Source organism: Methylocaldum sp. RMAD-M, assembly GCF_017832375.1.
Taxonomy (GTDB): domain Bacteria; phylum Pseudomonadota; class Gammaproteobacteria; order Methylococcales; family Methylococcaceae; genus Methylocaldum.
In genome coordinates, this window is record NZ_JAFIBZ010000001.1 from 171,671 (window position 1) to 229,341 (window position 57,671).

Annotated in this window: 49 protein-coding genes and 1 CRISPR repeat array (1 of these 50 cut by a window edge); of the genes, 14 read left to right on the forward strand and 35 right to left on the reverse strand. The window is 58.9% G+C overall.

The annotated features are described in order from the left end of the window. Window positions 1-77: 77 nt before the first annotated feature. Complete coding sequence (locus JOD69_RS00740; protein ID WP_210023733.1) at window positions 78-917, reverse strand: class I SAM-dependent methyltransferase; 840 nt, start codon at window positions 915-917, stop codon at window positions 78-80. Window positions 918-1,138: 221 nt separating this feature from the next. Here JOD69_RS00740 and JOD69_RS00745 point away from each other — a divergent pair, with 221 nt between their 5' ends. Continuing rightward, window positions 1,139-2,155 carry a class I SAM-dependent methyltransferase gene (locus tag JOD69_RS00745; RefSeq protein ID WP_086133609.1) on the forward strand — a complete coding sequence of 339 codons (1,017 nt, stop codon included), beginning with the start codon at window positions 1,139-1,141 and terminating at the stop codon, window positions 2,153-2,155. On the opposite strand, the gene JOD69_RS00750 is transcribed toward JOD69_RS00745, so the two are convergent. From JOD69_RS00750 to cyoE, 18 genes are all read right to left on the reverse strand, one after another. Further along, entirely contained in the window at window positions 2,136-4,835 is a 2,700-nt protein-coding gene (locus JOD69_RS00750; RefSeq protein WP_210023737.1) for a PAS domain-containing protein, read from the reverse strand. The two genes, JOD69_RS00745 and JOD69_RS00750, sit on opposite strands and share 20 nt — an antisense overlap. A gap of 956 nt (window positions 4,836-5,791) precedes the next feature. After that, a CRISPR array of direct repeats spans window positions 5,792-7,898; the repeat unit is 29 nt; unit sequence CGGTTCATCCCCACGTACGTGGGGAACAG. 91 nt (window positions 7,899-7,989) lie between these two features. Then, a complete protein-coding gene (cas2e, locus tag JOD69_RS00755; RefSeq protein ID WP_210023738.1) occupies window positions 7,990-8,301 on the reverse strand; it encodes a type I-E CRISPR-associated endoribonuclease Cas2e in 312 nt (103 codons plus the stop codon). Continuing rightward, the gene (cas1e, locus tag JOD69_RS00760) at window positions 8,282-9,202 is read right to left on the reverse strand and encodes a type I-E CRISPR-associated endonuclease Cas1e (RefSeq protein WP_210023740.1); all 921 of its coding nucleotides are present in this window, start codon (window positions 9,200-9,202) and stop codon (window positions 8,282-8,284) included. Before cas1e ends, cas2e begins: the two co-directional genes overlap by 20 nt. Before the next feature lie 12 nt (window positions 9,203-9,214). Further along, window positions 9,215-9,703 carry a DUF3368 domain-containing protein gene (locus tag JOD69_RS00765; RefSeq protein WP_210023741.1) on the reverse strand — a complete coding sequence of 163 codons (489 nt, stop codon included), beginning with the start codon at window positions 9,701-9,703 and terminating at the stop codon, window positions 9,215-9,217. Further along, entirely contained in the window at window positions 9,684-10,022 is a 339-nt protein-coding gene (locus JOD69_RS00770) for a type II toxin-antitoxin system prevent-host-death family antitoxin (protein WP_086135105.1), read from the reverse strand. The genes JOD69_RS00765 and JOD69_RS00770 overlap by 20 nt, the downstream gene beginning before the upstream one ends. A gap of 39 nt (window positions 10,023-10,061) precedes the next feature. After that, complete coding sequence (cas6e, locus tag JOD69_RS00775) at window positions 10,062-10,757, reverse strand: type I-E CRISPR-associated protein Cas6/Cse3/CasE (RefSeq protein WP_168183878.1); 696 nt, start codon at window positions 10,755-10,757, stop codon at window positions 10,062-10,064. Beyond that, window positions 10,754-11,476: a type I-E CRISPR-associated protein Cas5/CasD gene (cas5e, locus tag JOD69_RS00780; RefSeq protein WP_086135107.1), complete on the reverse strand. Its 723-nt coding sequence runs from the start codon at window positions 11,474-11,476 to the stop codon at window positions 10,754-10,756. Before cas5e ends, cas6e begins: the two co-directional genes overlap by 4 nt. A 2-nt stretch (window positions 11,477-11,478) precedes the next feature. Next, window positions 11,479-12,522 (reverse strand): type I-E CRISPR-associated protein Cas7/Cse4/CasC, encoded by a 1,044-nt coding sequence (cas7e, locus tag JOD69_RS00785; RefSeq protein WP_086135108.1) that lies wholly within the window; start codon window positions 12,520-12,522, stop codon window positions 11,479-11,481. A gap of 31 nt (window positions 12,523-12,553) precedes the next feature. After that, complete coding sequence (casB, locus tag JOD69_RS00790; RefSeq protein ID WP_086135109.1) at window positions 12,554-13,054, reverse strand: type I-E CRISPR-associated protein Cse2/CasB; 501 nt, start codon at window positions 13,052-13,054, stop codon at window positions 12,554-12,556. Further along, the gene (gene casA, locus JOD69_RS00795; protein ID WP_086135110.1) at window positions 13,051-14,685 is read right to left on the reverse strand and encodes a type I-E CRISPR-associated protein Cse1/CasA; all 1,635 of its coding nucleotides are present in this window, start codon (window positions 14,683-14,685) and stop codon (window positions 13,051-13,053) included. Before casA ends, casB begins: the two co-directional genes overlap by 4 nt. A gap of 12 nt (window positions 14,686-14,697) precedes the next feature. Beyond that, entirely contained in the window at window positions 14,698-14,844 is a 147-nt protein-coding gene (locus tag JOD69_RS00800) for a hypothetical protein (RefSeq protein WP_168183879.1), read from the reverse strand. Window positions 14,845-15,130: 286 nt separating this feature from the next. Next, window positions 15,131-17,875 carry a CRISPR-associated helicase/endonuclease Cas3 gene (locus JOD69_RS00805; RefSeq protein ID WP_086135111.1) on the reverse strand — a complete coding sequence of 915 codons (2,745 nt, stop codon included), beginning with the start codon at window positions 17,873-17,875 and terminating at the stop codon, window positions 15,131-15,133. 51 nt (window positions 17,876-17,926) lie between these two features. Continuing rightward, entirely contained in the window at window positions 17,927-18,193 is a 267-nt protein-coding gene (locus tag JOD69_RS00810) for a type II toxin-antitoxin system RelE/ParE family toxin (RefSeq protein ID WP_205781130.1), read from the reverse strand. A 64-nt stretch (window positions 18,194-18,257) separates the two neighbouring features. Beyond that, complete coding sequence (locus tag JOD69_RS00815) at window positions 18,258-18,530, reverse strand: type II toxin-antitoxin system Phd/YefM family antitoxin (protein ID WP_086135112.1); 273 nt, start codon at window positions 18,528-18,530, stop codon at window positions 18,258-18,260. 794 nt (window positions 18,531-19,324) lie between these two features. Next, window positions 19,325-21,688, reverse strand: a complete 2,364-nt coding sequence (gene lon / locus JOD69_RS00825; protein WP_210023742.1) for an endopeptidase La — start codon at window positions 21,686-21,688, stop codon at window positions 19,325-19,327. An 8-nt stretch (window positions 21,689-21,696) separates the two neighbouring features. Further along, window positions 21,697-22,101, reverse strand: coding sequence for an Hsp20/alpha crystallin family protein (locus tag JOD69_RS00830; RefSeq protein WP_210023744.1), 405 nt, complete (start codon window positions 22,099-22,101; stop codon window positions 21,697-21,699). A 217-nt stretch (window positions 22,102-22,318) separates the two neighbouring features. Then, window positions 22,319-24,061: a single-stranded-DNA-specific exonuclease RecJ gene (gene recJ / locus JOD69_RS00835; RefSeq protein WP_210023746.1), complete on the reverse strand. Its 1,743-nt coding sequence runs from the start codon at window positions 24,059-24,061 to the stop codon at window positions 22,319-22,321. Between the two features lie 90 nt (window positions 24,062-24,151). Further along, a complete protein-coding gene (gene cyoE / locus JOD69_RS00840; RefSeq protein WP_077732518.1) occupies window positions 24,152-25,066 on the reverse strand; it encodes a heme o synthase in 915 nt (304 codons plus the stop codon). Between the two features lie 83 nt (window positions 25,067-25,149). On the opposite strand from cyoE, the gene JOD69_RS00845 reads away from it, so the two are divergent. From JOD69_RS00845 to JOD69_RS00865, 5 genes are all read left to right on the forward strand, one after another. Next, window positions 25,150-26,532 carry a pitrilysin family protein gene (locus JOD69_RS00845; RefSeq protein ID WP_077732517.1) on the forward strand — a complete coding sequence of 461 codons (1,383 nt, stop codon included), beginning with the start codon at window positions 25,150-25,152 and terminating at the stop codon, window positions 26,530-26,532. Further along, window positions 26,522-27,835 carry a pitrilysin family protein gene (locus JOD69_RS00850; RefSeq protein WP_077732516.1) on the forward strand — a complete coding sequence of 438 codons (1,314 nt, stop codon included), beginning with the start codon at window positions 26,522-26,524 and terminating at the stop codon, window positions 27,833-27,835. The genes JOD69_RS00845 and JOD69_RS00850 overlap by 11 nt, the downstream gene beginning before the upstream one ends. Beyond that, on the forward strand, window positions 27,832-28,401 hold the full coding sequence (rsmD, locus tag JOD69_RS00855) for a 16S rRNA (guanine(966)-N(2))-methyltransferase RsmD (RefSeq protein ID WP_210023749.1): 570 nt from the start codon (window positions 27,832-27,834) through the stop codon (window positions 28,399-28,401). The genes JOD69_RS00850 and rsmD overlap by 4 nt, the downstream gene beginning before the upstream one ends. Continuing rightward, window positions 28,398-28,895: a pantetheine-phosphate adenylyltransferase gene (gene coaD, locus JOD69_RS00860; RefSeq protein ID WP_077732514.1), complete on the forward strand. Its 498-nt coding sequence runs from the start codon at window positions 28,398-28,400 to the stop codon at window positions 28,893-28,895. The genes rsmD and coaD overlap by 4 nt, the downstream gene beginning before the upstream one ends. 243 nt (window positions 28,896-29,138) lie before the next feature. After that, entirely contained in the window at window positions 29,139-29,387 is a 249-nt protein-coding gene (locus JOD69_RS00865) for a YfhL family 4Fe-4S dicluster ferredoxin (RefSeq protein ID WP_077732513.1), read from the forward strand. A gap of 278 nt (window positions 29,388-29,665) precedes the next feature. Here JOD69_RS00865 and JOD69_RS00870 read toward each other — a convergent pair whose 3' ends face one another. Both JOD69_RS00870 and JOD69_RS00875 read right to left on the reverse strand, forming a co-directional pair. Further along, complete coding sequence (locus JOD69_RS00870; RefSeq protein ID WP_240502652.1) at window positions 29,666-32,020, reverse strand: ATP-binding protein; 2,355 nt, start codon at window positions 32,018-32,020, stop codon at window positions 29,666-29,668. Between the two features lie 41 nt (window positions 32,021-32,061). Beyond that, window positions 32,062-32,472, reverse strand: a complete 411-nt coding sequence (locus JOD69_RS00875) for a hypothetical protein (RefSeq protein WP_077732511.1) — start codon at window positions 32,470-32,472, stop codon at window positions 32,062-32,064. Window positions 32,473-32,777: 305 nt separating this feature from the next. On the opposite strand from JOD69_RS00875, the gene gap reads away from it, so the two are divergent. The 3 genes from gap to JOD69_RS00890 are packed head-to-tail and all read left to right on the forward strand — an operon-like array spanning window position 32,778 to window position 36,304. After that, window positions 32,778-33,791 carry a type I glyceraldehyde-3-phosphate dehydrogenase gene (gap, locus tag JOD69_RS00880; RefSeq protein ID WP_210023750.1) on the forward strand — a complete coding sequence of 338 codons (1,014 nt, stop codon included), beginning with the start codon at window positions 32,778-32,780 and terminating at the stop codon, window positions 33,789-33,791. Window positions 33,792-33,809: 18 nt separating this feature from the next. Beyond that, window positions 33,810-35,246, forward strand: a complete 1,437-nt coding sequence (pyk, locus tag JOD69_RS00885; protein ID WP_156880827.1) for a pyruvate kinase — start codon at window positions 33,810-33,812, stop codon at window positions 35,244-35,246. Between the two features lie 59 nt (window positions 35,247-35,305). Further along, complete coding sequence (locus JOD69_RS00890; RefSeq protein ID WP_156880828.1) at window positions 35,306-36,304, forward strand: class 1 fructose-bisphosphatase; 999 nt, start codon at window positions 35,306-35,308, stop codon at window positions 36,302-36,304. A 277-nt stretch (window positions 36,305-36,581) separates the two neighbouring features. On the opposite strand, the gene JOD69_RS00895 is transcribed toward JOD69_RS00890, so the two are convergent. Further along, window positions 36,582-36,830, reverse strand: a complete 249-nt coding sequence (locus tag JOD69_RS00895; RefSeq protein ID WP_077732507.1) for a twin transmembrane helix small protein — start codon at window positions 36,828-36,830, stop codon at window positions 36,582-36,584. Window positions 36,831-36,893: 63 nt separating this feature from the next. On the opposite strand from JOD69_RS00895, the gene JOD69_RS00900 reads away from it, so the two are divergent. The 3 genes from JOD69_RS00900 (at window position 36,894) to ftsY (ending at window position 40,515) form a co-directional block, all read left to right on the forward strand. Further along, a complete protein-coding gene (locus JOD69_RS00900; RefSeq protein ID WP_240507096.1) occupies window positions 36,894-37,619 on the forward strand; it encodes an SURF1 family protein in 726 nt (241 codons plus the stop codon). Between the two features lie 28 nt (window positions 37,620-37,647). After that, window positions 37,648-38,250 carry a hypothetical protein gene (locus JOD69_RS00905; RefSeq protein ID WP_077732506.1) on the forward strand — a complete coding sequence of 201 codons (603 nt, stop codon included), beginning with the start codon at window positions 37,648-37,650 and terminating at the stop codon, window positions 38,248-38,250. A gap of 252 nt (window positions 38,251-38,502) precedes the next feature. Continuing rightward, the gene (gene ftsY, locus JOD69_RS00910; RefSeq protein WP_086135121.1) at window positions 38,503-40,515 is read left to right on the forward strand and encodes a signal recognition particle-docking protein FtsY; all 2,013 of its coding nucleotides are present in this window, start codon (window positions 38,503-38,505) and stop codon (window positions 40,513-40,515) included. Between the two features lie 46 nt (window positions 40,516-40,561). Here the strand turns inward: ftsY and gspD are convergent, their stop codons facing one another. The 11 genes from gspD to gspE all read right to left on the reverse strand — a co-directional run bounded on the left by gspD (window position 40,562) and on the right by gspE (window position 51,730). Continuing rightward, complete coding sequence (gene gspD / locus JOD69_RS00915; protein WP_077732504.1) at window positions 40,562-42,883, reverse strand: type II secretion system secretin GspD; 2,322 nt, start codon at window positions 42,881-42,883, stop codon at window positions 40,562-40,564. 425 nt (window positions 42,884-43,308) lie between these two features. Then, window positions 43,309-43,989 (reverse strand): hypothetical protein, encoded by a 681-nt coding sequence (locus JOD69_RS00920; RefSeq protein WP_077732503.1) that lies wholly within the window; start codon window positions 43,987-43,989, stop codon window positions 43,309-43,311. A gap of 3 nt (window positions 43,990-43,992) precedes the next feature. Next, a complete protein-coding gene (gene gspM, locus JOD69_RS00925; protein WP_077732532.1) occupies window positions 43,993-44,625 on the reverse strand; it encodes a type II secretion system protein GspM in 633 nt (210 codons plus the stop codon). Then, window positions 44,549-45,655 carry a PilN domain-containing protein gene (locus JOD69_RS00930; protein ID WP_086135122.1) on the reverse strand — a complete coding sequence of 369 codons (1,107 nt, stop codon included), beginning with the start codon at window positions 45,653-45,655 and terminating at the stop codon, window positions 44,549-44,551. The genes gspM and JOD69_RS00930 overlap by 77 nt, the downstream gene beginning before the upstream one ends. 16 nt (window positions 45,656-45,671) lie before the next feature. Continuing rightward, on the reverse strand, window positions 45,672-46,586 hold the full coding sequence (locus tag JOD69_RS00935; RefSeq protein WP_166642577.1) for a type II secretion system protein GspK: 915 nt from the start codon (window positions 46,584-46,586) through the stop codon (window positions 45,672-45,674). Between the two features lie 5 nt (window positions 46,587-46,591). Next, window positions 46,592-47,236, reverse strand: a complete 645-nt coding sequence (locus JOD69_RS00940) for a prepilin-type N-terminal cleavage/methylation domain-containing protein (protein WP_077732500.1) — start codon at window positions 47,234-47,236, stop codon at window positions 46,592-46,594. Further along, window positions 47,236-47,652 carry a type II secretion system protein gene (locus tag JOD69_RS00945; RefSeq protein WP_077732499.1) on the reverse strand — a complete coding sequence of 139 codons (417 nt, stop codon included), beginning with the start codon at window positions 47,650-47,652 and terminating at the stop codon, window positions 47,236-47,238. Before JOD69_RS00945 ends, JOD69_RS00940 begins: the two co-directional genes overlap by 1 nt. Next, the gene (locus JOD69_RS00950) at window positions 47,642-48,241 is read right to left on the reverse strand and encodes a GspH/FimT family protein (protein WP_276205421.1); all 600 of its coding nucleotides are present in this window, start codon (window positions 48,239-48,241) and stop codon (window positions 47,642-47,644) included. Before JOD69_RS00950 ends, JOD69_RS00945 begins: the two co-directional genes overlap by 11 nt. A gap of 6 nt (window positions 48,242-48,247) precedes the next feature. Further along, window positions 48,248-48,685, reverse strand: a complete 438-nt coding sequence (gspG, locus tag JOD69_RS00955; RefSeq protein ID WP_077732498.1) for a type II secretion system major pseudopilin GspG — start codon at window positions 48,683-48,685, stop codon at window positions 48,248-48,250. A 61-nt stretch (window positions 48,686-48,746) separates the two neighbouring features. Continuing rightward, window positions 48,747-49,964, reverse strand: a complete 1,218-nt coding sequence (locus tag JOD69_RS00960) for a type II secretion system F family protein (protein ID WP_077732497.1) — start codon at window positions 49,962-49,964, stop codon at window positions 48,747-48,749. A gap of 5 nt (window positions 49,965-49,969) precedes the next feature. Continuing rightward, a complete protein-coding gene (gene gspE / locus JOD69_RS00965; RefSeq protein ID WP_086135123.1) occupies window positions 49,970-51,730 on the reverse strand; it encodes a type II secretion system ATPase GspE in 1,761 nt (586 codons plus the stop codon). A gap of 657 nt (window positions 51,731-52,387) precedes the next feature. Here gspE and lpxD point away from each other — a divergent pair. Further along, window positions 52,388-53,449, forward strand: a complete 1,062-nt coding sequence (gene lpxD / locus JOD69_RS00970) for a UDP-3-O-(3-hydroxymyristoyl)glucosamine N-acyltransferase (RefSeq protein WP_077732733.1) — start codon at window positions 52,388-52,390, stop codon at window positions 53,447-53,449. A 1-nt stretch (window position 53,450) separates the two neighbouring features. Then, complete coding sequence (gene xth, locus JOD69_RS00975; RefSeq protein ID WP_086135124.1) at window positions 53,451-54,218, forward strand: exodeoxyribonuclease III; 768 nt, start codon at window positions 53,451-53,453, stop codon at window positions 54,216-54,218. A gap of 41 nt (window positions 54,219-54,259) precedes the next feature. Here the strand turns inward: xth and JOD69_RS00980 are convergent, their stop codons facing one another. Together JOD69_RS00980 and JOD69_RS00985 are read right to left on the reverse strand one after the other, a co-directional pair. Then, complete coding sequence (locus JOD69_RS00980; RefSeq protein WP_077732735.1) at window positions 54,260-54,580, reverse strand: P-II family nitrogen regulator; 321 nt, start codon at window positions 54,578-54,580, stop codon at window positions 54,260-54,262. Between the two features lie 13 nt (window positions 54,581-54,593). After that, window positions 54,594-57,671, reverse strand: the 3' portion of a protein-coding gene (locus JOD69_RS00985) for an efflux RND transporter permease subunit (protein ID WP_086135125.1). It continues 24 nt past the right edge of the window; 3,078 of the gene's 3,102 nt are visible here — the last part of the coding sequence; its start codon lies off the right edge, out of view — the gene reads right to left on this strand; the stop codon is at window positions 54,594-54,596.

The following is a 57,671-nucleotide window of genomic DNA, read 5'->3' on the forward strand; positions in this document are numbered from 1 at the left end:
GAATGCCGAATGGAATAATGCGCGCCTAACCCACCCTACGCCGGAATCGGAACTTGACGCCTCGACCGAATAGTTCCTTAGCCGGGTTTCTCGAAAGCCAGCACCAAATAGCGCAGAAGCCCCAGGCGGCTGGCCCATTCGGCAAACAGCGTCTCGATGATCGCCGACACCGTTTTCACCGACATGTCCTTGGCCAGCTTCCGCACGAAATTGTAAGTGGGCAGAGTGTGGGACGTAATGTCCTGTTCGTGCCGAACGATGAATCCGGTTTCCTCGGCCAGGCGGCGATAGTCCCGCAAGGTGCTGTGAAACTTGCAGCGCCCGTAAAAACCGGCCGAGGCCGGCCAGCGGGAAGCGACAGTCATGGCGGGGCGCAATAACGGTGTCGGGACGAAGTCCGACAAGGCCAACCGCCCGCCGGGTTTCAGCACCCGGTACGCCTCTTCGAAGAACCTTTTCCGGCTCGGGAAATGAAAAATGCATTCGACCGCCAGAACCGTGTCGAAACTGCGGTCGGCGAAGGGCAGGACGCAGGCGTCGGCCTGAACCCAGTTCAAGACGTTTCCGGGCTCGGCCGAAACGCGTTCGCTCGCGCGCCGCAGCTGCCGCCGATCGATATTCAGACCGGAAACGTCGATGTCCCGGAATCGCCCGTTGAGGCTTGCGACCGTGCCTCCGAAGCCGCAGCCTGCGTCCAATATCCGCTGACCGTCATCGACCTCGGCCGCCATATAGACCAATTCGGTAAGCCGTTCGGCCGCTAGCGCGAAATCTTCCGGCGAGACGTCCGCCTGCTTGGGGTCTGGCCAGTATCCCCAGTGGACATGACGTCCGAAAGCTTGATCGACGGCCGGATGGCCACGATCCAGGAGATTCAAAAGGGCGTCGAAATAAGGGAGTTTGACCGGGCTGGACATGAGTTCTTGTGGAAACGGGATGGGACCGTATGCCTGTATACTACCAATCGGGCGGGCAAAAATGAAAAATCCGTCGTCGACACAGCTGTCGGCAAGGATTGCCGACCTACTTGTTCTAGCGATGCGGGCTTGGTAGGTCGGCAATCCTTTGCCGACACATGCGCTAGTTCCCAAGCTCCGGCTTGGGAACTAGCGGAAAGTTCTCTCTCACACCGACACCCATGAATCCCCAAGCTTCGGCCCTGGACAAATTTCTCGAGCAACACGCCGTCGAAAGCAAAGGCGATGTTCTGATTTTTCGCGCCATACCGGGAGACTATCTCCGGCGCTTGGACGGACACTCGATACTGTGCCAGCAAACTTACAAGCCGGAAGCAGATGCGCTAGTCAAGCTCGGCTTTAAAGTCGTCGCCGATCCCGATGCGCCGTCCGGTCTCTGCATCGTTTTTGCGACCAAGCACAAGGAAGAGACCCTTTACCACATGGCGCGGGCGGTTTCCCTGCTGAGCGAGGGCGGGACCCTCGTGGTTGCCGCCGCCAATGACCTGGGCGCGTCCTCGCTGGAAAAACGCTGCGCGGAACTGCTCGGCGTCGTTCGATCGTTCAGCAAGCATAAATGCCGGGTATTCTGCGGAACAAAGGAAACGGCCCGGCTCGACCAAGCGCTGCTGGCATCCTGGCTTGGCGCCGGCGAACTTCAGCCGATTCCGGGAACGGATCTGGTGAGCCGCCCCGGCGTATTCAGCTGGAACCGCATCGACCCCGGCTCGCGCCTGCTCGCCGAGTATCTGCCGGATGATCTGACGGGACGTGGCGCCGACCTCGGCGCCGGTTACGGCTATTTGAGCCGGATGCTGCTCGCTCGTTCTCGCTCCGTCGCCGAGCTGCACCTGTTCGAGGCCGAATGGAAAGCGCTGGAAGCTGCCCGGCGCAACCTCGCCGCGTTTGCCCACGGTGTTCAGCTACATTTCCATTGGCACGACGTCACTGCGGGGTTGCCCATCGACCGGCTCGATTTCGTCGTCATGAACCCGCCGTTTCACTCCGGCCGGGAGGCGGAGCCCGGCCTGGGCCAGGCATTCATCCGCGCGGCTCTGGCTTCCCTCAAGCCCGGCGGCCGTCTCTACGTCGTCGCCAATCGGCATTTGCCTTACGAAAAACTGGTTCGGACGTACGCCGAGCATGAAAAAACGCTAGCCGAAGCCGGCGGCTATAAAGTCATGGAAGTGCGGAAATAAGGGGGAGATGGACAATAAACTCGCTGCCTTTGCCGGGGCCTTCGCTTTTCGCCTCGATCCTTCCCTCATGCAGTTCCACGATTTTCCGAACGATGGTCAAGCCTAGGCCCAGCCCGCCTTGCGCGCGGTCCAGGGTACGTTGGCCTTGGGTGAAAATATCGAATAGATAGGGCAATAAGGTGCCGGGAATACCTTCTCCCGTATCGCGCACCGAGATCACCGCGTCGCCGTCGTCGCGGGTAACCGTCAGCCAGATTCGCCCTCCCTGCCGGGTGTACTTGGCCGCGTTGTTGAGCAGATTGGACACCACTTGGGTCAGGCGCACGGGATCGCCCTCGAGCGGCATCGGTTCATCGGGCATCGAAACGGACAATGTATGATGCTGGGCGTCGATATACGATTGGCTGGTCTCGATCGCCTGTCGTACGACCGTGGCGATATCCAGCGGAGTCTTGTGCAGGGTCAGCTTGCCCTGAACGATCCGCGACACATCCAGGAGGTCGTCGACCAGCCGAGCCAGGTGGTCCACCTGCCGGTCCACCATGTCGCGAGCCCAGAGTATCTTTGGATTGTCCAAGTCGAGCCTGCGCATGATCTGCACGGCATTGCGGATCGGAGCCAGAGGGTTCCTAAGCTCATGGCCGAGCATGGCGAGGAATTCGGTTTTCCGCTGGTCGGCTTCGCGGAGCATTTGCTCCGCTTTTTTGCGCTCGGTGATGTTCGTATGCGAAATCACCGCCGCTCCGGGCGGCGCTCCGAGCGGGGTGACTTGCATGACGAACCAGCGTTCCCGATCCGGGGCATGGCAGGGATACTCGATCGCGAAACTTTCCCGCTCGCCTTTCAGCACGCTCAGAATGCCGGTGTATGCCGTTAGGGCATCGTCCGAAACTCCGCCGGAACTGGTGCGGCACACCTTCAGATAATTCGCTCCGATATCCGTATTCGGGACCGGTGTTCCGGGTTGCGGACCGTTTTCGCGCGCGAAGCGCTGCCAGGCTTGGTTGACTGCCAGGATGTTTCCCTCCCGGTCGACTACGGCTACGTGCTCGAGCAGCGAGTCGAGTATGGCGCGATTCAGAGCTTCGCTGGCTTGCAGCGCTTCCTCGACGCGCCGGCGCTCGGTAATGTCGATGCCGATGCCGCCGACGAATTGGGTCCCCGCGGGATCTTCGAACGGAAACTTGAAAACCCACCAGCAGCGGCGTTCCCCGGTGAGATCGGGGGTTGTTTCAGTGGTCTCGACCGTCTTGCCGCTGATCAAGGCCTCCCTGTCGTTCTTTTGGAACTGCTCTGCAATCTCTCGCGGCCAAAGTTCGAAATCCGTTTTTCCGAGCCAATCCTCCGGTCGCACTCCGAGGCGGTCGTCACGAACCTTGCTCATGTACACATATCGTCCTTGCGTATCTTTCATCCAGGCTACGGCCGGACTATTGTCCATGAAAGCATGAAACCGCGTTTCGCTTTGCACGAAGTCCCGCACCAGCGGCGTAATATCGGCCAAGGCCGCGACAGCGCCGCGCGGGGAGCCGCCACTATCGAACAGCGGCGTTGCCCGGCCGGCGAGGTAGTGACGTTCGCCCGTGGGAAAAACGAACTCCAGCGAGGTTTCCTCGACCGGCTGATCTGCCGCGATCGCCCGGCGCAAGGTCGATTCGACGGGCGTGAGCGGAGCCTCGGTGCTGCGGATGGTTGATTCGGATGGGCGCCCTGCCGTCTCGCCGACATTCGATTCGGCAGCGACACCGGTGAAAGCCGCTGCGGCAGGATTGCCTCTTACAGTGCCGCAAGCGACGTCGTCGGCAATCCATACGGGTATCGGAACCGCATCGAACAGGACGGACAGTTCTTCGTTGCTTTGGCGCAGCGCCTCTTCGGCTTTCTTGCGCTCGGTGATGTCGCGGATGAAGCCGTGCGCGAGGATGCTGCCATCCGGTTCGAGTTTGGGCACGGCGCTTCCTTCGATCCAGATTTCGCCCCTGATCGGGTGTCGCACGCGCCATTCGGCTTGCCAATCGGACAGGGCGCGCGCCGATCCGGCGATCGTAGCGCGCAAGTATTCGAGATCGTCGGGATGAACCAGGGCGAAGGCGGGTTCCGCATCATCCGCTAAGTTCTCGGGCGGAATGCCGTAAATTTCCGTCCATCTGGGGCTGGCGTAGGGAAGGCAAATGGTGCCGTCGGGTTTGAATCGAAAGGAGCAAATGGCCAGCGGCACCGTGGCCACGATGTTGGCCAACTTTTCCTCCAGTTCGGATCGCCGTTTTTCGGTTTGCCGATGTTCGGCGATTTCGGTCCTGAGCTGAGCCTTTCGTTCAAGTACCTCATGCAGCGCCCGCCGTTCCATCGTTCGCAAACGCGCGACCACCAGACTCATCAGCGTGCCAACCGCCAACAACAACACTACGCGGAGTCTCTCCCTTTCTTCGACGATGAACAGCGAATCGACAGGTTCTTCCAAAAAGTAGGCCCCTACGGCGGCGCTTAACACGGTGGCAAGGAACCCGGCTCGAAACCCGCCTAGCCAAGTCGCGAACAGAACCGCGACCAGAAAAAGAAGCAGGGGAGGCGCCCCCCAGAAGATCGGCTGAAGAGTCTTTAATATCAGCATTACGGCGAACGTCGCCAATACCGCCAATACATAGCCGTTCAAAAAAAGGCGTTTAAGGTGACGCACCATCTTTCTACCGCTTTTCCTGCGGAATTTAACAAATTTATGAATCTTACCGCTCCGGGTTTCGAGTTGCCGGGAAATCCGACAGAAATTTCTCGACAATTATCTCGTCCGCATCCAGACATTCGTGGAGCGTACCCGTGCGTTCAACCTAGAAATGGCTGTTGGACGTGCCCGAGTGTGCGGCGGGCTGGCCGGATGGCGAGCCTGTCCTGAGCCCGAGTCGAAGGGTATGCCCAGAGCCCCGTCGAAGAAGCGCGAGACGGGGAGCGGTGCCGGCGCACAGCCGCGACCGGGTAGTCTCCCGCAACCAGGATCGGGTGCGTAGCGGCTCCCCTCAAACGTTGAGGAAGCTGAAAGCCGGAACACTCGGGATTCATGAGACTTTTTGAGTCGATCCGAGCGGTGAAAGGCGGTTTCCAAGTTCAAGAGTTTGAACAAAGGCGAAATCGCGTCTGAATATGGGCGTGCACTCTTTGCTCTGAGCGAACATGAGCGGAGACGCGTCGGGCAAATATATGAAGATCAACCGAAAACAGCAGGCTGTAGGCATATTGAAACGAATATTATCAAGGACAGCGCGCAGCGCTTGAACTGGTAGAACAACGTACGTGGAGGCGAGCCGCGCGCATAGGAACCGCGAACGCCCGCCCCGGACGGGCGGGCTGGCTGAGGCCACAGGGAAGTGTACTTGCGGTGCCCTGGAACGGACTATCCGGTTCATCCCCACGCATGTGGGGGTGAGCGGCGGGCGTAGGAGCCGCGAACGCCCGCCCCGGATGGGCGGGCTGGCTGAGGCCACAGGGAAGTGTACTTGCGGTGCCCTGGAACGGACTATCCGGTTCATCCCCACGCATGTGGGGGTGAGCGGCGGGCGTAGGAGCCGCGAACGCCCGCCCCGGATGGGCGGGCTGGCTGAGGCCACAGGGAAGTGTACTTGCGGTGCCCTGGAACGGACTACCAGGTTCATCCCCACGTATGTGGGGAACAGTTGCGGTCCTCGGCTTGCAGGCGTTCCGCATACGGTTCATCCCCACGTATGTGGGGAACAGTCGATTGCTGGCGCAGTTTTCAGCGGATTGACCGGTTCATCCCCACGTATGTGGGGAACAGGCCATCCGCCTGAGGCGTAACCGTCGTTTTATTCGGTTCATCCCCACGTATGTGGGGAACAGGCTATTGGGGTAATCGTGGTATTCGCACTGGGCGGTTCATCCCCACGTATGTGGGGAACAGGGCTATGTTGGGCTTAGCGGCTATTGCCATCGGCGGTTCATCCCCACGTATGTGGGGAACAGCGATAGGTCATTCCGCCGCTCGGATGCCGGACCGGTTCATCCCCACGTATGTGGGGAACAGCTCGAAAGCAAGGGGCCGGGCGGGCTGACAATCGGTTCATCCCCACGTATGTGGGGAACAGGCGACGATCTCATCACGTTCAACGAATTGCGGGCGGTTCATCCCCACGTATGTGGGGAACAGGACTATGGAAATGTAAACGCCGTCTTTTCCACCGGTTCATCCCCACGTACGTGGGGAACAGGTCCTCGCTGATCATGATGTGATTTGGTCTGCCGGTTCATCCCCACGTACGTGGGGAACAGATATTGCCATCGGAGTGCCAGATGATTTCGGCCGGTTCATCCCCACGTACGTGGGGAACAGTCGAATACCCGCTTAGGCAACTTATACGGGCGCGGTTCATCCCCACGTACGTGGGGAACAGTTCGCGCCGAACGTGCCGACCTCGGCAACGGCCGGTTCATCCCCACGTACGTGGGGAACAGATGCCGGCTTCGGTTTACGGCCAGCCCCTTTCCGGTTCATCCCCACGTACGTGGGGAACAGCAGATAGTCAACTGCGATCTGTTTTTCGACCCCGGTTCATCCCCACGTACGTGGGGAACAGATTCTCCAATGATTATTCAGGTACCGCCTGAACGGTTCATCCCCACGTACGTGGGGAACAGCGCCTCGTTCAGGCTCATCCCGGCTTTTTCGGCGGTTCATCCCCACGTACGTGGGGAACAGTGACGCTGCTCGGTAAAACGCTTCCCCGCGACCGGTTCATCCCCACGTACGTGGGGAACAGAGACGCGCCCGCTGGCGCGCCCCGCATTGTGACGGTTCATCCCCACGTACGTGGGGAACAGGCCGCTGCGCAGCGGCCTGTGTCCTGTTTTTCCGGTTCATCCCCACGTACGTGGGGAACAGTTTCGATTATTCCATGCTGCAAAGAGTGGCAACGGTTCATCCCCACGTACGTGGGGAACAGCGCTCCAGGCGGGGTGTTGACTTGCTCGGGGGCGGTTCATCCCCACGTACGTGGGGAACAGCCATAACCGGCGTAAATCGTCGCAAAAGTCCCCGGTTCATCCCCACGTACGTGGGGAACAGGCAAGTTCCCGGTTAATGGTCCAGGGCCGTGCTCGGTTCATCCCCACGTACGTGGGGAACAGAATCTCCTGTCGGATATCAAAGATTCTCTGAGCGGTTCATCCCCACGTACGTGGGGAACAGTTTCTCCCGTTCGTAGTTAGCTGTTGCTATTACGGTTCATCCCCACGTACGTGGGGAACAGTGATCAAGGATCGGTGGTTTTGGGCCGACGCTCGGTTCATCCCCACGTACGTGGGGAACAGTGCTCTTACTCCGCGTATCCTGTCTCGCATCTCGGTTCATCCCCACGTACGTGGGGAACAGGCGAACTCAATCATGAGCGCGGCGGAAAGACACGGTTCATCCCCACGTACGTGGGGAACAGGCAACACTACACAAGAATATTTCGAGACAAATCGGTTCATCCCCACGTACGTGGGGAACAGAGCAGGGTAGGGATATTTACCGGGGGAAAGAGCGGTTCATCCCCACGTACGTGGGGAACAGGTATACTCTGAGGCGTAACCTGCAACGAATCCCGGTTCATCCCCACGTACGTGGGGAACAGATTGATGACATCCCCCGCAGAATTAGTAGTGACGGTTCATCCCCACGTACGTGGGGAACAGGCGTACCGGGCTCGGAAAAAGGAGCAGGGCATCGGTTCATCCCCACGTACGTGGGGAACAGACCATTTCTAACCTATTGTTAGGACTGGCAAAAAATACCGGTCGAAATTCTACCGGCGATTCGCCGCTTTGAAAATGAAAAATCCGGGTTGTTAAAGAGCATTATTTCCCTCTCCGTTGGCCGGTTCGGGAGGATAGAAGGACACCAGTTTCAGGCCGTCCAGTTCGACCGGCATGCGCCGGTTCTTGCCGAGGGTTACGAAGTCGAAGCCCGATTCCGTATTGGTGGACCATACCATCACGGCGTTGCCGTCTCCGAGGCCGGCTTCGACTTGCGTCCAGAGCATCTCGCGCACACGCTTCGACAAATCGCCGACGTAAACGCCGGCGCGAATTTCCACCAGCCACACGCCCAGGCGGCCGCGCAGCCGGGGAGGAACGTTTTCAACCACGATGACCAGCATCGCCGAGACTCTTGGGGTTGGGGATGGCGGGGCCGACGGCGTCTTCCGGGGTTTCCGGCGGTTCCAGGCCGCCCGCGGCGAGCACGTCTTCGATGGTGGGGATGATCTGCTGCAGGAGCTTGGTTTGCCGGAAGACGTCCCGGCAGGCGAGGCGGACGGCGCGTTCCGGTTCGCCCGGCTGCTGGGAGGCGATCTTGAAGGCGACCGGCACGACGGTGTCGAATTTGAAAAGGTCGGCGATGTCGTAGACGAATGACAAGGGTTTTCCGGTGTGGATGAAACCCACCGCCGGCGCGTAACCCGCTGCCAGCACTGCGGCTTCGGTGATGCCGTACAGACAGGCGGTGGCGGAGCTGACGCAACGGTTGGGCAGATCGCCGGAGCCCCATTCGTCGGCGTCGTAGTTGCGGTGCTTCCAGGTGACGCCATAGCGCTTGGCAAGCAGTTCGTACAACTTTCGCACCCGCGCCCCCTCGATGCCGCGGAGCTGCTGGACGCTGCGCCGCTCCGGCGGCTTTTCCTTGAAGCGAATCTCGTACATCTTGCGCACCACCTTGAGCCGGGCGTCCTCGTCCAGGGCGAGCTTGGCCTGATACAGAAGACGGTCGGAGCGCGCGCCGCCCGGCTGCCCCGAGGCGTAGAGCCGAACCCCGGCTTCGCCCACCCAGACCAGCAAGGTTCCGACCCGCGCCGCCAGCGCCGCCGCCCGGTGCGACACCCGCGTTCCGGGTTCCAGCATGATGCAGGCGATGGAGCCCACCGGAATGTGGGTGCGCACGCCGGTCTTGTCGATCACCACGAACGAGCCGTCGAGCACGTCGATTTCGCCGTATTCGATGAAAATGAGCGAAATGCGCTCTTTCATGGCGATGGGTTTGAGGGGAGGGAGAAGGTCTGTCATGGCGTATCAGCCTCAGTCTTCGCCCGCAGCGGCGAGTACGGCCGCGCGCAGATCGGGGGCGATAAAGTAGCCCTGGGCGCGCAGCACGTCCATCGGTACCGCAACGGTGTCGATATACCCTTGCCGCTTCGCCAGCAGCAGTAAACCGCAGACCCCCACGATCGGCACACCCAACCGCCGCGCAGCACGGAGTCCACGCAATTCGTCCACAAGCAGGTGGGCTTTTAACTGATGCGCAAGCGCCAAGGCGGCGGTTTCACCGGCATCCAGGCGCGGAACCGCAATTCCTTCGGGCCAGGCCGCATCGTCCACCACGTCGAGTTGCCCTCCCTCGACGAATGTTTTTATCGCCTGTGCGTCGGGCCGCCGTGCTTGGGCAAGGCATTCAGCGAATACCGTGGACGGCAACACCGCGCGCGTGAACAATCGAACGGGCAAATCCAAAAGACCGAGTTTGGCGAGCGCGATGAGCGGACCGCTATCAGCGACGAGACACGTCATCCATGTCCGCCAATTCCTGACGCAGGTCTTCCGGCGAATAACGCACCACCGGTATTTCACGCGCCGAACATTCTTCCATGAATTCGGCCAGCGTCATGCCAGCCAGCTTGGCGGCTTCACGGAGCGACAGTGCTTCCTCATCGAACAGTTTCACCGCCAAGGCCACATTCACACCCTCGCGCAACAGGAAGTCATCGAAGGGTACGGCTACGAAGATCGGCTGCCCATGTTTGGTGACGACGGAAAGCTTGCCCGCTTCGGCATCGCGTACCAGTTCGCCGGTCCGGTCGCGCAAATCGCGGATCGTAAAGGTGTGCATGATGTCTTCTCCAAATATGCCCACAAGTAGGGGAACAATTTATCCCAAGCGCCGTACTAACAGCAAACCGCAGCCGAAGGCTTTGGCAGGGCCGATGCCGGAAAACAAAGCGTGCTCTACAAAAGCTATGGGTTCGGTCACGGTCAGTTCGCCCTGAAAATCAAGCGTACTAAATGTGACCGGCTTATCGCCTTTTTTCAAAAAGCGATGTTGTTCATAACCATCAACTTCCAAGGATTCAGTGTCGAGGTGGAATCCATATTTAGCCGCTCGCGCCGCCAGCCACGCTGTACCTGCTCGCTGAATGACTTCGGCTAACGGCGGGCGATCATTCTCGGGCAGGGTTTTCCAGTTCAACGCGCGTTTAGCCTCCATCACCACATCGTGGCGGTGAGTCCGCGCCTTGCCGCCAGTGCGGATTTCGCCTTGCCGCCGCGCCACGATGGGATTGGCGCGCAGACGAAACTCCAACCGGTCGCCGACGGCAAGATTCGGCCGGTATTCGCGGGATTCGAGCATCCAGGCCGAGGATGGGGCGGCAGGCGGCGCCGGTGAAACCAGGTAATACGCAGTTTGGCCGCCGGAAGCGCGGGTGAACAGAAACTCTCTGCGCGCTGTGTCGGGAAACAATCGCCACAGTAACTGATGTTCGCGATAAGGGTTATCCAGTTCGAGCAGGCACTCGCGTGCCTCCCGCCGGCTCAAATCCAATACGGCTTTACTAAAATACCTCACGTGTCCTCCCGCAATGCCTGATACTCCTCGCGCTCGCCGAATTGCCAGCGACTACGATGGATCAGCCGATCCTTGCGCTGTACCGTTTGGAACTTGCCGAAACCGCTCTCGACGCCGTCTTCCCAGTAATAATCCACGCCTTTCTGCCGCCGAATCCTGTGGTCCAGTTCCCCACAAGGCTGGAATTTCGCTTTTGCGAAGGCGTCTTTAAGGCTGTCGGCACTAACCACCTGTGCTTCCAGAGGTAACGCGGGAGGACAGGCTTTGCGTCCAAGATAAAGCGTGAAGCGCGGGCTGATCAGTGCTTCGCGCAGTTCCGCAAGGGAGTGCCGCGCTTCCGCTTTCGCCCATAGGCAGACGGTATGTACGGCATCGGCCAGATAATCGCGGGTGGAAAGAATGGTGTTCAGATCGTCGGCAGCCAGCTCTTCCCGCCGGGTGTTATGAACCGTGTTGCGCCGCGCCGGCGGCACCTGCGCGGTATGGAAATCGCGTAGTAAATGGCCCGGCAGATCGGTGCGCACGGCGAGACCGTAACCGTCATGCAAAGACCGGTGGACTTCGTTTTCCTCCCGCCTGATCCCGAGAGCAGCGCCCAACAAGCCGGCAATGGCGGCTTTACCGGGCCGGTTGTCGGTCGGCCTGAATTCTCCCACCGCCGTATCGCCCCAGGAGGCCAGCGGCGCATACAGGCGAAACAGCAAAAATTCCGGCATCATTCTTACTCCGTGGCGAAGCGGATTAGGTCATTCAAGCTTCCTTCGCCTTGCTCTGCATTGAAGGCGTAGCGAGCCGCGGCGCAGTCGCCATAAACCTTATCCAGCTTTTCCATACGGTCGTTCAGGCGGCCGATAGCCTGGTTGATAAAATCCGGCCCGACCACCGGATCGACGAAAGCCAGGGACAACGAGCGCGGCTGTTGGTCACCTTTTTCAGCCAGCGCATAGGAGGCATAGGCGCGCGAGGCATAGCTGTTTTGTTTGCCGGCGGGAGCGATCTTGCACATGGCTTCGAGGATCGCGGCCAGCGTTTTTTTCGTTAGTCCGTCATCACCTTGCAAATTGTCCCGCAGCAATTCCCGATTGATGCAGGCATAGAGATAGAACACGCCGGCGCCGAAACCGCTTTCACCCATGTGTCCCGCGCCCATGTTGGCGCGGTTCAAATCATCGACGGCAGTAAAGAAATCATCTTCTTCCTGCACCTTGTGGACGGTGATGGCGTGGGCGATCTGGGCGGCGGCCTCGGTGTTGAAGTCCGGTGAACTCGCCAACATGCGGCCAAACAGGGCGATATCGGCGGCCCGGTGTTCGTGGCGCAGCAGCTTCAACTGTTCCTCCGTCGGCGCGGAGCCTTGAGCGGCCAGGGTTTGCACCAGGCTATCGATGGCGGCTTGTTCTTCCGGGCTGAAATGAGCCAGCTGTTCGATGTCCAGTTCCGCCAGTTTGTCGGTGGTTTTCTTCAACGCGCCGAACCGGCCGGCAATGGCTTTGGCCCACTCCTTGGCGTCTTTTTCCGCCACGCCCCGCGCCGTCAGATCGCGATAGATCTTTCGGCCCATTTCCTTGGTGCGCACCCCCACATGCCCTTCCAGGGTTTGCGCGAATAATTCCGAACTGCGCCAGGCGCGCTTGAGGCTTTGGGAGGAAATCCGCAGGCGTTTGACACCGCCGACAATGGCGGATTTCGGGCGGCTTAAATCGTCCCGGTTCAGATTGGAAGGCGGATAGGACGTTAACAGGTGCAATTGCAGAAAACGATGCATGGGGGATTTCCTTCTTGTTGTTGGCTACAGATTAGGATTGTGAGGCGTTCTTGGCGGCCTGGGCGAAATAGGCGTAGGCCCATTCCTTACGGATTGAGTCGTTCCAGTCGTAGAGGCTCCGCGCCAAATCCCGGACATTGGCGGTTTTGTCCAGGAGGCCCAAGACGCGGCGCATGAGCGGATAAAGCTCGTCCAGGGTTTGCGCTTCCAACAGACGGCGGAAGCGCGCGGCGCTGACCGCGGGCTTGGCGTCACCGGTCGCCATGGCTTGCGGCAATTTTTGTGCGTCGTTCGCGCGGACATGGGCCAACAGCCCCACGATAGCGGCCAAACCTTCACGCCCACATGGGTCAAGCCCGACCTGTTCCTCCAAAGGCTGGGCGATGGTGTAGAAAGCCGGACAGAGCAGAACTTCCGTGATCGTGGCGCATCGGGACAATGCCGCCCGCTCGCCTTTGTTATTCTCCAGTTGTTCCCACCACCGATATAACGTTTCGCTGGCGGGTTGCTTCGGCTCGAACGGATTCTTCATGGCGTGTTCCCCTTTTCCATGTCTTCGTTCCCCTCGTCTTTGGGCTGGATTTTGGGCAATTCGAGCGTTTCGGCGCGCAGCTTCTTGCCATTCAGCTTCTTCTGCAATTCGATGTGGGCCAAAGCGATACGCTCGGCGTTTTCATGTTCCCAGGCGCCGGCATGGGCGTGATAATCAAACGAGTGCCGGGTGTGGTCGCGCAAATCACGATACCAGCGTAAAGCCAAGTCCTGGCGCTGTTCGAGTGCCAGCCCGGTGCTCCGGCAAGCCGCGGCCGCCTGCTGCAACAGCCTGTAAAAACCAGCTTCGGTGTCATGCCAGAACGCTACGTCGAGATAAGCCAGCTTGGTGGTATCGACTTTTTCTTCGGGGCCGAACCAGGCCTGGCGCAAAGCCGTGCGCAGATAGACCGCGCACAATTCCGCCGCTCCGATCAAGCGCCGCGTGAAATCATGAAACGCCTCTCGCCAGATGTCCGGTATGGCGTGCAAGGGCATGACCGATTCGTACCAGCAGCGCGGCTTCATATTGTCCATGTCGTAACCGAACGTCCACAGTTGCACGGTGTCGCCGGTTTCGGCACGTTTTCCGAACTGGGACACCACTCTGGCCGCTTCTCCGTTGGTGTCGGCTCCGGTCGCCGCCAATCCCGGCCAATGCCGGTAAGTCATGCCGCCGGGCTGGGCGTGCAAAGGCAACGGCTGTTTGTCCTTGTCGTAGTAATAGGGACTTAACGGATGTTTCCAGCCGACGTAATTCGCTCCATAGTTCTTGGTGACGTACTGGGTGACCAGCGTTTCGTGGGGCTCGCCCGACAGACTGCATAGGCCGCTTTCGGTGTGCTGGAAATCCAGGCGGATGCGACGTGGCGTGGCCCAGTAAGCGTGGGCCGGATGAGTATTGGCCGGGGCATAGACATAGCCCGACTTCGCGTCGCTGGTTTTGATTGGCCCGGCCCAGGGAAACAGAGCTTCCGGCGTATTTGGCCCTGACCAGTCGTTCAGGAAATCCGGCTGCGGCAGCACGTTCCACCACAGCAGTTCCCACAGCGAGAGAGGCCGATTATCGTGTTTTGCTGGCATGACCAGGGTAGTCAATGGCCCGCCGCCGCGCAGGGATGTGCGGTGCCCAACACCACCGCTGGGTGCGTTGGTTTGTAGGGTGAGCAAAGCCATCGCCGCACAGGCTGGACTGAGGCCATTGATATAACCGCGTTTGACGAAATGATCGGTGTTGTCGCGTTCGGCCTTGGCGCCGGGCGCATCGATGAGCAGGGCGCCGATAGGCTTGGGCTCGCCTTCGACAAGGTCGTAATCCTGCATGAACCGAACCCCATCCCCTGCCAACTCAAAATATGGCGCATAAGAAACGAAATGCTCTTGCAAGATTTCGGGCGTGGGCGGCGACTCGCACCGATCCCGCCAAGCTTCTTCATCTTCCGGAGGGCTGAGGGTTTGCAGGAGCCCTATGAGGAATTGCGCCAGAGCGGCGTTGAAATCCAGGCGCGGCGCATCAAGCCGGACAATGGGATCGTCATCCAGACCTTGCGTGAGTTCATAGGGCGCAATAACCGCTGCCAAGCCGCTGGCGCGGCGTACCGGCAACCAGCGATCTGTAATCAGATTTAGCATGAGAGATTCCCCTTATCCGATCAGCAGTTTGGAAGCCAGCATCAGACTCACACCCAAAGCCAGGATTAACGCGAGCAGGGTCATGGCAAACAGACCGGGCAAGCGTTGACTGACTGTCGTCGACTGAAACCAAGCGATGATCTGTAACAGTTCTCTCACAATGTGTCTCCTGGCTCGTATGGAGTCAGGAATCATAGAGGCACTTAAATGAAATCTCAAGGGGTGATTACTCAGGTAAGTACGCGACCAGAGAATTCGTATAAAATAGACTTGGTCCCCACACTCAAGTAAGCCACTGGGAGGAAATCGCCCCCACCTATTTGCAGTGGGGATGAACCGGGGTGATTACTCGGTTATGTGACGTTCCCCACGCCCGTGGGGAAGGCGACGGGCTACAAAAGCCCGTCGCCTTTATCTATCAGCTATCGATCGGCGAAGACAAGCACTAAGGCTCAACGCTCAGCCCGGACCGTTCGGAATAACTGACCTTAACTCGCCGTTTCTTTCCATTCAAAGCATCACAACGCCAGGCACCGTCGGCTTCAATCAGCGGCAACAACACCGACCAGCGTCCCTTGCCGGGCAAGGATGGCTTGAGTTTCTCAAGCTCATTTCGAAGCGCCGCATCTTCGATCACGGCATCCATCACTAGCGCCTGGCGCACCCGTACTTCGCTCAAATGCCAGCCATCCTCGCCTTCGTGCCAAGGCAAGAGCTGTCCCTCCCGCCAGCGAGCAAGGCGCAATGTGTGGGTTTCCTCGCCTAACCGGGTCAGTGCAATGCGGTCTTCCCACCAGGTTTCCTCGTCCGCCTGATAGCCTGCATCCAGGCGAATCGCATGGTGTTTGACGGCGGATTGTTGCACCAACCGGCCTGCTTCGGCATCGAAATGCTTGCCCAACAAGGCACCCGGCATTGCTTGATCCGCTTCGGGGCCATAAACGCCTTCGATCAAAGCACGGGCATCCTCCGGCATTCGGAATCCTTGTTGGTCGGCCAATCGCTTGGCCGTCAGCCATAACTGACCGTGGTTGGGATAAACCGCCGCGCCCTTGGGGAAAAAGCCCTGGTACCAATCCTCGCCAACCTCGCTGTCGGGCAAGGGGCCGAAAACGATAAGCTGCGCTCCGCCGCGCCGATCCGGCTGACGGGCGGGTAAAAGGTTGCCTTGCTCGTCACGCGCATGGCGTTGCAAACGCCCGGCCCGCTGAATGAGCAAGTCTATGGGCGCGAGATCGGAGACCAGCAGATCGAAATCCACATCCAGAGATTGCTCCACCACCTGGGTGGCAATGACCAATTGTCCCGCCCGCTCCGTTGGACCGGAGTCTTTGCCAAAACGCTGGAGCATAGCGTCTTCAATGCATATCCGGTCGCCCGTGGTGAAGCGGGCATGAAAAAGATGGACGCGCGCAGGATCGAAGCGCTCGTCGTCCAGAACGCGGGCATGGGTTTCCAATGCGTCGGCCACCGTGTTGCGTATCCAGCAGGCGCAACCGCCGGCGGCGAGCGTCTCGTGCAGCGCCGCCCAAACCGATGCTTCCTCGGCCTGAAGTTCAACCCGCACCGAGCGCGCCACCTCGGGGCGAGTGCCCAACGGTATTTCGTTAGGTTTGATTGGGGAGTCGCTTATCTGCGTCAGCAGTGGATAAGCATCGGACTGTAAAGACTGAATACCCGCGCCCAGTCCACGCCGAAAGGCATCGGCCAATTGCTGTCGGCTTGCCAACGGCAAGGTGGCTGAAAGCAGAATCGCACTGCCGCCGGCACGGGCCTGCAACGTGAGAAGCTGATTCAGCAAACCCAACATGTAGGCGTCGCAGGCATGGACTTCATCCACGATCAGCAATTTGCCGAATAAACCCAGCACTCGTAGCGACTGATGCTTGCTGTGCAATACCGCCAGCAGGGCTTGGTCGACAGTGCCCACGCCGACATGGGCCAGCAAGGCTTTTTTCCGATTATCGGCAAACCAGGCATTGCAGCGGGCGGAGGCCGATTCATCGGTAGCGTTGAGGCGCTCATCTTCGACCGCATGCTCAAAAGGAAGAATCGAGGATTGAAAGCCGTCGGATAAGTGTGCCGCACCATGCGCCAATACCAGCGAAGGCTTTGCCGTTGCAGCGAACAAACGGTTGTAAACCGGTGCAATGCGCACATACATGGCATTGGAGGTCGCCATGGTCGGCAGTGCGAAATACACGCTATCGGCCAGGCCCGCCGCCATCAGACGCTGCGAGAGAATGACGGCGGCCTCGGTTTTGCCTGCCCCAGTTACATCTTCCAATACAAACAATTGCGGCCCCGACGCTAGCGGCACCCGGTCCGCTTCCATTTGCAAAGGCGTCAGGCCGGTTTTCAGGAACTCGAACAAGGTTTCCGGCTGCTGCGACGGTGCTACGGCAATCGGCAATAGATCAGTCGCCGCTACCGCTGATTCTGCCTGGTTTAGCGTGGAATCCCAGTATTTCTCCAGAGGCCATTCGTCCGAACGGTAGGGAAAGAAATCCTGGTTCGATCCCAACCAGTCCGCCAGCACCGCAAGACCCGCCAGCCACCACGAAAGCGCCCGGCTGGCTTTGGCGAAGGTTTTTGGATCGAGCGTGCTTAGAGCTTTTTCTAGGTGTTCCGTCAAGAATAGATGCCGAACGTCTTCGGCGAATTCGGCGGCGGCAAGCCGATCCTCGGCAAAGAAATGATCGGTCAAAATAAACCCCTGTCCGACCGATTTGGCCAGTATAGGTGGCTTGCCGTGATGCCCCATGACTGCCGAAGCCCAGTATTCCAGCGTGTGATTGGAGAACGTGGCAAAAGCGGAAAGTGGCTGCAATTGGGGCCAGAGACATTGTTGCCAGTAGGCAAAGCCTAAGGAATCGTGGCGAACTGTGTAATTATTCGAGCTGGTCTTGCTTTGCAATCTTTTCAGTATATCCGGCCGTTGTCCTTGGAATCTCTCGCTGAACTTGCCGAGATCATGCAGCGCTAAGAAAAAACCGAACAGAGCAACAAGGATTGTTTCGTCCAAGCCCAGAAAATTGGCCAAAAATGATCGTAAGCGATGCGTCCGACGCAGAAAAGTCACACCTACCGCCGCCACATCCAGACTGTGATACGGCAAGAGGTGGTAAGGTGTCCCGCCTTCTCCTTCTTTACGGGCTTTTCCCCAATATCTCCAAAACCTCTTCTCCATTTCTTATCCCCCATTAACCAAAAACTAGCAAAATCGCTTCGTACTTTTCTTCTAACAACGCTTTCCCAATAACCGCCGCGCCAGCAAGATCTGCATGTCGCGCCGTCCGTCCGCGATCAGCATGACATAGACGGTATCGTCGATGGTTCGATAAACGATTCGGTAAGGCTTGAAGAATAATTCGCGGTATTCATGAATGCCGAGGGCCGATAGCTCTCTCGGGTAGACGCCCTGCTTGGGAAATTCCGCGAGGCTATCGAAAACATGCTGGATTTCGTCCAGCACGTGAGCGGCGCGTCCGGTGAATCCCGTGTGCAAATGTAGTCGAACGGATCTTCGAGGTCATCGGCGGCATCAGCGGTCAAAAGAACGCGATGAACCATCACTCTCGTCCCTTGTTGCGTAATCGGCCGATAACATCGGCCGGTTCCTGCACGTTGCCGGCTTCGATCTGCCGGGTTCCGAGCGCCAAAATTTTCAGCAGCGCCAATGTTTCCTGCGTTTCCTCATAGGTTTTGACGTCCTGGATAACCGGCTTGGCTTCGCCGTTCTGGGTAATTACCAGGGGTTCGCGTTCTTCGGTGAGTTGGCGTATGACCTCGGCGGCGTGGGCCTTGAGATGGCTAATGGGCTTGATCTGTTTGGAATATTTCATTGGTGGGTTCCGGATTAAAGCAGTTTCCATTCGTACGTAAGGATTGATTGCAAATGGGCTTAGTGTGGGAGCGGGCTTTAGCCTGCGATCAGGCGATTATCGCGGGCTAAAGCCCGCTCCCACGAGCCGTAAACCACTCCGACAGCCGCTCTAAAGAGGAGGACTGGATTTAGTCTTAATTTGGTTCCTTATCAATCCGAAGCGGAGTGGCGTATAGGGTTCCAACTGCCGCTACATCGATGCAGTGATATGGCAAAAGGTGATAATTCGCCCGATCACCGGATTCGCGTCGAATTACTGCCCAATATTTCCAATAAGCACGATCAGCGGCCATCTCTTATCTCCCATGCAATGTAAACCTTATAGCATGCGTAGTGGCTCACTAGGTGAGCCTGTGCGGATGCCTGTATGTCAGAAAAGGCTGAAATTTTTGTAAGCGAATGCTTACGTCATGTATCGGAACGAGACTCTGGGGTGGGGGTTTGGGAGGTGAGTGTTTGAAATACCAATGGGATGTCGGTTTGCTCACTTGGTTTATGGACGAGTCGCCCTCACCCGGCCTGCCGGCCACCCTCTCCGAGAGACGAGGGTTTCTACACAAATCGTCATCTCGGCATTGCGAACGATGCGCTTCACTGCGTTCAGCACATCCTACGAGCTCTGATTAAGTCCTTCGACAGGCTCAGGACGAACGGTAACGTATTGATTCCGTTCGTGGTGAGCTTGTCGAACCATGAACGGAATCCACTTGTTCATAGCTTCCTTTACTTGGGCGATCGCATGGATCGGTATGCTCAGCCATTCAACCCGCCCAGTGTTTCCTTCAGCGCGTCCTCCACCTGTTCCAGCCAGATGAATTGCAGTTTCTCCTTTGCTTCGGCGGGGATTTCCTCCAGTTCCTTTTGATTGCGGGCCGGCAGGAGGACACGGGTGATGCCGGCGGCGAGGGCGGCGAGCACCTTTTCTTTGATGCCGCCGACCGGCAGGACCAGGCCGCGCAGGCTGATTTCGCCGGTCATGGCGGTGTCGTTGCGGACCGCCTTTTGGGTGAGCAGGGAGACCAGGGCGACGAAGATGGCGACCCCGGCGCTGGGGCCGTCTTTGGGCGTGGCTCCCGCGGGGACGTGGATGTGGATGTCGCTTTTTTCGAATACTTCGGGCTGGATGCCGAGATCGGCGCAGCGGGCCTTGGCAAGACTCAGGGCGGCCTGGGCGCTTTCCTTCATGACATCGCCCAGTTGTCCGGTCAGCGTCAGTTTGCCGGTGCCGGGAGCGCGGCTGGCTTCGATGAAGAGAATGTCGCCGCCCACCGGGGTCCAGGCGAGGCCGGTGGCGACGCCGGGCACGCTGGTGCGCATCGCGACTTCGCTTTCGAAGCGCCGCGGGCCCAGAATGGTCGGCAGAAGCTCGGGGGTCACCGTCAGGCGCTCGATTTCGCCTTCGGCGATGCGGACGGCGGCATGGCGGAACACGGCGCCGATTTCCCGTTCCAGGTTTCTTACGCCGGCTTCGCGGGTATAGTCGCGGATGATGGCGGTGAGCGCCTCGTCGGTGATCTCGCATTGATCGGGGTCCAGGCCGCAAGCTTCGGCCTGCTTGGAAACGAGATAACGCCGGGCGATCTGAAGCTTTTCTTCGGCCGTGTAGCCGGGCAGGTGGATCACTTCCATGCGGTCGCGCAAGGGACCGGGAATCGTGTCGAGCATGTTCGCCGTGCTGATGAACATGACGTGGCTGAGGTCGAACGGAACCGCGAGATAGTTGTCGCGGAAGGTGCTGTTCTGCTCGGGATCGAGCACTTCCAGCAGGGCCGCGGACGGATCTCCGTGGAAGCTGGCGCCGAGCTTGTCGATTTCGTCCAGCATCATGATGCAATTGCGCGCGCCGGCCTTGCGGATGGCCTGGATGATGTTGCCGGGCAAGGCGCCGATATAGGTTCGCCTGTGTCCCCGGATTTCGGCCTCGTCGTGAACCCCGCCCAGGCTGACCCGTACGAATTTGCGGCCGGTGGCCCGGGCGATGCTTTGCCCCAGTGAGGTCTTGCCGACGCCCGGCGGCCCGACGAAACAGAGGATCGGGCTTTTTCCCGCAGGATTCAGTTTGCGTACCGCGAGATATTCGAGAATCCGCTTTTTGATTTTTTCGAGGCCGTAGTGATCTTCATCCAGGACCTGCCGCGCCTCGGCGACATCCAGGCGGTCCTCGGTCTCGACCGACCAGGGCAGTTCGACCAGCCATTCCAGATAGCTGCGCACCATGGAGTGCTCGGCGCTCGCCTCGGGCATCCGTTCCAGCCGCTTCAGCTCCTTCATCGCCTGATTTTCGGCCTCTTCGGGCATTTTCGCCTTGGCAATGGCTTCGTACAGTTCGCCGATTTCCTCGGTGCGTTCGTCGGTTTCGCCCAGTTGCTTTTGAATCGTCTTGAGCTGTTCGCGAAGCAGGAATTCGCGCTGGCGCTCATCCATGGTTTGTTTGGTCTGGTCGCTGATTTCCTTGGAGATGCGGAGGACCTGAATGCGATGGCGAAGAAGGTTCGAGATTTTGTCGAGCCGTGTCTGAGCGTCGAACGTCTCGAGGATTTCCTGCTTTTCGGCGATCGCCAAATCCATGAACGAAGCCACCAGGTCGGCCAGCGTGTGTGCCGAGGATACCTGTTGAACGGCGTTCAACAATTCCGGCGGTGCCTGAGGGAGCAGCGCCAGTACTTCGGCCACTTGGTTCTTCAATTGCAGCAGACGGGCCTCGATGGCGGGCGTTTCGATCTCTTGTTCCTTGATCGGCTCGATGCGGGCTGCGAGAAACGGAAACCCTTCCAGGAATTCGAGGATACGAAAGCGTTGCTCGCCCTGGCAGACAATGTTGTGCGAGCCTTCCGGCCCGGTCACGTAGCGCAGGATGGCGGCCTGGGTGCCGACCGTATAAAGTTCGTCCGGCTCGGGTACGTCTACTTTGGGGTCCCGCTGCAGCAGGATTCCGACCGAGGTGTCCCGGCGAAGCGCATACTGGGCCGCGGCAATGGAGGGTTCCCGCCCGACGCTGATGGGAACGATGACGCCCGGGAAAAGCACGATATTCCGCACCGGAATGATCGCGATGGTATCCGGAGGTAGGATTACAGCGGACTCGGAGTGTTTGTCTGATCGTTGTTCGGTTTTCATGGCGGCAATCAATCCGTCTTAAAAAGAGGAATGGTCAGACAGCCGTTTGCGTAAATCGGGTCACCGGGACGCAAGCGCCAAGGCGGCAATTGGATGCGCCGCTCGAAGCGGCCGTAAGGTATTTCCAGGCGATGGATGACGGCGCTATCCGGGGCGATCTTCAAGGACCTTTCGCCGGATATGACGACTAGGTCCTCGGTTACGGCGACATCGATGGCTTCCGGAGGCACACCCGGCAATACGACCGTGATGGTGATCGCATCGCGGGTTTCGATGATGTCGACGGGCGGTTCCCACGTCGGCCGGGAGGCGATAAGTCTATGGACTTGAAAGAAGCGCCGATGGAGCCGCTCCGCCTGTTCCAGCAGTTCGCAGGCTTGCGCCCACATCCAGGTTGTCGGACCGTGCGTCATGACAATAATCTCGCAAAAGCGGGCTTGAAGCCGTACATGGCGAAAGCCGACGCGAAGCCGAGAATTCGGCCGCGGATATCCGTATCCGACTCATGAACTCCCTTAAAAGACTCCCGTTTCGGTGAACCCGTGGGAGAGGCTGTGCCGTACTCAGGTTTCGCCGCTTCCCAATCGCAAACGGGCCTTTAATCGGCCCCTTCCAATCGCAAACGTCGCTTTAGTCGCGACCTTCCATGTACTCCATACGTAATTGGACGTTTCGGCCGTCGCGAAATTCATTGATATCGAGCCGATAGACGGCTCGAAGGCGTCGGCAGGCCAGCCAATCGGCTGGTTCGTCGACGAAAAAGGCAATACCGTCGATCAGCTTGTCCGAGTTCGGGATCTTGAGGAGAAATTTGAGATGGCGGTCTCCGACGATGCGGCTTTGCGCCACGTCGAATTCGCCGTCGAACAAGGGTTCGGGAAAGCCTTGGCCCCAGGGGCCCGCTTGGCGCAGCAGTTCGGCAACTTCCAGCGCCATTTCGTGGGCTTCGAGCGGCCCGTCGCTGTGTATCGCGTGGTCGAGGTCCAGGTCGGCCAAATGGCGAGCCACTTCTTCCTCGAACAACTCGGTGAAGTGCGCCAGGTCGTCCCGGTGGAGACTCAGGCCCGCGGCCATCGCGTGTCCGCCGAATTTCCGCAGCAGGTTCGGGCAGCGCGTCGCGATATCGCTCAGGACGTCGCGGATGTGCACGCCGGGAATCGAGCGCGCGGAGCCTTTGATCTCGTCGCCGTCGGTACGGGCGAAAGCAATCACCGGCCGATTCACGCGGTCCTTGATCCGGGACGCCAGTATGCCGACCACGCCCTGATGCCAGGAATCGTCGAACAAGCAAAGTCCCGGCTTAGTCGCCAAGGAGGTATCGAGGTCTTCGAGATGAGCGAGCGCGTCGAGCTTCATCTGTTCCTCGATCTCGCGCCGATCCCGGTTCAGCTGGTCGAGCCGGACGGCCATGGCGCGGGCGGCGTCCGCGTCGTCGGTCAGCAGGCACTCGATGCCGAGGGTCATGTCTTCGAGCCGGCCGGCCGCGTTGAGCCGGGGCGCGACGGCGAAGCCGAGGTCGGCTGCCGTGATGATGCGTGAATTGCGCCCGGAAACCTCCAGCAGCGCCAGCAATCCTGCGTGGGCTTGTCCCGAGCGGATGCGCTGAAGTCCCTGATGAACCAGGATGCGGTTGACGTGATCCAGCGTCACCACGTCGGCGACCGTGCCCAGAGCCACCAAGTCCAGCAGTTGCGCGAGATTCGGCTCTTCGGCACCGGTTCGAGCGAAATGGCCGGCGGCTCGAAGTCGGATTCGCACCGCGGAAAGAACATAAAACATCACGCCGACGCCGGCCAGATATTTGCTCGGGAAAGGATCGCCGGCCAGATTCGGGTTGACGATGGCGTCCGCGCCGGGAAGCTCCGACCCCGGCAGGTGATGATCGGTGATGAAGACCCGCATGCCGCACGCTTTGGCTGCCGCGGTGCCTTCCAGGCTGGAGATGCCGTTGTCGACGGTCAGGAGAACGTCCGGAGTACTTTGGGCGGCCATCGCGACGATCTCCGGCGTCAGACCGTAGCCGTATTCGAAACGGTTGGGTACGAGATAAGAGACTCGCTCCGCGCCGAGCAACCTCAGTCCCCGGACGGCCACCGCGCAGCCGGTGGCGCCGTCGGTGTCGTAATCGGCGATGACGAGAATGCTCTGATTTTTTCGAATCGCCTCCGTCAGTTGATCGGCCATGGCTTCCATGCCGCTCAACAGCCAGGGCGAGGGGAGTTTTGCCAGCGAGCGGTCCAGTTCCTCGGCGACGATCAGCCGGCGCGCGGTGTAAATGCGTTGCAGCAGCGGCGGGAGATGGGAAAAGGCTCGATCGGGAAGTTGATCCGATCCGCGGGGGACGATTTTCTTTTTAACCGGGTAGTAAGGCATTGGGCGGCAAATGGGTCTGTGGAGAGCTGTCGTAGGTCGGAAATCCCTTTCCGACACGCCGTCGGCAAAGGATTGCCGACCTACACAATACTACCGAGTCAAGCCCGCAATGAGCGGAACGTAATGATCGATCAACAAGGCCGAAAATATCCCGACCAGATAGACCAGCGAATAGCCGAAAGTTTTCATGGCCAGCTTGTTGTCTGCCTCTTTCTTGAGGCGAATCGCGTAGTATAAAAATCCGATTCCGAGCCCCACGGCCGCTCCCAGATAAAGAAAGCCGCTCATGCCGGTGAGATACGGGAACAGGCTTACGATCACCAGCAATATGGTGTAGAGCAGGATGTGCAGCTGCGTTACCTCCACGCCGTGGGTCACGGGCAGCATGGGGATGTTCACCTTGGCGTAATCGTCGCGCTTCGCGATGGCATAGGCCCAAAAATGGGGCGGGGTCCAGGTGAAGATCAGCAGGAACAGCAGCAGGGCGTAAGGGTGCACCCCGCCGGTCACGGCGCACCAGCCGAGCACCGGCGGAGCCGCGCCGGCCGCGCCGCCGATCACGATGTTCTGCGGAGTCGCGCGCTTCAGATAGACGGTGTAGATGAAGGCGTAGCCGATCAGCGAAAGAAAGGTCAAAAACGCGGTTAGCGCGTTTACGAACAGGATCAGAATCGCCATCGAGAGCGTGCCCAGAGTGGCGGCGAAGATCACCACCTGGTTCGGCTGAACGTGCCCCGAGGGCAGGGGGCGGTTCTGGGTGCGCGCCATTTCGGCGTCCGCACGGCGGTCCAGGAAGTGGTTGAGAGCGGCTGCGGACGCGGCGGCGAGACCGATGCCGAGGCTTGCCCACAACGAAACCGCCAGAGGAGGGAGTTCCGGAACGGCCAAAAACATGCCGATCACGGCGGTGAACACGATGTGGCCGACTACCTTGAGTTTGCACAGGGCGAGATAGGTTCGCCAGGAAACGGCATTCGTGGATTCGATATCAGTCGTCGAGTTCATCGTTTCGCTACGGTCTTCGTTTACAATACCGGCTGGTTCGGCAACCTGCCGTTCAATCCTCAACACATTCAGGAGAGCGTCAAATGCAGTTTCGCGGACTCCGTCTGGCCTTGCTGGTATTACCGTTGTCGCTTCACGCTGCTGAGCCTGCGGTTCACGAGTTCCGGCTGGATAACGGGTTGAAGCTTTTGGTCCAGGAAGACCACCGTGCGCCGGCAGTCGTTACGCAGGTTTGGTACAAAGTGGGCGCAAGCTATGAATACGGCGGTATCACCGGCATCTCGCACATGCTCGAGCATATGATGTTCAAGGGTACCGAGAAACACCCGCCGGGCGAATTCTCCCGTATTATCGCAGCAAACGGAGGTCGAGAAAACGCCTTCACCGGGCAAGATTACACGGCCTATTTTCAGACCCTGGAAAAAACCAGGCTGCCCGTGAGCTTCGAACTGGAAGCGGACCGCATGCGGAATCTGCTCCTGTCCGACAAGGAATTCAAGAAGGAACAACAAGTCGTCCTGGAGGAGCGGCGGCTGCGCACCGACGATCAGCCGCGCGCCAAAATGGAGGAGCATTTTCAGGCGGTTGCCTACACCAACAGCCCTTACAAGAATCCGGTCATCGGCTGGCCGGACGACGTCAGCAGATTGACGGTGGGCGATCTCAATCATTGGTACGGACTTTGGTACGCGCCGAACAACGCCATCCTCGTCATCGTCGGCGACGTGAATCCGCAGGAGGTTTACGCACTCGCCAAGAAATACTTCGGTCCGTTGAAACCCAGCAAACTGCCGGAAATCAAGCCGCGAGGCGAAGTCGAGCAACTCGGGGCGCGGCGTATGACGGTTCGTCTGCCGGCCAAGCTGCCGTATCTCGTGATGGGCTACAAGACCCCCGCCTTGCGAACGATAGGCGAAGAGGATTGGGAGGCTTACGCGCTCGAAGTCGCCGCCGGGATTCTGGATGGCGGCAACAGCGCGCGGCTGTCCAGCCGCTTGGTGCGCGGGCAGCAGGTGGCGGCATCCGCCGGAGCCGGCTATAACCTTTATTCGCGCTTGTCCAATCTGTTTACCCTGGAGGGGACGCCCGCCCAAGGCAAGACCTTGCAGGCACTGGAGAAAGCATTGGGCGAGGAAATCCGTCGCCTTCAGGACGAACCGGTTTCCGCCGCGGAACTGGCGCGGGTCAAGGCGCAGGTTCTGGCCCATCATATTTATCAGAGGGATTCCATGTTTTATCAGGCGATGCAGCTTGGCATGACCGAAACCGTCGGGCTCGGTTGGAAAACCGTCCAGGAGTATGTGGACAAGGTCAACGCCGTGACGGCCGAGCAGGTTCAAAAGGTTGCCCGGAAATACCTGATCGACGATCGGCTGAGCGTGGCCTATCTGGAGCCGTTGCCCATGCCCGAAGGCGCGAAGGCGCCGGAAGAAGCCGCACCGATGGGAGGTGATCATGTTCGTTAAGCGCATGTCCCGATGGATCGTGTTTCTGTTCTTGTTGATCAGCGCGCCGGTTTACGCCGTGCCGGAAATCCAGCATTGGGTCTCGCCGCAGGGCGGCCGGATCTATTTCGTGCCGACCGAAGGTTTGCCGCTGCTCGACGTTCAGGTCGTGTTCGACGCGGGCAGTGCCCGCGACGGTGAAAAATTCGGCCTTGCCGCTCTCACGTCCGGCATGCTCGACACCGGCGCGGGAGAATGGGATGCCGATGCCATCGCCCAGCGGCTCGAGAGCGTCGGAGCATCAATGGGAACCGGTGTTTCGCGCGATTCGGCCTATTTGTCGCTGCGCAGCCTGACCCATCCCGAGAAGCTCGGTGTCGCCTTGGATACGGCCCGGGAAGTCTTGGCTCACCCCCGTTTCGAGCAGAAAGACTTCGACCGGGAGAAAAACCGGACGCTGCTCGCGATCAAGCAGCGCGGCGAGGAACCGGACGAACTCGTCGAGATCGCGTTTTTCCAAGTACTGTACGGTAACCATCCTTATGCCCATCCGCAGGAGGGTTTTGCCGAAACAGTGGCGCCATTGACCCGCGAGGATCTGGTCGATTTCCATAAACGCCACTATGTGGCGAGCAATGCCATCGTCGTGATCGTGGGCGATGTGAAACGGGCCGAGGCTGAAGCTGTCGCCGAAAAACTGCTGTCGGGCCTCGAAAAAGGCTCGGCTCCGCCAGCGTTGCCTGCGCCCGCGCCGCTGCAGTCGGCCGAAATCATCAAACAGCAGTTCCCGTCGGAGCAGACTCATGTGCGTGCCGGAGTTCTAGGGATGACAGCGACCGATCCCGACTATTTTCCGCTTTACGTGGGTAACCACATTCTGGGCGGCAGCGGCCTGGTTTCCCGCGTTAGCACGGAAGTCCGCGAAAAACGAGGGCTTTCCTACAGCGCCTACAGCTATTTCATGCCGCTTCGGGAACTCGGGCCTTTCCAGATGGGGCTCCAGACCCGCAACGATAAGGCCGAGGAAGCCTTGCGCGTCGCTCTCGACACCATCAAGGATTTCGCCGCGAACGGACCGACCGATAAGGAACTGGAAGCCGCCAAGAAAAATATCATCGGCGGTTTCGTTTTGCGCCTGGACAGCAATCAGAAACTCACCCTGCAGGTGGCCAACGTCGCGTTTTACAACCGTCCTCTTGATTACCTCGCCACGTTTACCGAGAAGGTGGAGGCGGTGACCCGTGAGGATATCAAGCGCGCTTTCCGGTCCCGGATCGATCCGGGCAAGATGCGGACCGTGCTGGTCGGCGGCGGGGCGAAGTGAAGAATGAGCTCCGCATCATCGCCGGCCGTTTCCGCAGCCGCAAGCTCAAGTTTCCCGATGCTCCCGGACTCCGGCCGACGCCGGACCGGGTCCGGGAAACGCTGTTCAATTGGTTGCGGAACGACATCGAAGGCGCTCGCTGTCTCGATCTATACGCGGGTAGCGGCGCGCTGGGATTCGAAGCCGCTTCGCGCGGCGCCGCCAAGGTCGTGCAAGTGGAACGGGATGCGTTAGTGTGCGGAGCTCTCGAACGGAATCGTGCGCTATTGAACGCCGAGGCGGTGGAAATCGTCCAAGCGGAAGTCGGGCGTTTCTTAGAGGGTGCGGGGCAGCCGTTCGATGTGGTTTTTCTCGACCCGCCTTTCCACCAGGGCTTGGTCATTCCGTGCTGCCGGGCGCTGGAAGAGAACGGTTGGCTCTCATCCCACGCTAAAATCTATGTGGAAACCGAGAGCAGTTTTCGGCTCGAGAGTCTTCCGGAAAACTGGCGGACTTTGCGCGACGGCAGGGCGGGAGAAGTCGGCTACCATTTGTGCGAACGCATCTCTTCCGGTCACTTCCCATGATCATTACCGCGATCTATCCCGGAACATTCGATCCCATCACCAATGGCCATGTCGACCTGGTGACGCGCGCCGCCCGCATCTTCGATCGAGTGGTCGTCGCCGTGGCGGAGAATAAGAACAAGACGCCGTTGTTCAACCTGGACGAGCGAGTGGAATTGGCGCGAGCTTCGTTGCAGGCGGTGGGAAACGTCGAAGTTCTGGGCTTCGATACCCTGCTGGTGAACTGCGCGAAAAAGTGTGGCGCCACCGTGATTCTGCGCGGATTACGTGCAGTGTCGGACTTCGAGTTCGAATTTCAATTGGCCGGCATGAACCGCCATCTTTGCGCGGAATTGGAGACGATGTTTTTGACGCCCAGCGAAAAGTACGCGTTCATTTCGTCTTCGGTGATTCGCGAAATCGCGAAGCTAGGCGGGGACGTGTCGAGTTTCGTGCCGGAACTGGTGCGGGAAGCGTTAGTCGCAAAGTACGCTAGTTTTCCAGACGCGCCTTAAAAGCTACTACGCGGTTCGAGAGCGGCGTTGCGAAGGTGTGGGACCAAATCCGCCGGGAGCGGATTGGGACGTGCGGAGCACAAGGCGTAGCCCGAGCCGGCAGGAAGCGGCGAGCACTCGTCATGTACTCAATGCACACTCCGGGCCTTGTGTTGCGGCTCCCATCAGTGGGAGCCGCCCCGAACGGGGCCTGCCTTCGGACCGCTCGCGACGCTTTTGGAACACGTTTTTAGTGAGATTGTTATGGCTCTGATTATTACCGACGAATGTATCAACTGCGATGTGTGCGAGCCGGAGTGCCCGAACGGCGCCATTTCGCAGGGCGAAGAAATTTATGAAATCAATCCGGCGCTCTGTACCGAGTGCGTCGGGCATTTCGATAAGCCGCAATGCATGGAAGTGTGCCCCGTGGACTGCATTCAAAAGGATCCGGATTACTCGGAAGACCGCGATTCCCTATACGAAAAATATTTGGCTTTGACCAAGGGGTAAGGCGCTACACGAAGCGATGCAGGTCCGGATAAGGCCGACCGTTGTTCCAAAATTGAGTTGGTCTGGAACCCCTTTCGATGTCTTTGTCGGCAAAGGATTGCCGACCTACGACTCTCCCGATCCGCATCACTAAACCGCGGTGAAAAATGCACTAGCGGCTTATCCCGGTCCACATCAGACTTAGCGTAGGTCGGCAATCCTTTGCCGACGAATGTGCCCGCTACACTGAGTCGTGTCGAAGGGGCGGCAGCCCTCGCCGGCTCTCGACTTGAAACTCTTTAGAATTTCCGCTCCGCGTGCCTGGCCATCTGCCGCAGCTTGGCCACGGCGAGTCGATTGATGTCCTCGGCCTTTTGCCCGGTCAGCAGTTCCAGGGCCTGATCCACCGAGTTCACCGCATGAACGGCGAACTCGCGGCGGCGGACGGCGTCGACGACGTCATCCTTCAGCATCAAGTTGCGGATGTTGACTTTCGGGATGACGACGCCTTGTCTGCCGGTAAGCCCCCGCGCTTCACACAGGCGAAAGAAGCCCTCGATTTTTTCGTTGATGCCGCCCACCGTTTGTACCTCGCCGTATTGGTTGATGGAGCCGGTGACGGCGAAGGCCTGTGCGAGCGGTATCCCGGTGAGAGCGGAAATCAAGGCGCAAACTTCGGCGAGGGCCGCGCTGTCGCCGTCGACATAGCCATAGGATTGTTCCAGGGCGATGTTGGCGGAGATGGCCAAGGGGAATTCCGTGGCATATTTGTGGCCCAGATACCCGGAAAGAATCATGATGCCTTTGGAATGTATGGCCTGCCCCAGTTCGGCCTCGCGTTCGATGTCCACTACGCCGCGGCTGCCGGGATAAATGGTGGCGGTGATGCGCGCCGGCATGCCGAACCGCACGTCCCCGATTTCCAGTATGGTCAGGCCGTTGATCCTGCCGACCGAGTCGCCGTCGGTGTTGATCAGAATGGTGTCGTTCATCATGTCTTCCAGCAGAATCCGGCTGATGCGTCCGAGCCGTTCTTCCTTGGCGGCCAAGGCTTTTTGGATATGCCGTTCGGCGATTGTCTCCGCGCCTTCCTGCCCACGGAATTGCTCCGCCTCGGCGACCAGTTCGAACACATCGTGCACGCGCGCGGAAAAGCGCTCCTGGTGTTCCGCCTCCCGTGCGCTGAACTCGATCAGCCGGGCGACGGCATCGGCCGTTATGGGCTTGAACCCGTCGGCTTCGGCATGGGTTTTGATGAGCCGCGCAAAATCCAGCACCGATGCGGACGTCAGCGGGATATCGTCGTCGAACTCCGCGAGAACCCGGAACAGTTCGTTGAACTCCGGGTCCATGGACTGGAGCAGGTAGTAAAGTTCGCGAGAGCCGACCAGAACGAGCTTGACGGACAGCGGGATCACGTCCGGATCGAGTGTCGGAGCGACGGAGGGTTGCTCTTCGGCGGGAAGCTCGATCTTGATTTGCCGGGTCTTGAGCGTTCGCTTCAAGGTCGGCCAGACGTGGGGCTCGGCGAGCAACTTTTCGGCCTCGATGATCAAATAGCCTCCGTTGGCCTGGTGCATCGCGCCCGGATAAATCAGGCGGTAATGCGTGGTCAGGGTGCCTTGCTCGCTGATGTATTCGAGGCGTCCGAACAGGTTGGGGTGATTGGGATTTGCCTCGTAGATCACGGGCGCCCCGATATCGGGGCCGTGGCTGACCAGCAGCCGCGGGGCGTATTGGGTGATCAGAACGGCTCGTCGTGTTGATTCTTCATGCGCCTCATGGCCTCGGTCTTCGGCCAAGTGTTCCGCGACCACGCGAGGCAGGTTGCGGCGTATGTCGGCCAGATACTGGAGTATCGCCGGCAGGTCGGCATACTTTTGATGCAGGCCGGCCAATAGGGGCTCTATGGCTTCGTCGATGGTGGAGGCATCGAGCTGTCGCTGCCGGTTGATGCTTTCGCGCTTCCATTGCGGCATTTCCGAGAGGAGTTCGTTGAGATAGTCCTCCAAATCCCGGACGTGGCTGTGAAAGCTGGACTTTTCGGTATCCGGCAAGGCGGCGAAGTCGTCTTCGTCGGCGGGCTTGCCGTTAACCAAGGGACTGAACACTACGGTGTCGCCGTCGCGGAAAAGGGCGATCTTAAGGTCTTTCGCGCGCCGTTCGACTTTGTCGACCGCTTGGTTGTAACGTTGCTTGACCTCCCGATCTATGGCCGTTTTGCGCCTTTGATAAGCCGGATTCTCGAAGGCAGCCGGAAAGGTTGCGAGCAGATTGTCGACCAGCATTTCGATATCGGCGAGCAAGGATTTTCCCTGGCCCGGCGGAAGTTGCAGGGCGAAAGGCTTGCGCGGGTCGTCGAAATTGTTGATATAGGCCCAGTCGCTCGAAGACGGCCGCTCCTTGGCTCGCGCTTTGAGGTAATGGGTCACCAGCGAAAGCCGCCCGGTTCCGGCTTCGCCCATCACGTAGATGTCGTAGCCCGGTCTTTGCATGGCGACGCCGAAGGCGATGGCGGTCTGCGCCCGGCTCTGTCCCAGCATGCCGCGAAAGGATTCCAGGTCCTCGGTTGTGGCGAAGGGCAGTTCCTCCGGTCGAATGCGAGCTTTGAGAGCTGCGGGAGGAAGCCCGGACATTCCGTAAGAGTTCGTCATCGGGGATATGCTGGCAGCGGTATTTTTTGGCGGTCGGAAAGCTATTTCAACGGAACGATCTTGGCTTCCGATGTGGAAGCACTCCGCATTTTCCGGTCCATCTGCTGTAGTGCGCGCGGAAATTCGCTTTGGATGCGTGGCATGATCTTCAGTGAGTCTTCGGTGTAATAAACCGCGTCGTAAGGGACCGGCTGGTCCAGGGCGCTGCGCTCCGAAGATCGAAAATTCTGCCAGGCGAGCACGATATTGCTGCGGGAAACGGCGCCATCCAGAAAGACGGTTTCCTCCGGATCGATCACGGCCAGATACTGCATGCTGCGGATAGGGACGAACAAAGCCTTTTCGCCGCTTCGATAAAGCAGGGTTCTCGACCGGTTGTAAACGACGGCGGCCAGATTGCGCCTTTCCCGCTTGAGCTCTCGGGTACGATAAAAGATTTCTTTCGTGTACATCTCGCCGCCCTCGCAATAGGTTCCAGCTTACGCTAACGCTTAGCCCGGCCAGTTTCAATCATCTGGAATACAAAGTGTGAGTTTGCTATATTCGAAAGGCAGACTTGTCAAGAAAGCCGGGATGTAAGCACTGCTGGCGTCCCACTTCTGGTATGAATTTAGTGGAAAGCCCCGGCATGTCGAGTCAGTTCTCACTCTCCGTTCCAAGTGCCAGCGTGAACGCGTCCGGACGAGGTCAGTCCAATTCAAGAATCATAAAAGACCATCTCATCAGCACCGTTACCCTTTGAGTTTGGAGAAAAACTATGACGATAAAAGTTGCTATCAACGGATATGGCCGTATTGGGCGAAATATCCTGCGGGCGTTGTACGAGTCGCGACGGACCGGGGAAATTCAAATCGTAGCGATTAACGATCTGGGCGACGCCAATACCAACGCGCACTTGACCAAATACGATACGGTACACGGACGCTTTCCGGGAGAAATTTCGGTGGATGGCGACTACATGATCGTCAACGGCGACCGGATACGCGTGTTTGCCGAGCGGGATCCGGCCAAGTTGCCCTGGCGCGATCTGGGCATAGATGTCGTCCACGAGTGCACCGGTATCTTCACCTCCAAGGCCAAGGCATCGGTCCATCTCGAGGCGGGGGCGAAGAAAGTGATCATCTCGGCACCGGGGGGAGAAGACGTGGACGCCACCGTCGTTTACGGCGTCAATCACCAGACTCTGAAGGCAACCGACACGGTGATTTCCAACGCCTCCTGCACGACCAACTGCCTGGCGCCGCTGGTCAAGCCTTTGCACGAGGCGATCGGTGTTCAGCACGGTCTAATGACTACGATCCATTCCTACACCAACGATCAGGTGCTGACTGACGTTTACCACAAGGATCTGCGTCGCGCCCGGGCCGCCACGCAATCGATGATTCCCACCAAGACCGGCGCCGCGGCGGCGGTCGGATTGGTACTGCCCGAATTGGCCGGCCGGCTGGACGGTTTCGCGATTCGAGTCCCGACCATCAACGTTTCGCTGGTCGATCTCACTTTCGTCGCGTCGCGCAAGACCAGCAAGGACGAGGTCCACGAGATCATGCGCAAGGCCTCGGAAGGCTCGTTGAAGGGGATTCTCGGTTACAACGACCTGCCCTTGGTATCCATGGATTTCAATCACGATGCCCGCTCCTCGATTTACGAGGCGACCCTCACCAAGGTCATGCAGGGCAACATGGTCAAAGTACTGGCCTGGTACGACAACGAGTGGGGCTTCTCCAACCGTATGTTGGATGCCACGGTGGCTTTGATGGAAGCTAGCTAGACACGAACGATTAATTAAATGAGACGAACCAAGATCGTAGCGACTTTGGGACCGGCGACCGACGATCCGGCCATTTTGGAGCGGGCCATAAGAGCGGGCATCGATGTCGTCCGGCTCAATTTTTCCCATGGCGACGCCGAAACCCACAAGAAGCGCGCCGAAGCGGTGAAGGCGATCAGCCGCAAGCTGAATCGGCATGTCGGCATTTTGGTCGATTTGCAGGGACCCAAAATCCGGATCGCGCGTTTCCAAGGGGACGGCAAGGTTCATCTTCGGGAAGGCGCGCGCTTCGATCTCGACACGGCTCTCCCCCCGGACCAAGGCGACGAACGTCAGGTCGGGTGCCTGTATTCCGATCTTCCCAGGGACGTGAAGCCTGGCGACGTTCTGTTGCTGGACGACGGTCGCATCGAATTGGGCGTCGACAGGATAGAAGGTTCGCGGATCGTCTGCCGGGTGGTCCTCGGGGGCGAGTTGTCCAACCACAAGGGCATCAACAAGCAGGGCGGCGGTTTATCCGCCGCCGCGTTGACCGACAAGGATAGGGAGGATATCAGGACGGCCGCCGAAATCGATGCCGATTACCTCGCCGTATCCTTTCCGCGATCCGCCTCGGATATCCGTGAAGCGCGGGACTTGCTGCGCGCCGCCGGGGGAGAGGCGGGGATCGTGGCCAAGATCGAGCGCGCCGAGGCCCTGGAGCCGGGCGTGATCGAGTCCATCGTCGATGCATCCGACGCCATCATGGTGGCGCGCGGCGATCTCGGGGTGGAAATCGGCGATGCCCAGTTGCCGTGGGTCCAGAAAGATCTGATCAAGCTGGCGCGAAGCCGGGACCGTGCGGTCATAACGGCCACGCAAATGATGGAATCCATGATCCACAGCCCGATGCCGACTCGTGCGGAGGTGTTCGATGTGGCCAATGCGGTGATCGATGGCACCGATGCGGTCATGCTTTCCGCCGAAACGGCCAGCGGCAAATATCCGGACAAGGCGATCGCGGCGATGGTCCGGATATGCAAGGAGGCCGAACTGCACCCGCGGGTTCGGCAGTCCACCCATCGTATCGACGAGACGTTCGACTACATCGACGAAGCCATCGCGATGGCGTCCATGTATATCGCCAATCACTTGCCGGTTAAGGCGATCGGCGCGCAGACGGAATCGGGATCGACGCCGCTGTGGATGTCGCGCATCAGTTCCGGCATCCCGATTTACGCATTGACCCAGCACGAAAAGACCTGCCGCAAAGTGACTCTCTATCGCGGCGTTTATCCCATCAGCTTTTACAGCACGACATCCGACCACGCGGTGCTGAACCGGGAGATCATCAACGAATTCCTGAGCCGCGATCTGGTCAAGCCGGGCGACCTGGTCATCCTGACCAAAGGTGATCTTACCGGCGTGCGCGGCGGTACCAACGCCTTGAAGATTGCCCGAGTCGGAACCGTATAACGTGCGGGCCGCCGTTCGGGGCTGTCGATTCCTGCTTTTTTCGTCATGAGGGAGAAAACATGAACGGCGACTATCTGACGCGATTTCTCATCCACGAGCAGCGCAAGAATCCGAACGCCACGGGCGAGTTCACCATGCTGCTCAGCGATATCGCGACCGCCTGCAAAGCGATTGCGCACGAGGTGAATCGCGGCGGTCTGGCCGGCAATCTCGGTATCGCGGGTTCGGAAAACATCCAGGGCGAAGCGCAGAAGAAACTGGACGTGATCTCCAATGAGATTTTCATCCGATCGCTGGAGTGGACCGGCCATCTTGCGGCGATGGCGTCGGAGGAAAACGACGAAATCATCCAGATTCCGCCGAGTTATTCGAGGGGCAAATATCTGATTTGCTTCGATCCTCTGGACGGGTCGTCCAATATCGATATCAACCTGACGGTCGGTACGATCTTTTCCATCCTTCGGGCGCCCGAAGGCCGGGACAACCCCACCGAGGCGGATTTCCTCCAGCCGGGGACCAAGCAGGTCGCCGCAGGTTTCTGTACCTACGGTCCGACCACCCTGATGGTGCTGACGACCGGCAATGGCGTGAACGGCTTTACCTTGGACCGGGATGTGGGGGAATTCGTTTTGACGCATCCCAAGATGCGGATTCCCGAGGAAACCTCCGAGTTTGCCATCAACATGTCCAATCAGCGCTATTGGGAAGAACCGGTCAGGCGTTATATCGAGGAATGTCTCAAAGGCAAGGACGGCGGCCGGGAGAAGAATTTCAACATGCGCTGGGTGGCGTCTATGGTCGCGGAGGTTTACCGCATTTTGACCCGGGGCGGCATCTTCATGTATCCCTACGACACCCGCGACGCCAGCAAGCCAGGCAGGCTGCGCTTGATGTACGAGGCCAATCCGATGAGCTTCATCGTCGAGCAGGCGGGAGGGGCCAGTTCGACCGGGCGCCAGCGGATCATGGACATCGAGCCTGCCGGCATCCATCAGCGCGTCCCCGTGATTTTGGGATCAAAAGCGGAAGTCGAGCGGGTGGTGTCTTATCACCTGTAATCTATCGGTAGGCATTCATCTCTCCCTCTGGGACGTGGCAGAAACAAGGTTCCGATTCATGTTTCTGGCGTAGGGTGGGTTAGGCCGTGAGGCCGTAACCCACCGAGCGACCTCGAATCGGTGGGTTACGCTCCGCTAATCCACCCTACAGTCTACGGCCAGCCAAAATCCATAGACTGCGAAATCCCTAATTCATGCCTGCGCCGGGTATCATAGTGTTGTTGAGACGATGCGAGAATGCGCGCGGCGAACACGCGTTGCGCATCCGCTCCGGCGATTAAGGCTGCCGCAAACCTTCGGTTTGCCCTTGGTTTCCCTGCTGGACTTTAGGAAGGCCGTGGGGATGCAGAAGGCCGAAGCGGTAAGCCAATAGCAATAAGATGAACAGGCCGATGGATAAGCCGATGCGCACCGTCAAGGCTTTGACCGTTCGGGGAGAACGGGTGCGGTCCTTGACGAGATAAACCAGGGCCGTGCCTAGGCTTCCGACGATGACCAGGAGGAGCAGAATGATGAGAACTTTCACAACTAGATTGTCTTTTAGTTTGAGGTGGTGCGGGCACCGGATGTTTTCACCCGGAGGTGGCGATTGCGCGATTATAGCTTCAAACCGGGGCTGACTGCTTCGCTGATAGCGATCATGGTCCTTCCCCTGTTCATTTCCTTAGGCGTTTGGCAGTTGCATCGAGCCGACGAAAAAAAAAGCTTGATCGCATTGCATCAGCAGCGGATGCAAGATGAACCGCTGACCTTGGGTGCCGAAGAACCGAACTTGGAGGATGTTCGATACCGGCGAGTCATCGTTTCCGGGGAGTACGACGTGGAACATCAATTCCTATTGGATAACCAGGTCCACCAGCAGAGCCCCGGATATCACGTATTGACTCCTCTGCGCATTGCCGGAACGGACTCGGCGGTCTTGGTGAACCGCGGCTGGATACCCATGGGTGCAAGCCGAGCCGAACTGCCCGATGTGGATATTCGTCAGGCTAGCGTACAAATCGCCGGCTCGGTGGACCGCTTTCCGGGCGTTGGTTTAAGGCTCGAAGGCGCTGAAATACCCGCGGCTGGCTGGCCGGCCGTGGTCCAGGTCGTCGATCCTGAACGCATCGGCGAGCGGTTGGGCTACACGGTCCTTCCCTATCAGGTTCTGGCGGATGAAACGGTGGACGAAGCTTACATCCGGGCTCGGAAGGAAACCCACCTCGATCCCGGAAAGAACCTGGGATACGCGCTTCAATGGTTTCTGTTCGCGTTAATCGGCCTGGTGTTATATGTTCGCCACGGCGTCAAATTACAGCCTCGAAGGCAATAATTTCCCTAATTTTTCACCTATTCTTCCCATGTCTACCGCAAAGAACTCTCTGTGGCGAAATCGCGCCCTGATCATTTTTATCGCCCTAATATCCATTATTCCTTTCGGGCTGGCTTGGTACTACGCCAAGAATCCGCAGCTGATCACCAAGCGCAGCAACTACGGCAGCCTGATCCAGCCGCCGAGCCCTATCGATTACGGCGAATTGCTCGCGCACCCCGTCCGTGGAAGCGAGCTATTGTCGGAGATCAAAGGTCGCTGGGTGATGCTCCACGTGATTCCGGATAGGTGCGGCGACCCTTGCGCGGAAACGATTCATAAGACCAAGCAGATCCGGCTCATGCTGAACAAGGAAATTCCGAGGGTGCGCCGTTTGCTGCTGCTCGGAAACGATTCCGCCGCCGCCGATCTCGCTCCCGTGCTCAATGACGATGAAACCTTGCTGGTGGCGGTGACGAGCGGGGCGTTATCGCAGAAATTGGCCGCCGTCGTCGGAAAGCCTTTGACCGAGGACATGGTGATTCTGATCGATCCGTTCGGGAATGCCGCGCTATGGTACGACTCCGGGTTCGATCCTTACGGCATGCTCAAGGATTTAAAGCATTTGCTTCGCGCATCCCAGATCGGCTGAATCGGATGCCCAAGCCTTCGAAACATTCTCCGATGCGGTTTAGCGCCCTGGTAGGTCGGGAATCCCTTCCCAATCGCAAACGGCCTGGCCGGGAGCGCCGGCCAGCCCCTTCCCGACGCCGCGGGTTGACAAACCGTTTTCGTCGGCAAGGGATTGCCGACCTACGGTGGTGAGAAATGCTCTAAAGCAGAACCTTTAATCGTTCCGGATCGTCGTGCTGGAACCTCGAAACGACAATAACAAAGTGGGACTATGTTCAGAAATCTAACGCTTTTTTCCCTGGTTCTCGCCTTCTTTGTCATGGCGATGGGAGCCTATGTCCGCATTTCGGATGCCGGGCTAGGGTGTCCGGATTGGCCCGGCTGCTACGGAAAGATGATCGTCGAAGAGCCGCAAATCGCCGAGGCGTTGCGGCAGACGCCGTTCGACGCGGCCAAAGCCTGGAAAGAAATGATTCATCGCTATCTTGCCGGAGCCTTGGGCGTTTCGGTTTTGATACTGGCGGGACTCGTATTCCGGGTGCGGGAAAACCGGGGCAAGGCGATCGCATTGACTTACGCAAGCCTTGCCCTGGTGGTCGGACAAGCGCTACTCGGCATGTGGACGGTGAAATTCCTGGTCATGCCAGCGATCGTCACGGCCCATCTGATGGCGGGGTTCGTGACGCTTGCCCTGTTGTATTGGTTATACCGCACGGTGAGTCCGCAGATTCCGCCGGTCGGGGACACCCGTTGGCTGCGCCGCTTGAGCGGTTTTTCTTTGCTGTTGTTGTTCGCACAGATTTTTCTGGGCGGATGGACATCGTCCAATTACGCTGCGCTGTCCTGCCCCGATTTCCCCACGTGCATGGGTTCGCTGTGGCCGGATGCCGATTACGTCGACGGCTTTACGCTTTGGCGGGGTACCGGTCCCGACTATCAGAGAGGCGGATTGCCGCTGGACGCCCGCATCGCCATCCATTGGGCGCACCGTATCGGAGCCGTCGCAGTATTTCTGGTCCTCAGCCTGTTGGCCATGGGCATTACCTCGAATCGTAAGGTGCCCCACCTGAGCAAGGCCGGTGTGCTCCTCAGCTTTTTGCTGCTGGCGGAGATCAGCTTGGGGATCGCAGCGGTGCTGCTGCGCCTGCCGGTCGCCGTGGCGGTCGCGCACCATGCCGTGGCCGCGCTGCTTTGGCTGAATGTGCTCCATGCCTATCTTTATCTCCGCCTGCCGCGCCGAGTCGAAGCCGAAGAGCCCGCGCGCGAGGAAGCCGTCGAGCGCATCGGTGTCGCGCCGCCTGCCGAGGTCTTGCCGCCGGTCGTCCCGCCGGTTCCCGTCGAAAAGGTGCCTGCGCGGCCCACGCCGGAGGGCATGTTCGTTCGGCTCAAAAGCCAGCTCGGGAAAACCCGCAGCGGTCTGACCGGATTTCTGGGTACGCTGGCGCTCGGCAAGAAGGCCATCGATCGCGACGTCTTGGAAGACATCGAGTCCCAGTTGCTTATGGCCGACGTCGGCGTGACGGCGACTCAGGACATTATTCGCCATCTGACGGAAAGTCTGGAGCGGGATCAGCTAGCCGATGTCGGCACCTTGGCGGCCAGCCTCCGCGAGTATTTATACGATGTCCTGCGGCCCGTCAGCGTTCCGCTCGACATTCCGGCCGAGACGCGGCCGTTCGTGATCCTGGTCGTGGGCGTGAACGGCGTGGGCAAGACCACGACCATCGGCAAACTCGCCAAACGTCTTCAAAACCAAGGCCACAGCGTCATGCTGGCGGCCGGCGATACTTTCCGTGCTGCGGCGGTAGAGCAGTTGCAGACCTGGGGCGAGCGGAACAACGTCCAGGTGATCGCCCAACATACCGGGGCCGATTCGGCTTCGGTCATCTACGACGCGGTGCAGGCGGCCCAGGCGCGGGGCGTCGACGTGCTCATCGCCGATACCGCGGGACGTCTCCACACGAAATCGAATCTCATGGAGGAACTCAGCAAGATCAAGCGCATCATGGGCAGGCTGGACGAGACCGCGCCGCATGAGGTGCTCTTGGTGCTCGATGCGAGCACCGGCCAGAATGCGATTTCCCAAGCCAAGCTGTTCAACGAAGCGGTCGGGCTGACGGGCATCGCGCTCACCAAGCTCGACGGTACCGCCAAAGGCGGCGTCATTTTCGCCTTGGCCAAGCAGTTCGGGCTGCCCATCCGGTTCATCGGGATCGGCGAAGGCATCGATGATTTGCAGGATTTCGATGCGCGGAAATTTGTGGATGCTCTTTTTGCAGAGTAAGGCGGCGTAACCGCGCCGGAGCGTTTACCGCCGCCGATTACTCCGATCAGCGCGCGGGACGAGGAGGTTCTGCCGGTGCAGGCTTGGCCTCGTACAAGCCGGTCAGTTTGCGGCGAAACTCGTTGGTGATGTTCCTGATCTTGTCCCGGTTTTCGACGACGCGCGGGGTGAGCAGTATCACGAGTTCGGTGCGCCGCTTCGTTTTGCTGGTCGACCCGAATAAGGGGCCAATCCAGGGAAGCTTGTACAGTATCGGGATGCCGGTTCTATTCTGCTCCGCATTTTCGCTGATCAATCCTCCCAACGCGATGGTGTCTTCGCTCCTGACTGCGATGCTGCTCTTGATCTGCCTTTGGAAGAACGAGGGCGATCGGGTGTCTCCGAATGAGGCTTCACCTACGTCATCCACACTCTGCTCGACGTCCAGAGTGACCAGTCCGCCCGCGTTGACCCGAGGCCTGATGTTCAAGTTGACGCCCGTGTCGCGATACTGAATTTGGCTCGTGACGATGGGGTTGGTCGCGGCGCCGGCAGTAGTCGGGACGGATGAGGCGGTCAGGATCGGTACCTGGGTGCCCACCTTGATGGTTGCTTCTTGATTGTTGAGAACCATCAACGAAGGCGAGGACAGGACGTTCAGTTTGCGATCTCTCGCCAAGAGATCGAGCATGACCCGGATATCTCTGGAGGCGGCTACCAAGGAATAAGTAAATCCCCCTGCCAATGCCGCCTCCTGCAGCACTTCGGCGAGTGGATTGCGGAGTACGGCCGCTCCCGAGCCGTGCTGGATGAACCATCTGAGTCCGTACCGTAACTCGTCATCCAGAGTCACCTCGACGATAGACGCATCGATCAGAACCTGCAAAGGAGTCACGTCCAAAGCTTTGATGACTGCCTCGATCTCCTGGTATTCCTGGGCTTTGGCGATGATGATCAGGGCATTGTTCGAGGGATCGGCAACGATGCGCATTTCGCCGAACTCGGCGACGGCGGAGCGGCGTGCTTGTCGGGTGCCGTTGGCGCCTCGCCTGCCGGTGACCCCGCTTATTCCCGTGCCCGTGCCGATACCGGTGCCTGTTCCCAATCCGCCGGTTCGGCGAGTACCGCCCGTCGTTGTGCCGCCGATCGTATCGCTTCCGGTCGTGGAGCCGAAGCCACGGGTAGGTTGCGATGTCCCGGTAGTACCGAACGAAGATCCGTCCTGATCGCCAATGCCGCCCGCCGCACCGGCGCCGAACGCACCGATTTCCGTACCTGTCATTCCCGGGCTTATAGAAGGTCTGGGCGCTCTCCGCTGCGCAACTCCCTCGCCGAAAATACCGCTGAGGGTTTCGGCCAATTCCACGGCATCCACGTTCTGCACCCGATAAACGTGAATTCCACCCACTCGCGTGGTGCTATAGCGGTCGAGTCTTTCCACCCAGGTTTCCACTTCGTCCAAATAATGCGGTTGGGGAGTCACCGCCAAGATGGCGTTGAGCCGTTCGATGGGCAATAAGCGGACTACACCGGCCAGAGGTCCTTTGGCCGTGTCGCCCAACACTTTGTCCAGCTCTTGCGCTATCGTCGAAGGTTCGACGTTTCGAAGCGGATAAAAGCCGACCGACATGCCGCGCATGAAATCCACGTCGAAGAGGCGGATCGTATCGAGCACGCCTTCCAATTCCTCTCCGGTGCCGGCGAGTACCAGGATATTTCGGGTCTCATCGGCGCGGATGATGGACTTGGGCGGCATCATCGGTTCGATGACCTTTTGCATTTCCTGCACGCCCACGTAGCGCAATGGTACGACCCGCAACTGATAGCCGGAGGGGAGCGCCTGGCTGGGTACGCCGAGCCGGGCACCGGGAGCGTTGATCGTCGCCGTGGCGTCCGGTTCGATGCGGTACAGGTTTTGGTCGCGAATCAGTACTGCGCCGTTCATTTTGAGCAGCATTTCCAGCGTGGGGATCAGCTCCGCATCGGTAAGGGGACGCGCTGTCTGGAGGCTTACTTTGCCTGCTACCTTGGGGCTAAGCACGTAATTGACTCTCAGCATATCGCCCAGTATGACCTTGGCCACCTCGCCCAAGTCGGCATCGTCGAAATTAAGCGTGTATTTTCCCTCTTTAGCGGGCCGCCTTTCGGCAGGCGCTCCGGGGCCGATCAAACCGCCGGTGGCAGGGTAGTACTCGGGAGGCCTGACGGGCTGCGCCTCCAGGGGTTCGGTTTGGATAGGCGTAATCTCCGCTTCGGTCTTTTCGGTATCGATGGCGAGATTTGCCGGCAATTCAGGCTTTGTCGCAGCAGGTCCCATGTATTCGCATCCGGAGAACCCCAAGGCAACCACCAGCGGTGCAACTATGAATCGATTTGTTGTTTTGCGCATGGACTCTTTTCGTTTTTGATGTCTGGTCGTCAGTCTATCTAAAGCATTGTTTTGCAGGATGCGGTGAATACCCGAACCGCATTCTACGATTTATCACCATGATTCAACACGAATGACTACTCGGTAAAATCTCGAAAAATCGCCATTCCGGCATCTTTCGAGCAGAAAAGTGAAAGCAAAGGTTTCTTTCTCTCCCCGGATAAGACGCAGCACGTCGACCACTTGCAACGACTCCGCCCTCCATGAAGGCAGCTGAAGCAGAGCATACCGGATGCGCTCCAGGAAAGAACCGCCATCTGATCATGGCTACAGCCATTGGTGACACCGGAACGGGAAGCTTTCCTCTTTGCATCAAAAAAGCCTCATGAGTGGATTTTTCACGCCCTCATGAGACTCGGTATTCCTAATCGCTGAAGATATTGTTACTACTCTACGCCTTCGGCTTCTTCCTCAGCCGTTTCCTCTTCCTCGATGACTTCGGGTTCTTCCTCTGTTTCTTCAACCGCCGGAGGAGGCGGAGGCGCAGGCGGACGTGTCGCCGGCCTCGGAGGTGATGGCTGCTGCGGGACTTGCTGAGGCTGTCCTGGTGTCGCCTGAGCGGGTGCAGTCTTGGGTTTGGGTTTGAGCAGCATCAGCTCTCGTTGTTCGTCGTCACGTTGCAGCGTTACTTTATCCGGGGCGAACTCGACCAATGTCCAACCTTCGATCGAACCGTTTTTCTTCAAGCGTTTGTACTTGCCTTTGGCGTCTACCAGGAGGGCAGTCTTGTCGGTCGGAGTGAAAGCGATCCCCATCAGCTTCACGGTCAGAGGCATATCCGGTGTCGCCGTAGCCGTTGTTTCCCCTCCTTCCGCTCCGGGGCGGCGGCCTTCCATGAATAACGGGCGCTCGACGATCGTTTCGTATTCCTGAATGTCGGGCAGTTCGAAATCTTCGGCGTCGACCGGCTCGGTTGCTTCCTGACTCGCGGCTTTTTCCGAAGGTGTCGCCGCGATCGATCGCTTGTTTTTCAACACCGCCGATTCGACAGCGACGCCGATGAGCAGCACACTTGCAATGCCGGCCAAAATCAAACTGAGTAAATTGTCGCGGGCCCACTTGGTCATGGCTTAATTGCCCTGCATGTAACCGATAACGTCAAAGTCCACGCTCAGCTTATCGACCGGCTGGGACTGCTTGGTCGCCGGATTGCGCGGCATCCGAATCGGCCGGATATTGATGTTCTCCACGAACAGCATGGGCTTCGAGGTCTCGATGCTGTGCAGAACATCCCGCAATACGTCAGTGCTGCCGTTGACACGTATCTTGACGGCGATTCGCGTGAAATTTTCTTCCTTCCGCTCGGGGATCACCTGGGTGCTGGTCAGCTCGCCGCCGGCTTGGCTTACGATCTCTTTGACCATCGACTGCAAATCGGCGGAAGCCAAGGCCGCAGTATCGCGCGCAATAAAGCGCTCGTCCTGCTGTCCCGCGGCTTTGATCTGTTCCAGCTTGGCGAGCAGCTCGTCCTTTTCTGCGGCGACTTTTTGATAGCGTTGCAGACGAAACCGTAAATCGTCGACGGTTTCGCCGTACTCCCGGGCAAGATCGACCAGCGGGGCAATCGCCACCACATAAAGCAGGGCGATGGCACCGACTAGGATTCCTAGGGCCAGGAGCTGCGGTTTACTCAGTTGCAGCCGGTTTTTCAGAAAACCTCCCGTTGACGACTTCGCTGGCGATTTGAAAACGTTCCAATCCACTGGCCATGTCTTTTGTCACCGGCGACACAAAACTGGTATTTTGAAAGAACGGCGATGCTTCTATCAGCCCGATCAAGGCCGAAGCGGATGGTGACTGTCCTTGTACGACCAGCCGGTGATCCCGGTACTGCAAGCCGTTGAGCCAGGTTTGATCGGGCATGACGTCGGTCAGCTCCTTGAGCATGTCCACCATGGCCGGCTCGGTACGCTTCTTCTGCTGAAGAAATCTCGTCTGGTGCACCAAATCCTCTACTTGTTGGCGCAAGGATTCGACTTCCTTGGCGGTCTTGCTGGCCTTTTTCACTTCCTGTTCCAGGTCCAGTGCGATCGATCGATTGGTCCAGATCGGCAGAACTCCCAGCGTGATCAAGAGCGATGCGATCAAAGCGGCAAGTGCCAAATTGATTCTGTATGGCCAAGGATTGCGTGGCGGCCGGTACTGCTCGGGCAATAAATCGTACGCCCCGATCGGGGAGTCGCCCGCCGCATCGACGACGTCCGGTCGCCATCCCCAAACCGCCAATTCTTCCAGCAAGGCATCCAATTTGTTGCGGGGCGCCAATACCAGTTCCGCCTTGATCTGCCGATTCGTCGGCGACCGCTCCAGCAGGCGCGCCGAGTAATAAACGTGATCGCTCTTGAATGGCGTCAGGCGATCCATTTCAAATGCCGCCACCTGATTCAGGTTTTCTTCGGCCGCCAACGGAAGCTTTAACGATTTCCGCAAGCACTGGCCTGGCGTCAAGCGCAGGATTGTTTTTGCCTCGGCCAGCGTCGGCATGCTTTCTATGAGGCGTTCCCGTTTTTGGCTGCCGCTCTCGTCCAAGCTGAAATAGCCGAGCGGGCGGTCCTCTTCATCGTTGTGGTAGACCGCATTCACGCCATCGTCATCCTTGGTCAATATCAGATATTCACTGGATGCACCGAGAAGTTTTCTCAATTTCGCCGGCACGAGAAAGGACAATTCGCCGCTCCACCAGCGGAAGAATCTTGCGGCATCGAGATTGATCGGCGTATCGAGTTTCAGCATGTGTACTGCATGTGTGCTATTGGTCGAGCGCTACGCCGACTGTCTGCGGTTTCCATCTCAGGAAAACGAAAGGGCTTCCCCCAGGGCGTCTCGCTTCCCGTCGGATGACGGCCATAGCCGGCGGATCGGAATGGTTTCGCGATATCGGGCGGGCGAGAATCGTGTAAACCGAATCCCCGGTCGAGTGGAACCGAATTCCGGGAATGGCGGGAAGCGGAGGAGGTGGTGTATTCCCGGTTCCGCTCTCACGGGCGGCGAGAAAGCTGTCCACCGCCTGGCTGTTTCCGTCGGTCAGGGCCAGTAAAACAGTTATCGAGGCCTTTGCCGGGTTGACGCCATCGACGTTATTGTAGACTGTGAAAAAGGGCTCCAATTTTTGGTATAGCGACGGTGTAATTCCCAAAACGCCGCGGAGTTCTTCCAGCACGAGAAAATTACGGTTTTGCGGCATCTGATCCAGCCCGGCGGCGCGGTATTCGGCGGACTCGGCCCCACTGAGACGCTTTAGGTCATCGCTGTCGCGCCAGTCGAAAATGGCATCGGCCAATTTTACCGCCTGATCTTCGTCTTGGGTCACTTTGGTCAATATAGTCCGTAGTGTCGATTCTCGGGCGGCGTTGAGATCGATTTTTCCTGCCTCGTCGTAAATGCGTACTTCGATGGGAACGCCGCCCAATGCCAGTCGATAAGGAGTGCCGTCCGCGCGCCATCGCTGCGCCGCATTCGGCAAACTCAGCATGAACATGGCGTAATGTATGCCGCCGTCGGATAAGGCAACCGCCTTGGCGCGTTCCCGGGAATTGGTCACCAATGAGGTTTCCCGCTGGGTCGACAGCGCGAAACTGCCCGCCATGATGGTCATCAAAGCCAGTATCCAGAGCACCAAAATCAGGGCTACGCCTTGCTGTCCCGTTCGTGCGTGAAACGCCATAGGCATTATCGGTGAGTTCGCAGCGCGATCACTAAAGGAGGCCAGGGTTCTTCATGCTCCGGTTCGATTTGCACTTGAATCAGCATCGGCAACTGAGACTGCTGCCATTCCGGCAGCCAAGTCGAATTGCTTGTTTGAGCGGTCTGAAGATTTTCCGGCAGGTAGGACAATTTGATTTGATCCAGATTTTCCAGCAGCAATACATCTTCGATCGGCTCGGCCGCTACGGTGGCTTCGCGCGAATTCGGGTTCGAGACGTACGGCCGCATGGCGACCTTCAGATCGTTATGTTGCCCGTCCCTAGCGACATATAATCTGAATCGATATAGACCGCCGGCCTTGACCTGCGGCGGCATTGTCGAAACATATTCGAGCCAATCCTCTCCGCCTCTCAAGGAAATGGCGACGCCTTCGGACTCTTCCATCTCGACCAGAGGCAAAGCGCTTCCGATGTGGTTGCGCAAAAAATTCTCCACGAGGAAAAGCCGGCTTGCCCGCGCCATTTTGTCCTCGCCGCTGTCCCAACTGGTTACCCCGATACGCAAACTGCCGAATAACAAAAGCATCATGACGCCGAGCAGAGTCGTGGCGATGAGTACCTCGATCAGAGTGAAGCCGGCGCTGGTCCGGTGCTTATGCGCGGTCATCATCAAAAACTGCTGATTCCTGCTGCTTTGTTAGGCAGCAGCCTGAGTGTCGTAAGCTCGAAGAAGCGGGGTTCATCGCCTTCCTCCCACTCTATGCTGAGATCCACCTGATAGGGCGCGACAGGCAAGTTCTCGGCAAACGGGATCTGTTCCTCCCCTTGATAGGGGGTTACGCGCATAGTCCAACGAAAAATCGCGTCGATTTCGCCGCTCGTTTCGCCCGGCTGCAAAGGGGTCTCCAAGTCGGCAGCCGCAAGCAGCGATTCGGAGATCACGACCGCGCGAGCGTACTTGTCGGCGAGTCCCGAGATTCGTCCGGCGCCGCCGAAAATACGGAGCAGCACGCCCAAAGCCAGAGCCAGGATGGCGAAAGCGACCAGGATTTCGAGCAAGGAGAATCCGCGTTGTTTAGTCTTCACGGATTACGACCTCCCCGGTGAGCCAATTCACGTCCACCAGGCGCTTTTTCCCGGCCGCCTCCAAGGTCACCCGCCCGCCGGTCGAGGAGCCGTCCGGGAAGAAACGGATATTGCCGATTCCTTCGTCTCCGGCTTCCCTCTCGGCGGTGTAAAGACTGAGGCGGACGCTGTCGGGCAGTGAGAAATGTTTTCGGCGACCGCTGACCCGGTAGGCTTTGCGGTTCACGTCGAGCTCGAATGTTGCCTCGCGCGCTCCGCTGAGCGCCTGTCCGCGTGCATAGCGCAGGCCGGACGCGATATCCCGCGTGGCAGCCGTCAGCTGGGCACGGTTCAGAAGCGGCGTGACGTTCGGTACCGCCACCGCCGTCAGTGCGGCGGCTATAGCCAGCGCCAACAGCATCTCCAGCAACGTGAATCCGCCCGACCGTGAGGGGCCGCGGGCTTCGGCTCGGAACCTTGCGTGCGGACGCCGAACCTTGTGTTTGACCGCGCGAACGGGGTACCTCAGGCTATCGAGTTTTCGGTGCGCAAATGGATTTCTCGCCTGCTGCAGCGTCTTTTTTTCAAGCCCGAGGCATTCGAAGAACACGCCTTTCTATTCCCAGCTTACGATATCCTGGTCCTCGCCTTCGCCGCCCTCGGCGTTGTCGGCCCCCAGGGTGAAAAGATCGAATTTTCCGTGCTGGCCGGGCGAAGCGTAATGATAAGGATTGTTCCAGGGATCGACCGGGACCCTTTTCTTGCGGAGGTAAGGGCCGTTCCAGATTTTGGCGTTGCTCGGTTGCTCGATGAGCGCTGCGAGTCCCTCGTCGGTGGCCGGGTAGCGGCCCACATCCAACCGGTACATGTCGAGCGCGGAAGAGAGTTCCTCGATTTGCAGCTTGGCGGTTTTGGTCTTGGATTCTCCCAGGTGCTTGACGACCTGAGGCCCGACCAAGCCGGCCAGCATGCCGATGATGGCCAGTACGACCAAGAGTTCGATCAGGGTAAAACCGCGCTGAGCGCGGCCATGATGATGTCGATGTTTTTGCATAAGAGTACGAATCATAAGTAAAACGGAATCAGGTAAACGGGTGGATGGTATAAAAACCGTGTTAAAAAGCGAGGTCATTGACGCTCAGGATCGCCATCAAAATCGAGATGATGATTCCGGCGATCATGAGACCTAGGCCAACGATTAACACGGGTTCCAGCAGAGCCAGCATACGCTGTACGGAAATCTTGATCTCCTTGTCGTAAGTGACCGCGACCCGTTCCAGCATCTCGGCCAAATGGCCGGATTCCTCGCCCAGCTTGATCATCTGCATGGCCAAGGTCGGAAACAGACCGCTCTCGATCAGGGGCGCCGACAGGCTTCCGCCTCTTTTGAGGCTTTCCACGGCTACTCCGACTCCGTCGACGATCACTCGATTTCCGAGCGTCTCCCTGACGATGGTCAGGGCCGCCAGCATGGAGACACCGTTGGCGAGCAAGGTCGCCAAAGTGCGGCTGAAACTGGCGACTTCCAGTTTGCGGATCAGGTCTCCTACCAAAGGCAGGTTCAACAACCGGGCATCCCACACCTGGCGACGCTCCTGGTCCGCGAACTGATACCGAAAATAGCTGGCGATGCCCGCGATCAGCATCAGAAGCACCCACCAGTAGGATTGCAGTCCCTCTGCCACGCCGATTACGATTTGAGTCGGCACCGGAAGTTCCTTGCCGGCGGATTCGAACATTTCGGTGAACTGCGGAACCACGAAGGTCAACAGGAGCAACAACGACAAAACCGCCATGGTGACCAGGATGGCGGGATAAATCAGCGCGGTGGTGACCGTATCGCGGAGCTCCTTGGATCGTTCCAGATAATCCGACAAGCGCTCCAACACCAGTTCCAGCGCGCCGCCCGCTTCGCCGGCACGGATCAAATTGATATAGAACCGCGAGAAAACGCCGCCCTGTGCTTCCAGAGCGTCGGACAGCTGCGCGCCGCCCTTGACCGAATCCAGCACTTTGGCGATCAAACCGTTCAAAGCCGGTTCGTTCGCGGTCAGTTCGAGCAGCACGGTCAGCGCACGATCGAGCGGCAGCCCGGCGTGCAGCAGGGTCAGCAGTTCGCGCGTGAACAAGGCGATCTGTTTCTGGGAAATCCGGTTCTTGCTGCGCTTGAGGCTCAACCAGGCGAACGGCCGCGATTTCGCCGGCGCTACCCGAATCGGCAAGAATCCTTCGTTTTGCAGGGCCAGGATCAAGGTGGCTTCGTCGGCGGCTTCGCGCTCCGCTTCCACCGTTTCTCCATCCCGATCGACGGCCTTGTAGACGTAAAGAGCCATAATCCTCAGCTATCCGAAGTGACGCGCAAAACTTCCTCGATCGTGGTCAGGCCCATGACGGCCTTGCGCAAGCCGTCTTCGTACATGGTGTACATACCCTCCTGCAGGGCCAGTTCCTCGATCTGCCGCGACTGGGCATGGCTCATCACCAGACGGCGGATACCGTCGCTCATGACCAAGAATTCCTGGATTGCAAGGCGTCCGCGATAGCCGGTTCCGTCGCACTGCTCGCAGCCTTTGGGGTGATGCAGGATCACCGGACCATCGGCGAACCTCGCCAGCCTCATTTCTTCCACCATCTCGGCCATGGCGGGATAGGGCTCGCGACAATTCGGGCAGAGGCGGCGCACCAGGCGTTGCCCCAGGATGCCGTTCACGGTGGAGGTGATGAGATAATCCTCCAAGCCCATATCCATGAGGCGGGTTACGCCGCCCGCGGCGTCGTTGGTATGCAGCGTCGATAACACCAAATGGCCGGTAAGCGCCGATTGCACGGCGATGCGAGCCGTTTCCAAATCGCGCATTTCGCCGATCATGATGACATCCGGGTCTTGCCGGACGATCGAGCGCAGGGCGTTGGCGAAAGTCAGTCCGATCTGGGGCTTGGTCTGGATTTGGTTGACGCCTTCCAGCTGATACTCCACCGGATCTTCGACGGTGATGATCTTGCGCTCGGGCGTATTGAGCTTGTGCAGCGCCGTGTACAGCGTGGTGCTTTTGCCGCTGCCGGTGGGGCCCGTTATCAGGATGATGCCGTGGGGAAGCGCCAGCACGTTCAGGAATCGTTCGAGCATGGCTCCCTCGAAGCCGAGGGACGAAAAATCGAAGACGATGCTTTCCTTGTGCAGGAGACGAATGACGACGCTTTCGCCATACATGGTCGGTACGGTAGAGACGCGCAAATCCAGCTCCTTGCCCTGCACCTGGAGCTTGATGCGCCCGTCCTGGGGCAGGCGGCGCTCGGCGATGTTGAGCTTGGCCATGATCTTGATGCGCGAAATTACGGCCGCGGTGGATCTGACCGGCGGGGCTTCCACCTCGCGCAACACGCCGTCGACCCGAAAGCGGACCTTGAGCCGCTGTTCGAATGGTTCCACGTGAATGTCGGATGCACGGGATTCCACCGCCCGCTGCATGATCAGATTGACCATGCGGATCACCGGCGCTTCGGAGGCCAGGTCCTTGAGGTGCTCCACATCGGCTTCGTCGATTTCCTCGTCGCTGCCCAGGTCTTCGACGATTTGCCCCATCAGGGTCTTTCCGGAACCGAGTTGCTGCTCGAGCGCTCGGTCGATTTCGGACGGCAGTCCCACATACGGCCGCACGGGGTTTTCGCAGGCCAGGGCGAGGGCGGCCAACAGATCGTGATCGAACGGATCCGCCACCGCCACGATGAATTCATTATCTTGGGCGGCTATGCCGACTACGTGATTTTCCTTGAGAAAACGGATGGCCACGGTGTCAGGAAGCGGCGAGGTGTCCGGATAGTCCGCGGGCGACACCAGGGGCAATGACCCGACCTCGGCCAATATTTCCGCGGTATCGCGCTCGGAAACGATGCCGAGCCTGGCCAGAAGCGCGGGCAGCTTCTGTTCGTCGGCTTGCGCCGCCAAGCGTTTTGCGCGGTGGATTTCCGCCTCGCGCACCTTCCCGCGCCTGACGAGTTCATCGGCAAAACGCTCGTACGGGTGTTCCACAATGGATTCCGCGTAGGTTGCCGGCGGATTTAGCTGTTGCGGTGCAATGGCCAAAGTCTTTTCTCGCATAAAGCAAAGCGCCTTAGACCCAAAAAGATCTAAAAGTGCCGGATCGGAACCGAAATATTTAATTTCTCAGCAGAAATCGAAGGGAATATTACACTAAATCGCCAATAACAACCGGTTTGCCGATATCCTTGGGCGAAATCCCAGCCGTTTTCGGCTTGCTCGGCGACAGTTGGTCCGAGTTTTTTCATTGATTTGACCAAGTGCGTTAAGAGTCGTTGCATGCCGGACCCTCTATGGTCGTGCCATAGGTCTTTTATCGGCGAAGGATGAAAAGCGGCGTTGCCCGGCAATCCGGGCGACGCGATATCGGATCGGCGGAGAAACGTACTCGTCCCACTTGAGCCGTGACCTCGACTGGGTTCGGCGCAGGCGGCCGATACCACGCGATGCCGGTTAGTGAAGATGACTAAGATCACCCCGGCAGGGAATGACGGCTTAACTTAAGTGCATTGCGATACCACGAAAGGGGTTGCCCGCCTTTTTCCGGCTTCATATTATCCTAGAAAGGGCAATTGACCGCTTCGATGGGCTCGAAGAACTTCATGAGTCCCGGCTATTCCGGCTTTTATCCGCTTCGCCGCTTGGGTGAAGCTGCGGCTCACCCGATTGCCGTTTCTAGGATTATTCCCGTTCAATCTTAAATACTTGGATTTATCTATGAATTTACTCGCCTCGGAAGTATTTGAGCGTTTCAGGACTCAGGGTCTGATCGTCGACCACCGCGGACCTGATCAAGTCATCCGCCGCCTCGCGCCTGTCGACGATTGCGCGCCCGGGGACTTGGTGTTCGTAGATCATGTGAAATATCTGCCCCAAGTCCGTGAACTGAAGCCCGCCGCAGTAGTGACTACCGAGGCGATCGCCGCAGAATTGAGCGATGCCGGGGCGTCTCTGCTGATCGCACCGAATGTGCGCCTGGCCATCGCGCTGCTCAAGCAGACTTACGGCGACCGCGACGTGCGGGATGTCGAATGGCCCCGGATTCACCCTTCCGCGGTGATTCACGAGAGCGTCGCGGTGCCCGAGGATGCGGTGATCGGTCCCGGCGTGGTGCTAGGCGCCGAGGTCAGTCTCGGCCCCGGCGTAGTGATCATGGCGAATACGGTGGTGGAAAAGAAGGCGAAAATCGGGCGGGAGACGGTGATCCATCCGCGCTGCACCGTCGGCTACGAGTGCGAGATCGGCGCAAACGTCATCCTGAAGGCCGGCTGCGTGATCGGCTCGGAAGGTTTCGGGTTCGCCCAGGACGAGCGCCGTCGCAATTACCGCATTCCGCACACCGGCAAGGTTATCGTCGAGGACCGGGTAGTGATCGGCGCCAATACCAATATCGATCGCGCCACCTACGGAGCCACCATCATACGCTCAGGAGCCGTAATCGATGCCCTGTGCCATATCGGCCACAACGTCGAAATCGGCGAAGACTGCATTCTCTGCGCTCATACCGGCATTTCCGGGTCGACCCGGTTCGGGAAAAGGGTCATCGCTTCCGGCCAGACCGGAACCCTGGACCATATCACCGTGGCCGACGACGTCGTGCTGCTCCACCGCGCCGGGCTCCACAACAGCATCAAGCAGCCCGGCATGTACGCCGGCGGGCCCGCCCAGCCGTTACAGCAATATCTGAAAAACATGGCGGTTTTTCCGCGCTTGCACGAGATGTGGACGCGGTTGAAGAATCTGGAGAAAAAAATGGCTGACTTGGCGAAGGCTGAGTGATATGAAAATCGCCACTTGGAACGTCAACTCCCTGCGCGTACGTCTGCCCCACGTTTTGAACTGGCTCGGACGGGAACAGCCCGATGTGCTTGCCGTTCAAGAAACCAAGATGAGCGATCCGGAGTTTCCGGTCGCGGAACTGGCCGAGGCCGGCTATCTCTCGGTTTACAGCGGACAGAAAACCTATAACGGCGTTGCGGTGTTCAGCAAGCTCGATTGTTGCGATCCGGTCACCGATCCGACAGGCTTCGACGATCCTCAGCGGCGCATTCTTGCGGTTACTATCGGCGACTACCGGATCGTCAATCTTTACGTGCCGAACGGCGGGGAGGTGGGTTCGGACAAGTACGCCTACAAGCTGGACTGGCTGTCCAAGATGCGCGATTACCTGCGCCTCGAATTCGAGCGTCACCCGCGCTTGGTCGTTCTGGGCGATTTCAACATCGCGCCCGAGGATCGGGACGTCTATGATCCCGAGTCCTGGCGCGAGAGGATTCTCTGCAGCACGCCGGAGCGGGAGGCGTTTCGCGCCTTGCTCGATTTAGGGTTAATCGACGTTTTCCGGCGCTTCGATCAGGCCGAAAAGAGCTATACGTGGTGGGATTACCGTCTCAATGCGTTCCGTCGCAACATGGGGCTGCGGATCGATCATATTCTGGTCAGTGCCCTGCTGGCCGACGATTGCTTGGGCTGCCGCATCGATGTCGAGCCCAGAAAGCTCGAACGGCCGTCCGATCATGCCCCGGTGGTGGTAGAATTCCGGGCCTGACCGGAGGCGGCTCACTTAACGGGTGAAAACGTCGCCGGATTCTACTCGATCCGAATTCGCTCAAAGCTTCCGGTCTCCGTGATCCACAGAATCCCGTCGCCGCGTTTTCCGGTGCGGCAGTTTTCACGGATGATTTGGACGATCTCATCCACCTTGTCGTCCGGGGCGACGATTTCCACCCGAACCTTGGGCGAAAAATCGGTCAATTCTTCCCGAATGCCGTGGCTGACTTCCGGTTCCTCGTGCTGGCTGCAACCTTCCACCCGGCTCACAGTCATTCCCGGAAAGCCGCGCATCTGGCGGAATGCGTTTCTGAGCTTGCTCAGCCGCTGGGGCTGGATGATGGCTTTGATCTCTTTCATGGACTCTCCTCTTTCAAGCTTCGATGCGTTTTTCTTCGAACCATCGGTACAGGGTCGGCAGCACCACCAGGGTGAGCAAGGTTGAGGTGATCAATCCGCCGATCACCACGATCGCCAGCGGGCGCTGGACTTCGGAGCCGGGACCTGTGGCGAACAGGAAGGGCACCAGGCCGAGCATCGCGACCGTCGCGGTCATCATCACCGGCCGGAAGCGCTGCCTGCAGCCTTCGACGATAGCGTCCGCCTGGCACAGCCCATCTTCCCTCAGCCCTCGAATATAAGACACCAGCACCACCCCGTTCAGCACCGCAATGCCCCACAAGGTGATGAAGCCGACCGAGGCCGGGACCGAGAGGTACTCCCCGGTGAGAAACAGCGAGAAGATGCCGCCCATCGACGCGAACGGCAGCACCAGAATGATGAGGGCGGCGAAGCGTAAGGAGTTGAACAGCAAAAACAACAGAAAGAAGATCGCCGCGATGGTGATGGGGATAATCACCATCAGGCGGTGCATGGCTCGCTCCAGGTTCTCGAATTGTCCGCCCCAGGTGACGTAATAGCCTTCCGGAAGCTTCACTTGCTCGGCGACGGCCTTTTGCAGTTCCGCGACGAAGCCGCCCAAATCGCGGCCCCTGACGTTCGCGCCGATCACCAGACGGCGCCGGGCAGTTTCGCGGCTGATCTGCGCCGGTCCGTCCACGACCTCGATGATGGCCAAATCTTCCAGCGGCACCAGGGCGCCATTGGGGGATTTCAGCAGTATTTGTCCGATGGCCTGCGGATTGTTTCTGAATTTTTCAGGAAACCGGACTACCGCCGAAAACCGCCGCTCGCCCTCGTAGATTTCGGTACTGACGCGGCCGCCGATGGCGGTCTCGATGATGTCGTTGATGTCGGCCACGTTGATGCCGTGGCGGGCGATGGCCTGGCGGTCGATATCGATGGTGAGATACTGCTGGCCGCTCACGCGTTCGACGCGGATGTCGGCGGCGCCTTCGATCGAGTTGAGCACCCTGATGATTTCATCGGCCTTTTGCTTCAGCACTTCCAGTTCGTCGCCGAACAGCTTGATGGCGATATCGGAGCGCACCCCGGTCACCATTTCGTCCACCCGGTCCGAGATCGGCTGCGCCATCACGATATTCACGCCCGGCAGCACCTTGAGCTTTTCGCGGATGGCGTCCATGACATCGTTCTGATCCCAGCCGTCCGGAAGCTGATCCTGGGGCTTGAGCGTCACGATAGGCGTGGATTCGTTTTCCGGCTGCGGATCGGTCGGGCTTTCGCTCCGTCCCAATTGTGAAACGGCTTTAGCCACCCCGGGCACTTCCATTGCCAGGCGCATGGCTTCGCTTTCGAGGCGGATCGACTCGTCCAGCGACATGCTCGGGACCCGGTTGATGCCGGGTACGATGGAGCCTTCCTTCATCTCGGGAATGAAGGACGTTCCCAGGAACGGAAACAGCAAGAGGCTGCAGACCAGTAAAGCTAGGGCGCTCGCAACTACCTTCAAAGGATTGCCCAGGGCAAAGTGCAGCAGCTTGAGGTAGGGTCGCTTCATGAATGCGATGATGCGCGTGTCGTGATCCGCCCCGCCTTTGAGAAGGTAGGAGCACAGCACCGGCGACAGGGTGAGCGACACGATCAGCGAGATGAACAGGGCGATCGCGATGGTGTAGGCGAGCGGCGCGAACATCTTGCCTTCGAGCCCGGTCATCGTCATGAGCGGCAGGAACACCAGGCAGATGATGCCCACCCCGAACAGCACGGGCGTGCCCACCTCGGCGGCGGCGCGCAGAACGATCAAGCTGCGGCTTTCGCCGGTTTCTTTAGCCTCGCCCAAATGGTGAAAGGCGTTTTCCACGACTACCACCGAGCCGTCCACCATGATGCCGATGGCAATGGCGAGCCCGCCGAGGGACATCAAGTTGGCCGAGATTCCGTAGTGGTTCATCGCCATGAAGGTAACCAGCGGCGTGATGATCAGCGTCGCCACCACGATCAGGCTGGAGCGGATGTCGCCCAAGTACAGGAACAGCACGATCACCACCAGGAAAATGCCTTCCATCAGTACCTTGGTCACGGTGTGGATCGCCGCGTCTACCAGGTCGGTGCGATCGTAGAACGGCACGATTTTAAGACCGTCCGGCAGCATCCCTTGTTCGTTGATTTCGTTGATCCGTTCTTTGACTCGGCCGACGATCTCCTTGGCGTTGCCGCCGCGGAGCTGCAGAACGATCCCGCCCACGGCTTCCGTGTAGCCGTTCTTGATCACGGCGCCGGAACGTACCGCATGACCGATGCGTACCTCGCTGACATCGTGGATATAGATAGGCGTGCCCTCGATTTCCTTGAGGACGATGTTGCCGATATCCTCGACATCGTGAATCAAGCCGACACCGCGGATGAGGTATTGTTCGGCGTATTGCGGCAATTTGCCGCCGCCGCTGTTGGCGTTGTTCAGGGCCAGCGCGGTGTAGACGTCTTTTAGCGTCAGGCCGTAATGGCGCAAGCGGTCTGGATTGGGAAGGACCTGATACTGACGCTCCAAGCCGCCGATCGAGTTGATTTCGGCGACGCCGGGGATGCCGCGGAGCAGTGGGCGGACTACCCAATCCTGTATGGTCCTGCGCTCGGTCAGTTCCTCCTCGGTCAGGGCGCGTTCGCCGTCGTCGGACCGCTCCAGGGTGTATTGGTAGACTTCGCCCAGTCCCGAGGAAACCGGTCCGAGAACGGGCGTGACGCCTTCCGGCAAGCGTTCCGCCGCTTCGATCAGCCGTTCGAGCACCAGTTGCCGGGCGAAATAGACATCGGTTTCGTCGTTGAAGACCAGGACGATCTGCGACAGAGCATTGCGGTTCACCGAGCGCATCTCGACCAGGCCTGGAAGCCCCGTCATGGCGATTTCCAAAGGAACGGTCACGAATCGCTCGACTTCTTCCGCAGAGCTGCCGGGCACTTCGGCGGCCACTTGGACTTGGACGTTGGTCACGTCGGGAAATGCGTCGATGGATAGGTTCTGCATGGCGTTGAAGCCGAACGCGACCAGGCACAACGCGATGATGACGACTACCAGTCGCTGCTTCAGGGC

Coding starts and splice junctions, on each gene's coding strand:
- JOD69_RS00740 (WP_210023733.1), bottom strand. CDS start 917: ATGTCCAGCCCGGTCAAACTCCCTTATTTCGACGCCCTTTTGAATCTC.
- JOD69_RS00745 (WP_086133609.1), top strand. CDS start 1,139: ATGAATCCCCAAGCTTCGGCCCTGGACAAATTTCTCGAGCAACACGCC.
- JOD69_RS00750 (WP_210023737.1), bottom strand. CDS start 4,835: ATGGTGCGTCACCTTAAACGCCTTTTTTTGAACGGCTATGTATTGGCG.
- cas2e (WP_210023738.1), bottom strand. CDS start 8,301: ATGCTGGTCATCGTGGTTGAAAACGTTCCTCCCCGGCTGCGCGGCCGC.
- cas1e (WP_210023740.1), bottom strand. CDS start 9,202: ATGACAGACCTTCTCCCTCCCCTCAAACCCATCGCCATGAAAGAGCGC.
- JOD69_RS00765 (WP_210023741.1), bottom strand. CDS start 9,703: ATGACGTGTCTCGTCGCTGATAGCGGTCCGCTCATCGCGCTCGCCAAA.
- JOD69_RS00770 (WP_086135105.1), bottom strand. CDS start 10,022: ATGCACACCTTTACGATCCGCGATTTGCGCGACCGGACCGGCGAACTG.
- cas5e (WP_086135107.1), bottom strand. CDS start 11,476: ATGATGCCGGAATTTTTGCTGTTTCGCCTGTATGCGCCGCTGGCCTCC.
- cas7e (WP_086135108.1), bottom strand. CDS start 12,522: ATGCATCGTTTTCTGCAATTGCACCTGTTAACGTCCTATCCGCCTTCC.
- casB (WP_086135109.1), bottom strand. CDS start 13,054: ATGAAGAATCCGTTCGAGCCGAAGCAACCCGCCAGCGAAACGTTATAT.
- casA (WP_086135110.1), bottom strand. CDS start 14,685: ATGCTAAATCTGATTACAGATCGCTGGTTGCCGGTACGCCGCGCCAGC.
- JOD69_RS00805 (WP_086135111.1), bottom strand. CDS start 17,875: ATGGAGAAGAGGTTTTGGAGATATTGGGGAAAAGCCCGTAAAGAAGGA.
- JOD69_RS00815 (WP_086135112.1), bottom strand. CDS start 18,530: ATGAAATATTCCAAACAGATCAAGCCCATTAGCCATCTCAAGGCCCAC.
- lon (WP_210023742.1), bottom strand. CDS start 21,688: ATGAAAACCGAACAACGATCAGACAAACACTCCGAGTCCGCTGTAATC.
- JOD69_RS00830 (WP_210023744.1), bottom strand. CDS start 22,101: ATGACGCACGGTCCGACAACCTGGATGTGGGCGCAAGCCTGCGAACTG.
- recJ (WP_210023746.1), bottom strand. CDS start 24,061: ATGCCTTACTACCCGGTTAAAAAGAAAATCGTCCCCCGCGGATCGGAT.
- cyoE (WP_077732518.1), bottom strand. CDS start 25,066: ATGAACTCGACGACTGATATCGAATCCACGAATGCCGTTTCCTGGCGA.
- JOD69_RS00845 (WP_077732517.1), top strand. CDS start 25,150: ATGCAGTTTCGCGGACTCCGTCTGGCCTTGCTGGTATTACCGTTGTCG.
- JOD69_RS00850 (WP_077732516.1), top strand. CDS start 26,522: ATGTTCGTTAAGCGCATGTCCCGATGGATCGTGTTTCTGTTCTTGTTG.
- coaD (WP_077732514.1), top strand. CDS start 28,398: ATGATCATTACCGCGATCTATCCCGGAACATTCGATCCCATCACCAAT.
- JOD69_RS00865 (WP_077732513.1), top strand. CDS start 29,139: ATGGCTCTGATTATTACCGACGAATGTATCAACTGCGATGTGTGCGAG.
- JOD69_RS00870 (WP_240502652.1), bottom strand. CDS start 32,020: ATGACGAACTCTTACGGAATGTCCGGGCTTCCTCCCGCAGCTCTCAAA.
- JOD69_RS00875 (WP_077732511.1), bottom strand. CDS start 32,472: ATGTACACGAAAGAAATCTTTTATCGTACCCGAGAGCTCAAGCGGGAA.
- gap (WP_210023750.1), top strand. CDS start 32,778: ATGACGATAAAAGTTGCTATCAACGGATATGGCCGTATTGGGCGAAAT.
- pyk (WP_156880827.1), top strand. CDS start 33,810: ATGAGACGAACCAAGATCGTAGCGACTTTGGGACCGGCGACCGACGAT.
- JOD69_RS00890 (WP_156880828.1), top strand. CDS start 35,306: ATGAACGGCGACTATCTGACGCGATTTCTCATCCACGAGCAGCGCAAG.
- JOD69_RS00905 (WP_077732506.1), top strand. CDS start 37,648: ATGTCTACCGCAAAGAACTCTCTGTGGCGAAATCGCGCCCTGATCATT.
- ftsY (WP_086135121.1), top strand. CDS start 38,503: ATGTTCAGAAATCTAACGCTTTTTTCCCTGGTTCTCGCCTTCTTTGTC.
- gspD (WP_077732504.1), bottom strand. CDS start 42,883: ATGCGCAAAACAACAAATCGATTCATAGTTGCACCGCTGGTGGTTGCC.
- JOD69_RS00920 (WP_077732503.1), bottom strand. CDS start 43,989: ATGACCAAGTGGGCCCGCGACAATTTACTCAGTTTGATTTTGGCCGGC.
- JOD69_RS00930 (WP_086135122.1), bottom strand. CDS start 45,655: ATGCTGAAACTCGATACGCCGATCAATCTCGATGCCGCAAGATTCTTC.
- JOD69_RS00935 (WP_166642577.1), bottom strand. CDS start 46,586: ATGGCGTTTCACGCACGAACGGGACAGCAAGGCGTAGCCCTGATTTTG.
- JOD69_RS00940 (WP_077732500.1), bottom strand. CDS start 47,236: ATGATGACCGCGCATAAGCACCGGACCAGCGCCGGCTTCACTCTGATC.
- gspG (WP_077732498.1), bottom strand. CDS start 48,685: ATGCAAAAACATCGACATCATCATGGCCGCGCTCAGCGCGGTTTTACC.
- JOD69_RS00960 (WP_077732497.1), bottom strand. CDS start 49,964: ATGGCTCTTTACGTCTACAAGGCCGTCGATCGGGATGGAGAAACGGTG.
- gspE (WP_086135123.1), bottom strand. CDS start 51,730: ATGCGAGAAAAGACTTTGGCCATTGCACCGCAACAGCTAAATCCGCCG.
- lpxD (WP_077732733.1), top strand. CDS start 52,388: ATGAATTTACTCGCCTCGGAAGTATTTGAGCGTTTCAGGACTCAGGGT.
- xth (WP_086135124.1), top strand. CDS start 53,451: ATGAAAATCGCCACTTGGAACGTCAACTCCCTGCGCGTACGTCTGCCC.
- JOD69_RS00980 (WP_077732735.1), bottom strand. CDS start 54,580: ATGAAAGAGATCAAAGCCATCATCCAGCCCCAGCGGCTGAGCAAGCTC.